This is a genomic window from Porphyromonas loveana (genome assembly GCF_003096695.1).
Lineage (GTDB): Bacteria > Bacteroidota > Bacteroidia > Bacteroidales > Porphyromonadaceae > Porphyromonas > Porphyromonas loveana.
Genome location: NZ_QEKY01000004.1, coordinates 72,047 through 129,717 on the forward strand (window position 1 = coordinate 72,047; position 57,671 = coordinate 129,717).

General features: G+C 50.0%; 50 protein-coding genes and 1 pseudogene (1 of these 51 cut by a window edge). 17 read left to right on the forward strand and 34 right to left on the reverse strand.

Going from position 1 to position 57,671, the window contains the following annotated elements; translation table 11 throughout:
* Positions 1–59 precede the first annotated feature (59 nt).
* The 4 genes from C7382_RS02995 to C7382_RS03010 form a co-directional block, all read right to left on the reverse strand.
* Positions 60–482, reverse strand: coding sequence for a M23 family metallopeptidase (locus C7382_RS02995; RefSeq protein WP_116678836.1), 423 nt, complete (start codon positions 480–482; stop codon positions 60–62).
* Between the two features lie 1,411 nt (positions 483–1,893).
* Entirely contained in the window at positions 1,894–2,214 is a 321-nt protein-coding gene (locus C7382_RS03000) for a heavy-metal-associated domain-containing protein (protein ID WP_165815114.1), read from the reverse strand.
* Between the two features lie 46 nt (positions 2,215–2,260).
* Positions 2,261–4,501 carry a TonB-dependent receptor gene (locus C7382_RS03005; protein WP_116678838.1) on the reverse strand — a complete coding sequence of 747 codons (2,241 nt, stop codon included), beginning with the start codon at positions 4,499–4,501 and terminating at the stop codon, positions 2,261–2,263.
* A 164-nt stretch (positions 4,502–4,665) separates the two neighbouring features.
* The gene (locus C7382_RS03010; protein WP_116678839.1) at positions 4,666–5,112 is read right to left on the reverse strand and encodes a hypothetical protein; all 447 of its coding nucleotides are present in this window, start codon (positions 5,110–5,112) and stop codon (positions 4,666–4,668) included.
* A gap of 186 nt (positions 5,113–5,298) precedes the next feature.
* On the opposite strand from C7382_RS03010, the gene C7382_RS03015 reads away from it, so the two are divergent.
* Positions 5,299–6,009 (forward strand): hemerythrin domain-containing protein, encoded by a 711-nt coding sequence (locus tag C7382_RS03015; RefSeq protein WP_116678840.1) that lies wholly within the window; start codon positions 5,299–5,301, stop codon positions 6,007–6,009.
* Positions 6,006–6,608, forward strand: coding sequence for a response regulator transcription factor (locus tag C7382_RS03020; protein ID WP_116678841.1), 603 nt, complete (start codon positions 6,006–6,008; stop codon positions 6,606–6,608). The genes C7382_RS03015 and C7382_RS03020 overlap by 4 nt, the downstream gene beginning before the upstream one ends.
* Before the next feature lie 18 nt (positions 6,609–6,626).
* On the opposite strand, the gene C7382_RS03025 is transcribed toward C7382_RS03020, so the two are convergent.
* The 3 genes from C7382_RS03025 to C7382_RS03035 all read right to left on the reverse strand — a co-directional run bounded on the left by C7382_RS03025 (position 6,627) and on the right by C7382_RS03035 (position 8,839).
* Entirely contained in the window at positions 6,627–7,313 is a 687-nt protein-coding gene (locus tag C7382_RS03025) for an RluA family pseudouridine synthase (protein ID WP_116678842.1), read from the reverse strand.
* Between the two features lie 58 nt (positions 7,314–7,371).
* Positions 7,372–8,118: a 3-oxoacyl-[acyl-carrier-protein] reductase gene (gene fabG / locus C7382_RS03030; protein WP_116678843.1), complete on the reverse strand. Its 747-nt coding sequence runs from the start codon at positions 8,116–8,118 to the stop codon at positions 7,372–7,374.
* An 82-nt stretch (positions 8,119–8,200) separates the two neighbouring features.
* Complete coding sequence (locus C7382_RS03035) at positions 8,201–8,839, reverse strand: TetR/AcrR family transcriptional regulator (protein ID WP_116678844.1); 639 nt, start codon at positions 8,837–8,839, stop codon at positions 8,201–8,203.
* A 276-nt stretch (positions 8,840–9,115) separates the two neighbouring features.
* On the opposite strand from C7382_RS03035, the gene C7382_RS03040 reads away from it, so the two are divergent.
* The 5 genes from C7382_RS03040 to cbiB are packed head-to-tail and all read left to right on the forward strand — an operon-like array spanning position 9,116 to position 14,580.
* Positions 9,116–10,414: a cobyrinate a,c-diamide synthase gene (locus tag C7382_RS03040; protein ID WP_116678845.1), complete on the forward strand. Its 1,299-nt coding sequence runs from the start codon at positions 9,116–9,118 to the stop codon at positions 10,412–10,414.
* 26 nt (positions 10,415–10,440) lie between these two features.
* Entirely contained in the window at positions 10,441–11,007 is a 567-nt protein-coding gene (locus C7382_RS03045; protein WP_116678846.1) for a cob(I)yrinic acid a,c-diamide adenosyltransferase, read from the forward strand.
* Positions 10,971–12,503: a cobyric acid synthase gene (locus tag C7382_RS03050; RefSeq protein WP_394342041.1), complete on the forward strand. Its 1,533-nt coding sequence runs from the start codon at positions 10,971–10,973 to the stop codon at positions 12,501–12,503. The genes C7382_RS03045 and C7382_RS03050 overlap by 37 nt, the downstream gene beginning before the upstream one ends.
* Positions 12,500–13,537 carry a threonine-phosphate decarboxylase gene (locus C7382_RS03055; RefSeq protein ID WP_116678848.1) on the forward strand — a complete coding sequence of 346 codons (1,038 nt, stop codon included), beginning with the start codon at positions 12,500–12,502 and terminating at the stop codon, positions 13,535–13,537. The genes C7382_RS03050 and C7382_RS03055 overlap by 4 nt, the downstream gene beginning before the upstream one ends.
* A gap of 14 nt (positions 13,538–13,551) precedes the next feature.
* On the forward strand, positions 13,552–14,580 hold the full coding sequence (cbiB, locus tag C7382_RS03060) for an adenosylcobinamide-phosphate synthase CbiB (RefSeq protein WP_116678849.1): 1,029 nt from the start codon (positions 13,552–13,554) through the stop codon (positions 14,578–14,580).
* A gap of 472 nt (positions 14,581–15,052) precedes the next feature.
* On the opposite strand, the gene C7382_RS03065 is transcribed toward cbiB, so the two are convergent.
* The 17 genes from C7382_RS03065 to C7382_RS03145 all read right to left on the reverse strand — a co-directional run bounded on the left by C7382_RS03065 (position 15,053) and on the right by C7382_RS03145 (position 34,117).
* On the reverse strand, positions 15,053–15,502 hold the full coding sequence (locus C7382_RS03065; RefSeq protein ID WP_116678850.1) for a S4 domain-containing protein: 450 nt from the start codon (positions 15,500–15,502) through the stop codon (positions 15,053–15,055).
* A complete protein-coding gene (locus tag C7382_RS03070) occupies positions 15,486–16,538 on the reverse strand; it encodes a glycosyltransferase family 9 protein (RefSeq protein ID WP_116678851.1) in 1,053 nt (350 codons plus the stop codon). The genes C7382_RS03065 and C7382_RS03070 overlap by 17 nt, the downstream gene beginning before the upstream one ends.
* 63 nt (positions 16,539–16,601) lie before the next feature.
* A complete protein-coding gene (locus tag C7382_RS03075; protein ID WP_116678852.1) occupies positions 16,602–17,207 on the reverse strand; it encodes a DUF4254 domain-containing protein in 606 nt (201 codons plus the stop codon).
* Positions 17,208–17,334: 127 nt separating this feature from the next.
* A complete protein-coding gene (locus tag C7382_RS03080; protein WP_116678853.1) occupies positions 17,335–17,742 on the reverse strand; it encodes a hypothetical protein in 408 nt (135 codons plus the stop codon).
* Between the two features lie 228 nt (positions 17,743–17,970).
* The gene (locus tag C7382_RS03085) at positions 17,971–19,119 is read right to left on the reverse strand and encodes an iron-containing alcohol dehydrogenase (protein ID WP_116678854.1); all 1,149 of its coding nucleotides are present in this window, start codon (positions 19,117–19,119) and stop codon (positions 17,971–17,973) included.
* Positions 19,120–19,461: 342 nt separating this feature from the next.
* Positions 19,462–21,087, reverse strand: coding sequence for an asparagine synthase-related protein (locus C7382_RS03090; protein WP_116678855.1), 1,626 nt, complete (start codon positions 21,085–21,087; stop codon positions 19,462–19,464).
* On the reverse strand, positions 21,038–22,357 hold the full coding sequence (locus tag C7382_RS03095; RefSeq protein WP_243405642.1) for a lipopolysaccharide biosynthesis protein: 1,320 nt from the start codon (positions 22,355–22,357) through the stop codon (positions 21,038–21,040). The genes C7382_RS03090 and C7382_RS03095 overlap by 50 nt, the downstream gene beginning before the upstream one ends.
* The gene (locus tag C7382_RS03100; protein WP_373763540.1) at positions 22,354–23,508 is read right to left on the reverse strand and encodes a DegT/DnrJ/EryC1/StrS family aminotransferase; all 1,155 of its coding nucleotides are present in this window, start codon (positions 23,506–23,508) and stop codon (positions 22,354–22,356) included. The genes C7382_RS03095 and C7382_RS03100 overlap by 4 nt, the downstream gene beginning before the upstream one ends.
* Positions 23,509–23,607: 99 nt before the next feature.
* Entirely contained in the window at positions 23,608–24,216 is a 609-nt protein-coding gene (locus C7382_RS03105; protein WP_116678856.1) for a sugar transferase, read from the reverse strand.
* Positions 24,217–24,293: 77 nt separating this feature from the next.
* Entirely contained in the window at positions 24,294–25,427 is a 1,134-nt protein-coding gene (locus C7382_RS03110; protein ID WP_116678857.1) for a TlpA family protein disulfide reductase, read from the reverse strand.
* Between the two features lie 108 nt (positions 25,428–25,535).
* Positions 25,536–26,405 (reverse strand): glycosyltransferase family 2 protein, encoded by an 870-nt coding sequence (locus C7382_RS03115; RefSeq protein ID WP_116678858.1) that lies wholly within the window; start codon positions 26,403–26,405, stop codon positions 25,536–25,538.
* 24 nt (positions 26,406–26,429) lie between these two features.
* Positions 26,430–27,566: a glycosyltransferase gene (locus tag C7382_RS10280; protein ID WP_116678859.1), complete on the reverse strand. Its 1,137-nt coding sequence runs from the start codon at positions 27,564–27,566 to the stop codon at positions 26,430–26,432.
* A gap of 38 nt (positions 27,567–27,604) precedes the next feature.
* The gene (locus tag C7382_RS03125) at positions 27,605–28,609 is read right to left on the reverse strand and encodes a glycosyltransferase family 2 protein (protein WP_116678860.1); all 1,005 of its coding nucleotides are present in this window, start codon (positions 28,607–28,609) and stop codon (positions 27,605–27,607) included.
* A gap of 21 nt (positions 28,610–28,630) precedes the next feature.
* Complete coding sequence (locus C7382_RS03130) at positions 28,631–29,674, reverse strand: EpsG family protein (RefSeq protein ID WP_116678861.1); 1,044 nt, start codon at positions 29,672–29,674, stop codon at positions 28,631–28,633.
* A 23-nt stretch (positions 29,675–29,697) separates the two neighbouring features.
* Positions 29,698–31,014 carry a UDP-glucose dehydrogenase family protein gene (locus tag C7382_RS03135; protein ID WP_116678862.1) on the reverse strand — a complete coding sequence of 439 codons (1,317 nt, stop codon included), beginning with the start codon at positions 31,012–31,014 and terminating at the stop codon, positions 29,698–29,700.
* A 74-nt stretch (positions 31,015–31,088) separates the two neighbouring features.
* Positions 31,089–32,205, reverse strand: a protein-coding gene (prfB, locus tag C7382_RS03140; protein WP_116678863.1) for a peptide chain release factor 2 whose coding sequence is annotated in 2 segments (ribosomal slippage) — positions 31,089–32,141 and positions 32,143–32,205 — 1,116 coding nt in all. Because the reading frame shifts where the segments join, the coding sequence is not laid out codon by codon here.
* 88 nt (positions 32,206–32,293) lie between these two features.
* Positions 32,294–34,117 (reverse strand): AMP-dependent synthetase/ligase, encoded by a 1,824-nt coding sequence (locus C7382_RS03145; RefSeq protein ID WP_116678864.1) that lies wholly within the window; start codon positions 34,115–34,117, stop codon positions 32,294–32,296.
* Between the two features lie 914 nt (positions 34,118–35,031).
* On the opposite strand from C7382_RS03145, the gene serB reads away from it, so the two are divergent.
* The 4 genes from serB (at position 35,032) to C7382_RS03170 (ending at position 38,853) form a co-directional block, all read left to right on the forward strand.
* A complete protein-coding gene (gene serB, locus C7382_RS03155) occupies positions 35,032–35,931 on the forward strand; it encodes a phosphoserine phosphatase SerB (RefSeq protein ID WP_243405643.1) in 900 nt (299 codons plus the stop codon).
* Positions 35,932–36,155: 224 nt separating this feature from the next.
* Positions 36,156–36,896: a (Fe-S)-binding protein gene (locus tag C7382_RS03160; RefSeq protein ID WP_116678866.1), complete on the forward strand. Its 741-nt coding sequence runs from the start codon at positions 36,156–36,158 to the stop codon at positions 36,894–36,896.
* Complete coding sequence (locus tag C7382_RS03165) at positions 36,893–38,260, forward strand: lactate utilization protein B (RefSeq protein ID WP_116678867.1); 1,368 nt, start codon at positions 36,893–36,895, stop codon at positions 38,258–38,260. Before C7382_RS03160 ends, C7382_RS03165 begins: the two co-directional genes overlap by 4 nt.
* 8 nt (positions 38,261–38,268) lie before the next feature.
* Positions 38,269–38,853: a LutC/YkgG family protein gene (locus C7382_RS03170; protein ID WP_116678868.1), complete on the forward strand. Its 585-nt coding sequence runs from the start codon at positions 38,269–38,271 to the stop codon at positions 38,851–38,853.
* Between the two features lie 267 nt (positions 38,854–39,120).
* Here C7382_RS03170 and C7382_RS10235 read toward each other — a convergent pair whose 3' ends face one another.
* On the reverse strand, positions 39,121–39,252 hold the full coding sequence (locus tag C7382_RS10235) for a hypothetical protein (RefSeq protein WP_262499701.1): 132 nt from the start codon (positions 39,250–39,252) through the stop codon (positions 39,121–39,123).
* A gap of 186 nt (positions 39,253–39,438) precedes the next feature.
* A pseudogene (locus C7382_RS10285) lies at positions 39,439–39,549 on the reverse strand (helix-turn-helix domain-containing protein); the annotation flags it as partial.
* A gap of 179 nt (positions 39,550–39,728) precedes the next feature.
* On the opposite strand from C7382_RS10285, the gene C7382_RS03180 reads away from it, so the two are divergent.
* Together C7382_RS03180 and galK are read left to right on the forward strand one after the other, a co-directional pair.
* Positions 39,729–40,796 carry an aldose epimerase family protein gene (locus C7382_RS03180; RefSeq protein ID WP_116678870.1) on the forward strand — a complete coding sequence of 356 codons (1,068 nt, stop codon included), beginning with the start codon at positions 39,729–39,731 and terminating at the stop codon, positions 40,794–40,796.
* A 49-nt stretch (positions 40,797–40,845) separates the two neighbouring features.
* Positions 40,846–42,000: a galactokinase gene (gene galK, locus C7382_RS03185; RefSeq protein ID WP_116678871.1), complete on the forward strand. Its 1,155-nt coding sequence runs from the start codon at positions 40,846–40,848 to the stop codon at positions 41,998–42,000.
* Between the two features lie 135 nt (positions 42,001–42,135).
* Here galK and C7382_RS03190 read toward each other — a convergent pair whose 3' ends face one another.
* Together C7382_RS03190 and C7382_RS03195 are read right to left on the reverse strand one after the other, a co-directional pair.
* Positions 42,136–42,636 (reverse strand): thioredoxin family protein, encoded by a 501-nt coding sequence (locus C7382_RS03190; protein WP_116678872.1) that lies wholly within the window; start codon positions 42,634–42,636, stop codon positions 42,136–42,138.
* Positions 42,637–42,744: 108 nt separating this feature from the next.
* On the reverse strand, positions 42,745–43,872 hold the full coding sequence (locus C7382_RS03195) for a hypothetical protein (protein ID WP_116678873.1): 1,128 nt from the start codon (positions 43,870–43,872) through the stop codon (positions 42,745–42,747).
* An 88-nt stretch (positions 43,873–43,960) separates the two neighbouring features.
* Between C7382_RS03195 and C7382_RS03200 the strand changes: the two genes are divergently transcribed.
* The 4 genes from C7382_RS03200 to php1 all read left to right on the forward strand — a co-directional run bounded on the left by C7382_RS03200 (position 43,961) and on the right by php1 (position 50,181).
* Positions 43,961–45,625 carry a nucleoside kinase gene (locus C7382_RS03200; protein ID WP_116678874.1) on the forward strand — a complete coding sequence of 555 codons (1,665 nt, stop codon included), beginning with the start codon at positions 43,961–43,963 and terminating at the stop codon, positions 45,623–45,625.
* 509 nt (positions 45,626–46,134) lie between these two features.
* Complete coding sequence (locus C7382_RS03205) at positions 46,135–46,941, forward strand: polysaccharide biosynthesis/export family protein (protein ID WP_116678875.1); 807 nt, start codon at positions 46,135–46,137, stop codon at positions 46,939–46,941.
* 7 nt (positions 46,942–46,948) lie between these two features.
* On the forward strand, positions 46,949–49,429 hold the full coding sequence (gene ptk1, locus C7382_RS03210; RefSeq protein WP_116678876.1) for a polysaccharide biosynthesis tyrosine autokinase Ptk1: 2,481 nt from the start codon (positions 46,949–46,951) through the stop codon (positions 49,427–49,429).
* A gap of 5 nt (positions 49,430–49,434) precedes the next feature.
* A complete protein-coding gene (gene php1, locus C7382_RS03215) occupies positions 49,435–50,181 on the forward strand; it encodes a polysaccharide biosynthesis protein-tyrosine phosphatase Php1 (protein ID WP_116678877.1) in 747 nt (248 codons plus the stop codon).
* Positions 50,182–50,266: 85 nt separating this feature from the next.
* Here php1 and sufD read toward each other — a convergent pair whose 3' ends face one another.
* From sufD to nusA, 6 genes are all read right to left on the reverse strand, one after another.
* Positions 50,267–51,610: a Fe-S cluster assembly protein SufD gene (sufD, locus tag C7382_RS03220; protein WP_116678933.1), complete on the reverse strand. Its 1,344-nt coding sequence runs from the start codon at positions 51,608–51,610 to the stop codon at positions 50,267–50,269.
* Between the two features lie 10 nt (positions 51,611–51,620).
* Positions 51,621–52,373, reverse strand: coding sequence for a Fe-S cluster assembly ATPase SufC (sufC, locus tag C7382_RS03225; RefSeq protein WP_116678878.1), 753 nt, complete (start codon positions 52,371–52,373; stop codon positions 51,621–51,623).
* Between the two features lie 50 nt (positions 52,374–52,423).
* Positions 52,424–53,869, reverse strand: a complete 1,446-nt coding sequence (gene sufB, locus C7382_RS03230) for a Fe-S cluster assembly protein SufB (RefSeq protein WP_116678879.1) — start codon at positions 53,867–53,869, stop codon at positions 52,424–52,426.
* A gap of 33 nt (positions 53,870–53,902) precedes the next feature.
* The gene (locus tag C7382_RS03235) at positions 53,903–54,391 is read right to left on the reverse strand and encodes a CvpA family protein (protein WP_116678880.1); all 489 of its coding nucleotides are present in this window, start codon (positions 54,389–54,391) and stop codon (positions 53,903–53,905) included.
* Between the two features lie 27 nt (positions 54,392–54,418).
* A complete protein-coding gene (infB, locus tag C7382_RS03240; RefSeq protein WP_116678881.1) occupies positions 54,419–57,340 on the reverse strand; it encodes a translation initiation factor IF-2 in 2,922 nt (973 codons plus the stop codon).
* An 89-nt stretch (positions 57,341–57,429) separates the two neighbouring features.
* Positions 57,430–57,671 carry the end of a transcription termination factor NusA gene (nusA, locus tag C7382_RS03245; protein WP_116678882.1) on the reverse strand. 1,108 nt of this gene lie beyond the right edge of the window, so only the last 242 of its 1,350 coding nucleotides appear in the window; the start codon falls outside the window, past its right edge — the gene reads right to left on this strand; it ends in the stop codon at positions 57,430–57,432.

The following is a 57,671-nucleotide window of genomic DNA, read 5'->3' on the forward strand; positions in this document are numbered from 1 at the left end:
AGCATATGAGGAGGAAACCGTAAAAAACAACATTAGAAGAAAAAAGATCTTCGAATATTTCATTCGTCGCATGGCGTTTCTATTTTTGATTGATTTGTTACTGTTGCATTTAAAAACTCTTCGGGATTACAATTTTTCCCATTTTTCCGCATGTTTAGATGAAGATGTGGATTCGGTACATTATATGCATTCCCTGTACGTCCCGTATAACCTATTATATCTCCCTTTCTCACTTTATCTCCAACCACATATTGCTTTCCTGTGCTTGGATTAATGCCAATCGCATTGCCCGCCTGTAAATGCCAATAAGAATGTAACAAGATATCCCCGTCAAGTTCTGATTTAATCGTAATTCTATTCCCAGCATCATCTGTGTCGTTATTTGTGTTGGAAAGGTAAGCGGGGGGTAATTTTTTCTTATTTGGATATTTCCCATCTCTATCAGGTTGAGAACTGACAACCCGAGTTACAATTCCATCCATCCTTTATTCTTAGCAGGGCTGTAGCCTTGCACAGCAAATTCCCACTTCGGAGATAGACCTTCAAAGTACAAAGTCGTATCGACATCCGAGAGAGAGCGTACTTTTGTTTCGTGATAGTCACGCTCGAAAGACTTCTGCCAAAGCGGAAGAAAAGGGTTTTGTACCTAACATTGGCTCCTCAACTGATTGAGGATCATTTTTTACGCAACTGATACTAATTAGTACAGTTGCGAGAAAGACCGACAAAGCCCAGCGGGCTTTGAATCTAACTTTTCTCATAAGTTTTAGTTTGTTTTTAATTTGTAAAATTACCTTATCGGCGACAAAGGTATCTTTTTTCGGAAAACAGCAGTCAAAAGTATTACTCTGATTTCCTTGGTGCACACTCTACCTATTCCGAGATCAAGCAGAATTGTGTGGATAGATTTTTGCCTCTGCGTATCTGTTCGCAAGCGAGAAAACAATCGATTTGACTCTTCTTATGCGATCGAAGAGCTGAAAAATGCTGATGGAGCATTTCGATCTGGGGCGAAGAGCGGAAAAAAACTTTTGGAGTGCATCGTCAGCCTGCGAGCGGGGGAAAAATGGTAATCAGAGAGGCTGTGCATGTACGATGACTGGAAGAATGGTTGTTTGGACAATATTGTGGGCTTGATGCTTTGAAAAAACGTTGAGGCCCGATTCTTTGTCGCAGGATGATCAGAAAAACGTAAGTTTGAGCGATACTCAGGAAAATATAGCTCTACAAAGGATAATTTGCCTGTTTGCATCAGTAGGATGCTTATAATTACCTTGTTTTCAGCCTATTATAGCCTGTAAGAAGTATTAAAGCAACGTACTTAAAGGTGATTTCATGGTATAATGCCTACAAAAGCAGATGATATACTATCCATTACAGGCTGTAATTGCATCAAAAACAAATGCTTTTGACCTCATTACAGCCTATAACGCCATCAAAAGCAAGTGATATAGTAGCCATTACAGCATGTAATGCAGTCAAAAGCAAGTGATATAGTAGCCGTTACAACCTGTAATGCAGTCAAAAGCAAGTGATATAGTAGGCGTTACAGCATATCATGACCTCAAAAGCAGAGTGATTAGAATCTTTGTTCGCGAATGATCCCTTAGAAAACTGTTTTTGAGGCTATTATGACCTTGATGATGATCGAAAAAACAGAAATTCTACCGAAGTGTATGGCGATACACGCTTGGTTTGCAGCTTTTCTGACAAATGTTTAGATGCTCTCCCACGGCTTGAGCTTTCGTTGACTAAGGCGATTGAGGCGCATCGTGCCCTGTTGAAGACCTGCCACAACATGCGCCGGACTAATAGTATAAAACGAAGTGAACCCCAAAAGTCGGGCAAAAACTTTTGGGGTTCACTTCATTTGGACACAGCCCACAGGCGGGCTTAGTTCTTTTCTTTCTTGGGAAGAGGACGACCCGATTCGTCGGTCACTTCTATTTCATAACCGATCTTCTCGAGTTTGGTTGCCAACTTCTCAAGAGAGGTTTTCGCGGGATCGAATACGATGAGGATGGTATTCTTCTCCAAATCAAATTGGATATCTTTCATCCCTTTCTCGAATTGGAGGACACGACGGATTTTCTTTTCGCAGGACTCGCAATGCATGCGTGGAGTAGGCGAGATGAAGTGTCGGACTACATCTTTGGCCGACGCGGCTGCCATGCACAGTAGGGAGAGGAGGATGGAGAGGAGATAGGGTCTCATTTTTGATGTGATAAGCATAGGGTTGAATATTTGTTATGAGGTTAGATTAGTCGAATAGGTTGAATCGTATGCCGGCATAGACCATAATGCCGTCGGTGGGGCCCCACACCATGGTGGAGTCGAATGCCTTGCTCCATGGGTCTTGGGCATTGACGATGGGGTTGGGCTGGCGGTAGTTGGTCAGATTCTCTCCACCCACATAGGCTGACCATTGGGGGAAGAAGCGCGTGATCTGTGCGCTGACGAGCGGGTAGGTGCCGTAGCTGCTATCCCAGGAGGAAGCGCCGTTGGTCAGGGTGTAAGGATCGGGCATGCGTCCCGAGCCGTTGAGGGAGAACGTGACATCTCCCTGCCACAGCCTGAGAGGTGTCTTGTAGGAGGCCGTAAGGAGAGCCTTGTATCGTGAGGTTAGCGGTTCGCTTCTGAGTCTGCCCCCGATCGTGTTGCGCACGTCTGAGAGTCTGAAGGCTGCCATCAGATCCAGTCCACGCAGGAGCGTGTAGGAAGCGTCTATCTGAAAGGTGTGGGAATAGGAACTGCCTGCCATGCCATAGAAGTGCAGCTCATGCGGGTGGCTGTCCATGTCGATGACCACGCGCTTGTCGAAGTCCGTATAGTAATACTCGGCGTTTAGCTCCACTTTCTTGCTCCCACCGACGGGGATGTCCAGACCGACGCTGATGCCGTAGTTCCACGACGCTTCCTGTAGCTTGTCTGCTCCCTCATGGATGACGATCTCTCTTCCGGATGCCAAGAGGTGGTTGTTCTCCACCAAAATGCCGTGTGTGCGGTATCCTTTGCCGGCAGAGAGGCGCAGCGAGACAGCTGATGAGGGATTGTAGCGAATGTGGAAACGAGGAGTGACAAAGGTGCCATGCAGATTGCTGTGGTCGGCTCTGATGCCACCCAAGACAGCGAGTTGCGGCACGGGTGTGTAGGTGTACTGGAAGTAGGCTCCCGGGACGGACTCGTTGTAGCGGTTCGTCGTCAGCGGTCCGAGAGCCGTCTGCTCCAGTCGGTGCTGTCCGTCGTAGTGGTCGTACTGCCAGCTCAGCCCCGTAGAGAGTGCGTGCTGTTCGTTGGGCTGGGTTTCGAAGAGTAACGATGTGTAGAGATTGTCCTGTCCCATCTCAAATACTTTGTGTCCGTAGCCGGCATCCAATTGTTGCTTACTACCATCGACGATGAGTGCAATGCTGCTGCCCCGATCGGGATCGAGTATGTGAGCTGCTTTGACGAAGGCTTCTCCGCGGTGTGTCTTGATCCCTATCAGATAGGGCGTGGCGAGAGCTTCCGTATGATGCCCGTACTGTCCGGCGCGTCTGTTCTCATAGAGGTAGAGGAATCCGCTCTGGATGATATTCCGTGCTGAGCGATAGGTCCAGCGGTTCATCACATTGTACTGGCGCATCATGGGCATGTCCACGAATGTGTCGTGATTGGCATCGTGAGCCATGGAACGATCCTCCACATGGGCGAGGAGGGCCGTGCTCCATCGGTCGCCGAACTGATAGTTGCCTGCGAGATTGAGCTCTGCACGCAGTCCCTGATCCAGATAGGCATTGCCCTCGAAGTATCTGTCCACGTTAGGCTTTTTATATTCCACGTTGATCTGTCCTGTCATAGACTCAAAGCCGTTCTTGACCGAGGCAGCCCCTTTGGACACTTGTATGCTCTGGATCCATGCGCCAGGGATGTAGCCTAATGAGTAGGGAGCTGATATGCCACGAAATCCGGGGATGTTTTCAGTCTGCATTTGTACGTACTTGCCGCTGAGACCCAAAAGTTTGATCTGTTTGGTGCCGGTGGCGGCATCGGTGGTGCTGACATCTACGGAAGGATTGGTCGTGAAGCTTTCACCCAGATTGCAGCAAGCAGCACGGATGAGTTCGCCCTCGCTGATCTGCTCCCTGTTCTCGATACTGAGGCGGAGTTTGGAACGTCCTTTGCGGAAGCCGATAACCTCCACATGGTCCATGACGATGGACTGTAGCATGATGCGTCGTTGCTTGGTGTCGTGCGAAATGTCGATGGTGTCAGCGACAAATCCTGCACAGCTGACGACGAGGCGATGATGTGCACCGAGGTGTTCGATGGCAAACTCTCCTTTCTCTCCGGAGGAGGTGTGGATATTGGTACCCAGCCAATAGACATTGGCTGCTACGATGGGTTCGGCAGTGTCATCTACGACCTGTCCGATGAGTTGTCCTCCATCCTGAGCGGCCAATCCGGTGGCGGATAGGAGTAGGAGGCTCAGGAGGAAGGATATTTGGTGTTTCTTTTTCATTATTGTATCCTTATAATAATTGACAGCGGTAGTCTCTGAGGTATCTGTGTGCAGCGTTATTCATTGGCTTTTGCGCACGGGAATACAGCGACTACTGTCGCCCGGAGGACAGGCGACATGGCGTGATCTCACTCTCTGTCTGCAAGAATGCAGCAGGGAGCGAATCAAATAATAAGGATACAGGAGCGTAGCAGCGTGTCGCGTCCTTCCAAAGGAGGCGGTGGCTGTGAATAGGTGCCGACCGAGACGCGCAGTGCCGTCGAAAATAGGCCGATGGGTGATGGAGTGGGAGAGAAAATGGGGCTGGTGCTCTCTAATATCGGAGGAGCCGATAGATGATGGACCGGCGTAAAGTCATCCAAACTACAGTGAATGAGCGTGGGGATGCATCCTTCGTCCTCAGTCTCCGACTCATCAGTCGCAGAACAGCAACCGCCCTCATCGCCGCAACAGTCCGTGGAGGATGTAGTGAGGGGATCGGTCTCGACTACATATGCCTGCATGATAGTATGTGCCGTTGCATTCTGGTAGAATGATCGGCAACAGGCCTTAACCGTTTCAAAGCCTGCCCCGAAGAGGACTATAAGAAGCGACAGGAAGAATGCCGTCATTCTCTTGCCGACTCTTTCTCGCAGTATGTGACTGGTGCGTGATATCATTTCAATAGACAAAGATATGTAAAGAATGGATAATCCGTCTCACTTTACAGGTTACAGAGTACCGGTATACCTACAAATAGGGATTGTTAATTGTCGTGATTCACAATACCTTTGTAAGTAATTTACAAAATTCCAACTATGACATCCCATCCCATACACAACCACTATTCGTCGAATACCAAATTGAGCGACCTGATCTGCGAGAATTACGACTTGCTGCTCGTGATCACGCGCTTCGGTATCTCGCTCGGATTTGGCGACAAGAGCATCCGTGAGGTTTGCGAGGAAAACAACGTCAATACCAATACGCTCATGGCCGTGATCAATACGCTGATCAATCGTCATGAACGCCCCTCCGATGCGCTTTTGGCCACGCTTTCGGCCCCTTCATTGATCAGCTACCTGCGTCAGTCGCACGATTATTTCCTGCAATTCCGACTCCCTGCCCTCAGACAGAAGTTGCTATCGGCCCTTTCGGAATGCCCCAGCGAAGTGGTATTTGTCATCCGACAGTTCTATGACGAGTACGCCGAGGAGGTGCACAAGCATATGAGCTATGAGGAGAAGACGGTCTTCCCTTACGTGGAGCGCTTGTTGGCGGGCAAGCTGGACGGACGCTCGAACTATAGAATAGACATTTTCAGCAAGCGACACGATCAGATAGAAATGAAGATCACCGAGCTGAAAAACCTCCTCATCAAGTACTACCCCGTGCGCAGCGGATACGAACTCAACAGCGTATTGCACGATATATTCTCTGCCGAGGATGATCTCTCGGCGCACAACTTTGTCGAAGACTATCTCTTTGTGCCGCTCATTCGTAGGATAGAAAAGGAAAATGGCTTATGAATATCATCATGCTCAAGGTCGCAATCGTAGAGCCTTTGCCTCTCATCAGAGCCGGTCTGGAGGCTATGCTCAGGAAGATTTCCGGTTATAAAATCCAGTTTTTCGATATTCCTGCCGATAACGACTGGCAGGAAATCGTGTCGCATTATTTGCCTGATATCATTTTTGTCAATCCTCTCCTTGCCGGTCTTGTCCGAGACGACTCCGGCAGGATCGGGGTGCGAGACTACTATTGTGTGGCACTGCTGACCTCTCCGATGGATCATTCGCTCCTGCATGGTTACGACGAACATCTGTCCATCCAGACGTCGATCGACGGACTGCGCAATATGCTCGAACGCCTCTACCAGAAGAAGCAAGAGCCGGAAGAAAACGAAGAGGAACATCAGGCGCTCACCAACCGTGAAAAGGAAATCGTGGTGGGAGTAGTAAAGGGGATGACCAATAAGGAAATCGCGGAGGAGCTATTCCTCTCTACGCACACAGTCATCACGCACAGAAGGAACATCGCCAAGAAGCTACAAATCCACAGCCCCAGCGGGTTGACGATATATGCGATCATGAACAAACTCGTCAATCTCGACGAGATCGCCCACTAAGAAAAACACTGCCGCGCGCTACTTCTCGCTTACCGCAGAGATGAGTATCGGCCAGAGCTTATCGCCCTTTGGTAGTGGTGCCGTTATGTCTATGAGCTGGCCGCTGACAGGATGTGTAAACCGAATCCTGTGAGCCACAAGACTGATCCCGCCATCGGGATTGCTCCTTCCGAAACCATATTTTAGATCACCCTTGATGGGGCAGCCTATCGCTGCGAGCTGACATCTTATTTGGTGATGTCGGCCCGTATGCAACGCTATTTCCAGAAGATGATAGGTGTCGGAGGAGGCTATCAGCCGATAGGACAATGATGCTTTCTTGCTGTTGGGTACTTCGTGCAGGGATGCAAAGCTTTTGTTTAGCTTCTCGTTGCGTCGGATATAATGCACGAGTGTATCCGCCTCTTGGGGCGGTCTTTGTCGGACGATGGCACGGTACACTTTCTGTACTTCCCCGTCCCGAAACATATTGTTGAGGCGGCTCAGCGCCTTACCGGTCTTGGCAAAGACGACCAATCCCGCCACGGGGCGATCCAGACGATGTGTCACTCCGAGGAATACATTCCCGGGCTTGGCATATTTCTCCTTGATCCACTGCTTGACGGTATCGGAAAGAGGGCTGTCGCCGGTCTTGTCGCCTTGGACTATTTCCCCCACAGCCTTATTGACTATGATGAGGTGATTGTCCTCGTAAACGACTTCCATGCGTCAGCCCTCTCTACTTTATTATATAAGTGGGTATGATGCAGATCTGATCTCTACATTACATATTCATACCACCACATACGTGCAGCACCTGTCCCGTCACATAGGAAGAGAGGTCGCTGCCGAGGAATGTAGCCACGTTGGCCACATCTTCGGGCGTACCGCCACGGCGCAGCGGTATCTGAGCCGCCCATTGCTTCTTCACTTCTTCGCTCAGCACGGCAGTCATGTCCGTGATGATGAAGCCCGGTGCAATCGCATTGGCGCGCACACCACGAGAACCCAATTCCTTCGCCACACTCTTGGCGAGACCGATCATACCTGCTTTAGAGGCTGAGTAGTTGGACTGTCCGGCATTGCCTGATACACCTACCACAGAAGCCATGTTGATGATGCTGCCACCGCGTTGCGACATCATGATGGGCGTCAGGGCGTGGATCATATTGAAGGCCGACTTCAGGTTTACGTTGATCACGGCATCCCATTGATCCTCTGTCATACGCATCATGAGGCCGTCGCGTGTGATACCGGCATTGTTTACCAGAATGTCGATGCGACCGAAGTCCGCTTTGATCTTTTCTACTACATCATGTGCCGCTTGGAAGTCGGCAGCGTTGGAGGCATAGGCAGCTGCGCGTACGCCCATCGCCTTGAGTTCTGCTACAAAAGCTTCTACGTTTTCGTCGATTTTCAAGTCTGTGATGGCCACATCGGCACCTTCCGTTGCATACTTATAAGCAATAGCGCGACCGATGCCGCGACCGGCTCCCGTGATGAGAGCTACCTTGTTTTCTAATAGTTTCATACTTGGATGCTAATTTGTCGCCGGACAGCTCTTGCTCTAAGGCTGAGCCAATGTCCTGCGGGTTGAATTATCTATTGGTTTCTTATTGTTCTTTTTGTTCTCCTTTGGCTATGGCTACTGCATCCGCCATGTCCGCACGGCAGATGCCGTGGAAGATGAGGTGCTCCACATTCTCGCTTATCCGCTCGAAGGCTATCGTACCCGCATGACGCAGGTGGCCACTGATGTAAGGCACCTCCAGACCTTTGATGGAGTGGAGGAGTATCTTGGCCGTGATCTGCGCATCGGGCATGGCAAATACATGGGCCTCGATGCCTTCTTCCAATATGTTGCAGATGAGATGTTCTTCTCGGAGGTCGAACTCCTTGCGGGCGTTCTCCACCTTCCAGATGTCGCGGAAGAAATCGGCACGGAGCGTGCCATTGCGGATGACTATCTCCTTGATAGCCTCCAGATGCGTATAGATGAAGTGCATCAGCTTCTTCGTCGGTGTCATCATCACTTGCGAAGCCGCCTCCAGTGAGCTGTGCAATTCGTCCAGTTCTTTGTGTACTACGGCAACGTAGATGTCGTTCTTGCTCTTAAAGTAGGTGTAGAGTGTTCGTCTTCCCTTGTTTGCTGCATCGGCGATGTCGTTCATCGTAGTCTTTTCTACTCCGATTTTAGCAAAGAGCTGACGTGCCACGTCGATCATCAGTTCTCTTGTTTTCGCCACACTCATTTGTTTTCGATTACCAATTATCGTGGTATTCAGTTTGTTATTGAGGCAAATGTAAGGTTTTTAGCGGTGATTTTGCACGTTTATGAGATTGTTGAGCATAAAAATGGTTGGTTCTATGCTCGACAAGGGGCAAAAGTTGTTCAATTGACTCTCCTTTTTACTGCCAAAAACGACGACAGCTGGTGCGATATGAGGGAGAATTGGTGTACCTTTCGGCTCCGTTGGAGTCATCTCTTACTGTGCTCCTCATGTACAACGATCTTAACTATTGCGGCAATGGCTCATTCGCACTTCCTCATCAGTGCTACGTCTTCCGATGGTGGCAAGACAACATTTACACTCGGTTTGCTCCGTCTGCTCAAGCGACGGGGAATGCGTGTCCAACCCTTCAAATGCGGACCTGACTACATCGACCCCAAGTATCATGCCCTGGCGTGTGGCGAAGTGTCGGTCAATCTGGACGGCTATATGATGAGTCCTGAGCATATTCGGGACTTATACGAACGGTATTCGCATGGGGCCGATGTCTCTATTACGGAGGGCGTGATGGGGTTCTTTGACGGGTACGATCGTATGGCAGGCAGTAGTGCCGCCTTGTCCGAACTGATGGGGCTTCCCGTCTTGCTGCTGGTCAATGCCGGCAGTACGGCCTATTCCGTAGCCCCGATACTCTATGGCTTCAAACACTTCCGACCCGCTGTGGCTCCTGTGGGTGTGGTCTTCAATCGTGTGGCCTCTCCCTCCCATTACGAATATCTGCGAGCTGCTGCCGAGGATGCCGGCATCGTAAGTCTGGGCTACCTGCCCAAGATGGAGAACGTATCTGTGCCGTCGCGCCACCTCGGATTATCGACGGAGAACATGGCGCAGTATCGGGAGCTTCCCGACCGTGTGGCCGATGCCATAGAGCAGTACGTGCAGGTCGATAAGCTGTTGGAACTGACCGAGCGCGTGAGCACTCCCCGTTTGAACGTGAAGACCGATGAGCCTTCGTCGTCCTCGACGATAATAGCAGTGGCGGAGGATGAAGCTTTCAACTTCACTTACCGGGAAAATCTGCGTCGCCTCAGCGAATGGGGGCAAATCGTCCGCTACAGCCCCATCCGCGACAAGCATTTGCCCGAGGGGTGCGACTTCTTATACCTGCCGGGGGGGTATCCTGAGTTTTTCTTGCATGAGTTGAGTGCAAACGAAAGTATGCGGCGATCCGTCCGCGATTACATAGAGTCGGGAGGACGCACGCTGGCCGAATGTGGCGGCATGATGTATCTTTGCTCGGAGATAAACGGGATGGACGGCTTGAGCTACCCGATGTGTGGCGTTCTTGAGGAGCGGTGCACGATGGAAGGGATGAGGCTGCATCTGGGCTATCGGCGGCTGCTCTACGGCGGGCGTGAGCTGCGCGGGCATGAGTTCCATTACTCTACGACGGAGGGCACGACGCCTTCAGCAGGAGAGCAATACGACGTTCGTGGCAGGCGGGTGGATACGCCGCTGTACCGTTACAAGAACCTTTTGGCCGGTTATACCCATCTGTATTGGGGTGAAGAAGACCTGAGGAGTTGGTTTGACTAAGGAGAGGAAAAAAGAATCTGCATAAAATGATCTATACAAAGACGGGTGACAAGGGCACTACCGGCATATTCGGAGGCGAACGCGTACCCAAGGACGATATTCGTGTAGAGGCATACGGCACGATGGATGAGCTGAATGCAGCGATAGGAGCCGTCCGCGCTTTCATGTCTGAAGACGATGCTAGACAGCAAGTGCTGCACGAGATACAATATAATATGATGATGGCGATGAGTCTGGTGGCTACACCATCGGGCAAAAGATCGGACAATCCCAATGTGTTTTCTGCAGATGCGTCTGCCAAGTGTGAACATCTCATGGACGAGATCCTGCGTCAGACAGAGGATAACGGTTACTTCATTCTCCCGGGAGGGACTCTCATTTCCTCGCATTTGCAGCTTGCACGTACGGTGGCTCGTCGTGCCGAACGGCGATTGTGGACGCTACACCAAACAGACGAAGTGCCGGCTGAAATACTGCGGTGGATGAATCGGCTGTCCGATCTCTTCTTCGTGATGGCACGCCAAGAGATGCAGATGCAGGGATGGACGGAAGAGAAATGGCAGAAATTTGCCTACAAAAGAAAGCAGAAATGAAGGAACAACGGAGACTCAAGCCCCTCATGCTCGTGGGCACCGGCAGCGATGTGGGGAAGAGTGTGTTGGCTACAGGCCTGTGTCGCGTGCTACTGCAAGACGGATACGCTCCCGCTCCCTTCAAGGCGCAGAACATGGCTCTCAATTCTTATGTGACGCCGGAGGGGCTGGAGATAGGACGGGCACAGGCTACACAGGCCGAAGCGGCAGGCATACCCTGTCACACGGATATGAATCCTGTCCTGCTGAAGCCCAGCTCTGACCACTCTTCTCAGGTCGTGCTCAACGGTCGTGTCATCGGCAACAGAGATGCATACGAATACTTCCGTCGCGAGGGGCGCGAAGAGCTGCGCACCGAGGTGCACAAGGCATTCGACCGTCTCTCGTCCCGCTATCATCCTATCGTTCTGGAAGGGGCGGGGAGCGTGTCGGAGCTGAATCTGAAAGACTCTGACATTGTGAATATGCCCATGGCCATGTATGCCGATGCGCGTGTGATTCTCGTGGGTGATATTGATCGGGGCGGGGTGTTTGCTTCGGTCTATGGCTCAATCATGCTCATGTCCCCCGAAGAAAGAAAGCATGTGTGTGGTATCATTATCAATAAGTTCAGAGGCGATCTGCGACTCTTCGACGAAGGTCGGCGCATACTGGAAGAGCTGTGCAGTGTCCCCGTCCTCGGGGTGGTGCCCTACTATCGGGACATCCATATCGAGGGTGAGGACTCGGTGGCGCTGGCTGCCAAGAATGAGGCTTCGGCCAAGGGGAAGGTAAACGTGGCAGTGGTCATGCTGCGCTATCTCTCCAACTACACGGACTTCGACGTGCTGGAGCGCGATGAGCGCGTGCATCTCTACTATACCAACGACTCAGAGGAATTGCAACATGCCGATATTATCATTGTACCCGGTAGCAAGAGCACGCTTGCGGATCTGCGGGAACTCCGTCGCAATGGGGCTGCACAAGCCATCATTCGGGCACATACGACCGGAACCACAGTATTCGGTATATGCGGTGGCTTCCAGATCATGGGAGGCGAGATCAGTGATCCGCAGCATATCGAGGGTGATATTGAGCGACTGCCTGGATTGGGATTGCTGCCGGTGACAACTGTCTTGACCGAGGCAAAAGTGACGAGGCGTACAGCTTTCTGCTTCCTTGATCGTGAGGAAGAATGCACGGGCTACGAGATTCACATGGGACGAACGCTCCCTGTCGAGGGAGCGGTGGCATCTCCGCTGAACAGACTGACGGACGGGACTACAGATGGTTACTTTGCCGATCGCTCTTGCATGGGCACTTATCTGCATGGCATACTGGATAATGCTACAGTCGTGGATTATCTCTTGGCTCCTTTTGTCGATAAATCGCCCTGTCAAGGCTCTTTCGACTATGCTCGTTACCGCGAAGAACAATACAATAAATTGGCAGATCATCTGCGCAAACACATCGACATAGGACGCATCTACAAACTGATGGAGGATACGGAGGCATGATAAAAGGACACGGCGACGACTTGTATTGTCATGGCAGTATTCGGGCAAACTTCAGTTCTAATGTGTATTCAGCTACTGACCGTGGTGGTTTGTTGGCACATCTGCGCGATGTGCTGGATGGTATCGGCTCGTATCCGGAACCTGAGCCGTACAGTCTGGAGCGGGATTTGTCGCGTTTGTACGGTTTTGATGCGGCATGCGTGAGTGTGACCAATGGTGCCACGGAGGCCATTTATCTGATAGCACAGGCTTTTGCAGGCAGTGCTTCGGCTGTTCTTTGTCCCACTTTCAGCGAGTATGCGGACGCCTGTCATCTGCATGGACATCGTGTTTGCTCCATTATGCAGCCCGAGGATTTGCCTGCCGATGCCCGTATGCTGTGGCTATGCAACCCGAACAATCCCACAGGGCGGGCATGGGATGCAGATATGCTGCACAGGATGATCTGTGAGCATAGGGAGGTTCTCTTCGTCATCGACCAGTCCTATGCTTATTTCTCCACTGCAGAAGTCTTGGACATCGCCTCGATGGTGTCTCAACCGAATGTGATACTCCTGCATTCGCTCACCAAACGATTTGCCATACCCGGCCTGCGTCTGGGATATCTCACGGCTACGCCTTCGCTGGTGTCGAAGTTGCGAGCGCATAGGATGCCTTGGTCGGTGAATGCCCTTGCGATAGCTGCCGGTTCTTATCTGGTGCAGGCCGGTATGCCTGCATCCATTTCGCTCGAAGCATTGCATGCAGAGGCGGAGCGTCTCCGAGTTGCCATTGCCTCGATGGACGAGTACGAAGTGGAACGAACAGATACGCATTTCATGCTGATTCGCTCCCGTAAACGCCGAGCAACGGACCTCAAGCAGATTCTTGCCGAGCAGTACGGCTTACTGATTCGTGACGCTTCCAATTTCGAAGGGCTGGATGCACATTTTTTTCGGATCGCTACGCAGACTCCGCAAGAGAACGATTGGCTCATTGAGGCATTGCGTGAGTTGGCGCACTCTGAACCGACAGCACAAGAATCCCAATCATAAACTTTTTCATACCGATGATCTTAATTGACTTTCTGCTTATTTTTTTCCCTTTCTTCCCTTCTCTCTGTTTATTCTTTGCTTGGCTGCTTGATCGTCGTTGGGGTGATCCCGCAGGATTTCTCCACCCGATAGTCGCTTTCGGTCGGATGATTGCTTTCGGCGAGCGACTCTTGAATAGAGGGAGAGGTCGCTTGCTAAAGGGCGGAATGCTCGCGGTGGGCTATATGGCTATAGTCTTCTTTTCTACAGCCTTGGCCATCTTAAGTTTGCTATTCTTCTTCTACTATCTCTTTGTTGTCGGAGATTTGTTTGGGATTGTGTTTTTTTTCCTGCTTACCATAACTTTATATTCGATTGTTCTCTTCTATTGCTTGGCAGGCACTACGCTTATACGGGAAGTCAAGATGGTCTTCGCAGCGGTGGATCGTTCGCTCGAAGAAGGTCGGCAACAGGTGTCGCGGATAGTCGGTAGAGACACGGCTGCCCTTTCTGCTCAGGAGGTGCGGACAGCCGCTCTCGAAACATTGTCAGAGAACTTGAGCGATGGGGTAGTCGCTCCGATGTTTTGGTTCGGATGGCTTGGCCTGCCCGGTATGATAACCTATAAGATGATCAACACGCTGGACTCCATGATCGGCTACAAAACGGAGCGTTATATCCGATTCGGGCGTGTTGCTGCCAAGATTGATGATGTTGCTAATTTCCTGCCCGCTCGCATTACAGCTCTGATGATGTTGCTCGTCAGTGGCCGACTCGATCTGCTGCCTTTCGTCCTTCGCTATGGCAAAAAGCATACAAGTCCTAACTCCGGCTATCCCGAAGCTGCGCTGGCCGGCATTTTGAATTGTCGCTTCGGTGGCACGCATGATTACTTCGGCGAGGCTATCTCCAAGCCTTACATTGGCGAAACAGACCGCGTGCTTACTTACGAAGATATGCAGCGAGCTATTCGCATCAATCGAAGAGTGGAAGTGCTGATGCTCCTCCTGACGATGCTTTTCCATGCAGTGCTTTTGTCTTTTGTATTGTCGCCATACCTATAATTCCCCGAAGCAGCAAGATGCTGCGACGATATGTCGTTCTGGATAATATCGAGACCGATGCGAATCGTGGAACGTCTGTTCGCATGAAGTGGCCGGATAATTTACCCCCTTTTCCTTAGGACAAAGAAATCAAATGCGCGTGTCGGTTGTCAATACCTTCCTGCACGGCTGTTTTGACCTTTCGTCGCCTGACAATCCTCTTGTAATTCTTGTTTGAGGGAGCAGTGTCACTTGACAATGCTCCCGATAACACAATAACAATCAATCAAATACACGCCAAAAACGATAATGAAAGAGAACAGAGAAATTTTATCTGCGACGCTTCCGAATTTTGGATGTGAGAGTATTCTGTTCTATCGCTCTGTCCGAATCTCCGTTTGCGAATGGGAAAAAAGAAAGACGCAGGCTCCGATCGTGTCGGGAGTCGCTGCGTCTTTGTGTTTCTTTCGGCTCTGTCGAAGAGTGGAGGAGCTTAGTGGCGGAATTTTTTCACCGGATTGTCATTCTTCCTATTCCCTTTCCGAAAGCCTCGCCCCGTGCTGTAGCCGAAGTCTTCTTCCTCGTCCATATCCCATCCGGAGCGCGATTTATTCCCCGTGCGCGACCTACCTGCATCGCGTTGTGGCGCGAGCTCTTTATGCTGCTTGTGGCGCGGGGTGTTTTTTCTCTCGTTCTGCCTGCTCTTGTTGGCCGCATGGACGATCTGCTCGTCGTGATTGCGCAGAGAGATGCCTTCGCGAATCAGGTCTTTGACCGGCAGATCTACGTCATCGAAAAGCACTACGTCCGTTTCGCCGACTGAGTCCGATAGGCGCGCGATGCGTCCGTTGATCTTGATTCTCCCCTCGGTGATGTACTTTTCTGCCTCGCGACGTGAACCCATTCCGGCATCGCTGATCAGCTTGTTAATTCTCAGTTTCATCTGAAATTGAATCGGTAAGTGTGAAAACTATTTTGTCTATTATCGTTTGTGGTTCGATGTTGTGGCAGGCATAGTCCTTGCGGTAGCAGGGCTTCTTGCCGAAGACAGAGCATGGACGACAGTCCAATTCTACTCCCATACAGTCGTCCGGTCGCTGTCCATAGCCGAGAAATCCGGCAGCAGGGTGAGTGGCACACCAGACGGATATGACTCGCGTGCCCACCAACGAAGCAAAGTGCATATTGGCGCTGTCCATCGACACCATGCAGCGCAGCGAGCGGATGAGTGAAAGCTCCTGAGGCAGCGACAGCATCCCCGCCACTGAGACAACGCGTGGCAGTTCTTCGGCCCATTGCTCCAGTATCTTGCGTTCCTTCCCTTTTCCACCGAAAAGAAAAATCTGGATGTCTTCTCTCTCGGAAAGGCCGCGTACCACCTCGCGCATCTTCTCGATGGGATAGGTTTTGGGGGCGTGGCCAGCAAAGGGAGCAATCCCGACGAGATGATGTCCGGAACCGATCTCCACTATCGATAGTTCGGCGTTGGTATTATCGGTGCCGTCGAAAATAATGGGATAGGGCGGACGAATGTCCAGACCCGCCTGAGCAAAAACTTGTGCATAGCGGTCGATGACCGAGGTTAGCGGACGAAGCTGCTTCGGCGGTCGAGCCGTAAGCCGACGAAGTTGTCTGCGCGGCTTTTTCAGATGGAAGCTCTTGACACCGAAGAAGCGGAGATAGGTGCGGATAATGCGGGAGCGAAGGACGTTGTGAAGGTCGATGACGTAGTCGAAACGTTCCTCTTTGAGTCTCCCTATGTAGGTGAGCAGGCCCGGGAGGGACGACTCCTCGTGCTTGATGTCTATCCCCATCCCTTCCAAATTGCTCGGCGGATCGATGAGCAATGAGGTCAGAAAAGGCTGGGTCAGCAGCGTAAAACTATGCTGCGGGTATGCCTTTGCTACGGCATACAATACGGGTATCGTCATGGCTACATCGCCTATCGCCGACAAGCGGACTACCAAGTAATGAGCCATGAGGATATGCTTTTATGAAATGCGGGGAAGCTGTGATGTTCCGGAGGAGCGGGGAAGACTGTGTTATTTCTTCCCCAGCAATATCGGATTGAGGGTGGGGTCATTGTACATTTTCATCTGTTTATAGACTTTCATGTACTTGCGACCGGCAGCGATGTCGTCCACCAGCTGGTCGATAGCCGTGCAGAGATCACCATCCTGTTCGATGAGGATGCGGAGCTTCTCGTTGCAACGGGTACGATGATCTGCGTTCGCATCGGGACGTGTGGCAGCCAGTTGCATATTGTAGATCTTGAGCTTGAGGATGGAGAGGCGGTCGATCGCCCATGCGGGGCTCTCCGTATTGATCGTGGCTTCGGGGAGCGGCTTGACCTCTTTGTAAGTGTCAAGGAAATAACTGTCGATCAGCTCTACCAAGTCAGTTCTGTCTTGATTGGACTTGTCGATGCGGCGTTTGATCACCAAGGCATCAGCGGGAGCAATATTCGGATCCCGGATGATGTCCTCCAGATGCCACTGGGCATTGTCTATCCAGTTCTTCAGGAAGAGGTAGTGCTCAATGGTCTGTAGCGGATAGGGATTGTTGCAGGCTGCGTCCACACTATCCGTAACGTTATAGGCCTTGATAGCCTCATCGAAAATCCGATTGCACAACTTACTTATACTCATAATGATTATTGCCACTAATTATCGTTTGTAATACTATGCAGGCAAAGGTACGAAAAAACCGATTGGAAGACTCAGAAAAAAGTACTCCCAATCGGTTCTTTTTAATCGTTCTAAAAGCGATTTTTATTTAGTTCGCCTTCTTTACATCAGTCTTAGCAGAAGTGGTTTGGCCCTTGGCATCCTTAGACTTGGAGCAGCATCCGTCTTTGCCTTTGTCCTTGCTGTCGCAAGCCTTCTTGCCATCCTTGGTTTGGGTGCACTCACCCTTCTTGGCGTCTTTGCACTCGCCCTTGCCGGCCTTGCTGCATTCGCCCTTTTTGCCGTGTTTGGTCTTGTCAGAACAGCATCCTTTGCCGTCTTTGGTTTTGGCTTCTTTGCCCTTCTCAGAGCAGCATGACTTACTCTTGTCGCATTCTTGCTTCTTGACGGCCTGCTCTGTCTTGGCAGCTTCTACGGTTTTCTTTGCTTGTGCATTGGCAGTCGTTCCTACCAAAAGACCGATACCCATAAGGGCCGAAATTACAATCTTTCTCATTTTGTTTTTGTTTGTTTTTTATTAAATGTTGCCGGCTTTTTCCATCAGACAGCATGCCACAAAAATAGGAAAACTATTTATCTGTCATATTGCTGTTGGGTGGAGTCCCTCGTCTTTGTTGCCAATGCTCGATTGGACTGAGGAGAGGAGATACTCCGTCCGGCCACCGTTCTCTAACTGTTTGATGTACCTTTTTGTTCTCGGTTTAATCCTCGAATCATACAAATTTCACTGACAAGCCTCCAGAATGCGACGAGCCATGGGGCCGTCCACGTCCAGTGCTTCGCCATAGGCTACCCCTCTCTCAACGAATCGACGCTCTACCTCGTCTGTTACATTCGTACCGATGTGCATCTCTTCCAGTCGGGTCTTGAGACCGATCTCGCGGAAGAATTCCTCTGTCCTGCGTATCGCCTCATCAATGCGCTCCTCTTCAGAACCCGCTGTGATGTGCCACACGCGCTCGGCATACTGCAGCATCTTGTCGCGCTTGTGGTCATGTCCCTGCACGCGCAGAGTGCCGGGCAGGATGATGGCCAGCGTGTGGCCGTGCGTGAGACCCGTGAGAGCGGTGATCTCGTGCCCGATCATGTGCGTAGCCCAGTCCTGTGTGACGCCCAAAGCTATGAAGCCGTTGAGCGCCATCGTGGCGGAGAGCATGAAGTCGGCCATGAGGTCGTAGTCGTGAGGCTTCTGACGAATGAGCGGAGCTATCTCGATAATCGTGAGCAGGACGCTCTCTGCCCAACGATCCATCAGTCGGCTTTGGCCCGGAGTGGTCATATACTGCTCCATGACGTGGACGAAGCTGTCCGCCAAACCACACGCAATCTGATACGGAGGCAGGCTGAAAGTGACTTCGGGGTCGAGGACGGAGAAGACGGGGAAGTTGCCGCGGAAGACGAGCTTCTCCTTGGTCTCTTCGCGAGAGATAACGGCACCACTGTTCATTTCCGAGCCGGTAGCAGGGATGGTTAGCACGGTGCCCAGCGGCAGGATGGTGTCGCGACTGTAGCCTTTGAGCACGAGATCCCAGGGATCACCGTCGTAGGGGATGGCTGCGGCGATGAGTTTGCTACCGTCGATGACGGAGCCTCCTCCGACGGCAAGGACGAACTGACAGTTGTGTTCCTTGCCGAGTGCCACTGCACGGCGCAGGGTTTCGATCTTGGGATTAGATTCGATGCCCCAGAATTCTACCATATTGTAGCCGGAGAGAGCCTCCTTAACTGCTTCATACACTCCGTTGTGGCGCACGCTGCCTCCGCCGAAAGTGACTAATACGGGCACTCCTGCGGGTACGCGCTTGGGGAGTTCCTTGATCATCCCCTGTCCGAATATCAGTTCGGTAGGGTTCTTAAACTTGAAGTTGTTCATGTGTGATATGCTTTTTCTATCGATGGTTCGGCATCCCATATCAGGGAGCAGAACAGCTATAAAGATACGAAATTCTCCCGTATTCCACGTACGGCGCTGTCGAAAAATGGGCAAGGGATGAAAAGGGGAGGCGAGGAGAGTTCCGATTTATGCGCCATCTGATGGCTAAATGTGGCACCAAATTCTGTGGAAATACGCGCCAAAATTTTTTCGATTTGGCGCGTAATCTTTTTTGAAATGGTGCCATTTCTCTGAAAATTATGCGCGATGTTTTTAGGTGCGATACGCAGCTTCTTTTTGGTGTGTGATCGTTTTGGAATGAGCGGAAGAGGGGCGAGTGGATCAGAGAGGGAGTCGCTTGCCGAGGCGTTGCTCCACTTGGAGCAGATACCAGCAGAACGAAAGACCGTTGATAGAAGTGGGGTGGAAGCGACCATCCTGTGTCACTTCGCGGAACACCGGTTGCATGATGCGCTCGAAGCCGATGAGGTCGCCTTTCCAGATAGAGTGGCGGGGCAGGAAAGGACGGACGAAGGGCTTGATCAATTGCTTGACCCGATAGGCTGGGGAGGTGATGATGCCGTGGAGATCGAGGTCGTCGGCAAAGGCGATACCGCTCTCGGTATAGAGCTCTCGGCAAACGTCGTCGTATATGCGCTTCCCATAGCGGTATTCGAATGGGAGAGAATAAGCGAAATCCAACAGCTCTTTGTCGAGGAGCATACAGGCCGTGTCGAGGCCGAAGTAACGCCACGACTGTTGGCTGTTGAGCATATACTTGGGAATGTTCTCCCACTGCATATACTGCTCGAAGGTGCGGTAGGCGGATTGGCTACCGACGTAGGTAGTGAAGAGATGTGCTTGCAAGGAGAGTAGTCGCTCCCGTTCTTTGGGGTCGAAGGTTTGATTTTGCTGTTTGTGTCGGTACAGAATGCGAGATAATTGATCGGGTGAGAGGTGCTTGCGGCCGAGCATTCGTGTCATGAGTTGCGATCCTCCGAGGTCGTCACCTTGGTGTCCGGGCAACACTACTGCATCGGAGGGGAAAGCAGTGCTGCCATTGTGTGCTGTGCCGGAGGCCAATTTCTTGGCAGCCTGGAACTCTTGATAGTAATAACAGGACGAGAGGCCGGTCATGTGACGCATATAGGACAAGAACACTTCGTCGTGTGTATAGTCGAGGCAGTCCGCGCTGACACTGTTGATATAGAGGAAAGGGAAACCGAGTCGGGCAGCTATTTGGGCGGCTTTTCGACTGTCGGGATTGTTTTCCTTACCATAAGAGATGCAATAGACGTGTGGGTATTGCAGTCTGTGGAGCGTATAGGCAATCATGCGCGAGTCGTATCCGCCCGAGAGAGGGAGTACGGCAGGGCGGCCGTCGAGGTGTGCGACGAGTCGTTCGCCGGTACGCAGGAGCCGGCGTTTGAGTTCTTCCTTGGCCTCTTGATATGAGAGTTGGTGGCTGTCGAAAGGAGCATAACGAGCAGTGGTGTCGTACACTTCGAGGGTGATGCCGCCTTCGGGACGGAAGCGCAGGGCATGTCCGGCAGGTAGTTTTGAGATGGAACTGATGAGTGTGCGCTCGCCCTGCGTATAGCCCCAGCGCAAAAAGAAAAGAACGGCCTCGTCATCCCAATTGTCTCCTTCGTCCAGTAAGGCGAATCCATTCTCGGCAAAACGGATACCACCCTTGCACGGGCGGTAATAGAGTCGCTGCGAAGAGCGGTGGTCGGTCGCAGCCCATATCTCTCCATCGGAACGACGGAGCACGACTGCCCACTCGCCCGTAATGTTGCGGGCGCGAGAGAGAAAATCATCCCAACCCGATGCTGCTTGAAAAAAGGCCGGCAGCTTATCGGTCGTTAGGTGATCGTTGTGATCGAAAAGGTATCCGGCGGAATAATCTGTGGTAACGTCAATCTCCTTGACGGGGATGGGAGGGACGAAGTCTGAGGCCGTTTTCATAAGTGCGGATGATAGTGAGGAACCATACTAACTGTATCAAGGAATCGAGTGCTCGCTCGCCGAAGTGCAGCCACATATAGTCCTCGAATGCAAGCATACGGGTGCCCACGAGAATAACTACGAGCTGTAAGAGTAGGAGCAGAGCTTGCATCCTCATAAACTTGCGCTGCAGCCCGAAGAGGTCGGGGAGGAAGTTGAAAACGGAGGACAGCATATTGAAGATGAAATACGGCAGCATGGCCATGATAACCAGTGAACAAAGCCTCCATTTCTCACCCAAAACGAAACTCACAATGGGTTCTAATATGAATAAGAGAACGGCTGAACCAACGATCGAGAGCAACAGCCAAATGATGGTGAAGCGTCTGACGGGGCGGTAGAAGGATTGGTCGGCGTTTTTATGCTCGGCGACACGTCTGAACCATACACGGCTGAGGGAGTCGCTGATCAGCTGCATGGGGCGACCTGCGAGCATATAAGCCATTCCATAGAGCCCTACGACTGCATCATGGTACTGGAGTGGGAGGAGTATGGATACCAAACTACCGGAGAGAATATCAATGACTGCTTGCGGGAGCGAGTAGCGGGGGAAATTGGCATAAGTGCCGGCTGCAACGCGCAGACGACGGGGGGTGATGTGACGTTTGTATTGGGCATACAGGGAACGACGATAGGCCAATGGTATGATGCTCATCAGTCCTCCCAGCAGAGCAGAAAGCTGTAGTCCCCAGAATCCCATGCCGAGCAGACCGAATCCGATCCGTAATCCGCTATTGGTCACACCCTGACTGATCTGCGACAGGCTCATCCGTCCGTATTGGTTGTGCGAATTGGCCCAGGAAAACAGGGCAACCATGCCCGCAGCAAAGAAAACAAAGAGGGGGAGTAGGTAGAGATGGTACTGCTGTGCGCTGTATCGCGAGCCTGCCAGTAAAGGATTGATGATGAGGACTGCAGGGACGAGTATGGAGCAGACGATCAGATTGAATCGCAGGGACGAGAATAGCAAGAGGAGTGACCGCTCCTTAGATCGAGCCAATACGGTGGCTTGGTCGTATCGGCCTGTCGCAATGATACTCAATACGCCGACGAGGGAGAGGAAAACGGTAATCTGACCGATCTCGGACTGGCTGTAGATGCGACCGATAACGGGAAGGAGCAGGAAGGACAATCCTTGTACTATCGCGCCGGCAGCAATCAGCTTCATGCTGCTCACGGCCATGGCGTGTCGTCCGCGTTGGGCAGACGGTTGTTCTGCCGTATGGGTCATCGTTGGGCGGGATCGAATGATTTGATTGTATTGATGACTGCATCCGTCAGTGCAACCTCCATCTCAGGATAGATGGGGAGGGATAAGACAGTGCGAGAAAGGCTGTCGGACTTCGCCAATGTCCCCACGGGGTGGGCAATGCGTTCGAATGCCGGTTGCCGATGAAGCGGGATGGGGTAGTAGATCATGGAAGCGATACCATGATGTGACAGGTGACGGCTGAGAGCGTCACGCATCCCCTCTTCGGTTACTCGGATCGTGTATTGGTGATAAACATGGGTTGAAGCCTCGATATGGGTCGGAGTTTTGAGCCATGCCACATCGGCCAGATATTTCGTGTAGTGGCCGGCAACTTCGCGACGGAGGGCATTGAACCTGTCCAAATGCTGTAGCTTCACACGCAAGACGGCAGCTTGGATAGAGTCGAGTCGGGAGTTACAACCGATGATTTCGTGTTTGTACTTAATGCGCTGTCCGTGGTTCGCGATCATACGTGCCCGTTCGGCTAAGGCATCATTGTTAGTCGTGATGGCACCACCGTCTCCGTAGCAACCTAAATTCTTGGACGGGAAGAACGAGGTGCAACCCAGATGCCCCATTGTGCCGGTCTTGTGCGTGCTGCCATCTGTAAAGGTGTATTCGCATCCGATAGCTTGCGCATTGTCTTCGATCATGTAGAGTCCGTTGTCTTGGGCAAACCTCCGCAGAGGCTCCATATCACAGGACTGACCAAAAAGATGTACGGGGATGATGGCTTTTGTCTTGTCCGAAAGTGCTTTCTCGCATTCGATAAGGGAAATGTTGAAAGTAGCGGGATCTACATCAACAGGAACGGGCGTTAGACCCAACAGGCCGATGGCTTCGGCACTTGCTGCATAGGTGAAGTCGGGAACAATAATCTCATCACTTTCTGACAACCCTAAAGCCATCAGACTGATCTGGAGTGCGTCTGTTCCGTTTGCGCAGGGTATTACGTGCTTGACCTTGAGATAATCTGCCAATTCCTCAGCGAAGGAGCGAACCTCGTCTCCATTGATAAAAGCCGTGCTGTCTATGACCCTTTGGATAGCCGCATCAATCTCTTCCTTCATCTGTAGGTATTGCTTCTTGAGATCGACCATCTCGATCGAAAGAGATTGGTGGGTGGACATGATTTTATCGGATTGTGAGAGTGTGCGGAGAGGATACGTTATAAGCAAAAAAGCTGCGTCGAGGTTCGATACCTTGACACAGCCTTTTGTAAGGAGTTGCTACGTCTTACGATGTTTCTTCCGAGGGCATGAGTGGAATGTGTGGAATATGAGTTTCATATCCAGCCAAAAACTTCGATTTTCCACATAATGCGTGTTCAATCTGATCTTCTCCGGCATCAGCACTTCTGCGAAGTATTTTTCCGGATCATCGGCCTTGGCGAGTAGTTCATCCTCGTCGGAATAGATGATGGATGCTTCACAGGTGATGCCGGGACGAACCGTCAATAGCTTGGCATATAGTTCGGGATATAGCTCCACTTGCTGCCGTACCAATGGCCTCGGCCCGACAATACTCATATCTCCTTTGAGGACATTGAAGAGTTGAGGGAGTTCGTCGATTTTATATTTGCGGATGAAGTAACCGACCTTAGTGACACGGGGATCGTGATTACCAATCGTTATCAATTGCTCACCGCCCCAATTTTGATTGGTCATTGAGCGGAACTTGTAGAGCAGAAAGTCTTGATTGTATCGTCCGACACGCTTTTGCTTGAAAATGACCGGGCCTTTGGAATCGATCTTGACCCACAAGGCTACAATCAATAGCAATGGGGATACAATGATCAAGCCTAAAGCACTTGCTATAATATCGAATAGCCTTTTCATCAATCAGTGTCAGTTTTCTTTCCTCAGATTAAGAATCGCGGCGACAAAGGTAATTATTCTTTGTTGCTATTTTCTATTTATAGCTTACTAATGCTATGCAAACGCTTCAATTCTCCGTCTTGGAAGATGAAAAAAGAGGGTAGAGAGCTGATATTGAAGAGGGCAGGAGCCATGCCGTCACGATCGATAACCGTAATCCAAGGAAGTGTTCTTGCCGCATTTTGCCAGAAGTATGTATTCTTGTCCACAGAAATCTCGTATATCTCGAATCCTGTGCCATGATATTTTTTGTACAAGGAGCGTAGATCTTTCACCAATTCCGGAGACCATTCAGCCTCATAGGATGTAAATGAAATCAGCACCTTGCTGTTCTCCTTGACCACCTCCGATAGTGGGCGGGGAGTGCCGTTCCGATCGATCAACGTTAGATCCGGTATGGTTCTTTCTTCTGCTTTAGAAGAGATGTCTCGTGCTTTTTTCTCTCTGCGGATGGCTGCCAGTCCCAGTAGAGAGATATCTCGAATGCCTTTAGTGTAAGGAGATGAGGGGTAGTAGGTCTCATAGGCAGTAGCAACGGCAGCAAAAGCCTTGACATCTGTGGGATCATAGACATTAAAGTACAGCAACCCATCTTTTTGTTGGAATAAGGCAAAGAAAGATGCCGGTGATTTGGGATCACGAAAGATGTAATCGTTGCGTAAAGTTGTCTTGAAAGTCTCAATGACAGTCCTCACCGTGTCTTGAAATTGTACTGCACTTATTTTTTTTTCTTGGAGAGAACGGCTGATTTGATCAATGGTTTGGTCGGTTTGATATTTCAACAATGCAATCTTTTGGATGTCTTCATTGCGCTCCTCCCCTTTCTCCTCAATCGAGTATGCTGTCCCGAAGTTCTTCGCGTCGGCTTGAATACCGATTTCTGAACCGATCTGAGCAGCGAAGTTGATGATTTGTTTCCCGAATCTTAGTTGGTAAAAGCTGAGCGTCGAGTCGCCTTCGATCTGGATACTGAAAGCCCCATTCTTGTCCGGCGTCACAGAATCCAAGACAGAAAGGTCATTGCCAAGGATCTTCAGTATATATACTTGAGTTGTGTCAGACCAATTCGATATATGGCCATTGAGGGCAAATGAGTTTTTGTTGCGACAGCTGCTCAGCGAAAAAAGGCAGATGATCGCTAAATATAGCCAGAAGTTGTTCTTAATCCTCATGGATAAGGGGGTAGTGTTGTTTTGCGGTGCAAAGGTATATGATGTAAATCAATTTGGAGCCGATTGTAAACGCTAACTAACCTTTTTGTTTACATAGTTATTGTTTTTTTATGTCCTATTTGACGATTGCTGATGCCCTTTGGGGTTCGACGGTGCTAGGTTAGCTATGCAGGTTTTGTTGATGCGATCGCGTTCGGCATCGAATATCCACCCCCACTTGGTAAAATATAGGAAGAGAGATGTCATATGATGTTTCAGCAGTCGTGCATCGTGATAGGAAGCTCGTGCATAGGCGTGGGTGATGGAGGCAGACGGGAAGAAGACCGTGCGGGAAATTTGTCCGATGCGTCGGCACAAGTCCAAGTCTTCAGCGTACATAAAGAAGCGTTCGTCGAAACCTCCCACTTGGTTATATATATCTGTTCGGACTAGCATGAAACAACCCGATAGTGAGGGTATGTCTTCAATGGTCTCATACGACCAAAAGCGTAACTCGTAGCGTTCGTTTGTTCTTGTGATGCAGGGCTTGACGGGGAAGAACCGACGCAAGAATACATCCCAAGGACGAGGGAGGAGTTTACACAGGTGCTGACGCTTCCCGTCGGGATAATAGACTTGAGGCACCATTAGGCCGATGTCGCGATGTTGCTCCATGTATTTTACCATCGAAGGGATCACCTCAGGGCCAAATACAACATCCGGATTCAAAATGAGATGAAAGTCCGGATTAAAACGTTGTGCTTCGCGTTCGCCTATGTTGTGGGCAGTGCCGAAGCCAACGTTCTTATTATTGAAGATATAGATAATATCCTCCGGTCTTTCTTCTTGAAGGAATCGTAACTCATCAGTCGGAGAGTTGTCAATGAGCAGAAGTTTTTTGTTCAGAATTCTATCAGAGAAGAAAGAACGGATCACATCTCGGATTGTGTCAGAGTTGCTCTTATATAGTACCAATGAAGCGGTAATAACCGAAATCATAGTGATATTAAATTATTGTTTCTATCAAAGTAGTTCTTCGTAGAGTTCTTGATATCTCTTTGACATTGTTTCGGAAGAGAAACGATGTCTGATGGCTGTAACCCTTTCTTGAGGCAACGTATAAGTAAGACTTTTTATTATGCAATCCTCAAGTTCTTTTTGGTTCCCTTTAGGGAAGAACAGATCTTTTTCTCTTGCGTTTGTACCACTGATTTCTCTGAATGGGGGTAAATCGCTGGCAATAACGGGATTACCGCAAACGATAGCCTCTAAATAATTTAATCCGAAACCTTCCGAATGCGATGCAGTGATGCTATAGTCGGCAGCCCTAATCCATTCATGGACATTCTGTTGAAACCCTAACAGCTTGATGTTGTCGCTTTCTGTCCCAATAGCTTTCTGACACATTGTTTTTAGAGGACCATCTCCTACAAAAAAAAGAAAACAATCTCTCGGTATTCTGCAACTTTTAAGAAGTGAGACAAATGCTCGAATAATGATCAATGGGTCTTTTCGTGAAAAGAGTCTTCCTACGACTACGTATATTTTGCCCGATTCAGGAAGGTTCATCCTTTTTCGTAGGAGTTGCTTCTCTCCTTTGTCAGGTATTTGGAATCGAGACAGATCTACCCCGTTGTATATCGTGCGTATTTGTTTCGATCCTTTGACATAAGAAGTATAATAGTCAGCCACGATGTTGCTTATTGCAGCGTAATTCCCTATTCTAGGAAAGTTGAGCAGGTAACGCATATTCATGTAATTTCCGACAACTGATCCTTTCAAGAAGGTAAAATCATCCTTGGATATGTTGTGTAGAGTACTTATGCACATTATATCCTTAGAGAGTATGGCCGCAATCAGGTCTGGATGATAACAATGACTATGTAGGATGTCGGCTTTTTCTTTCTGAAGTATGGACAAAACTTTGTCAGCAACCTTCTTTGTGAAAAACTCTAAGAACCATAGACTATAGTTGAGATATATACACTTGACCTCTAATGAGTTCATTTCTTCTATTATCGGATTGTTTGCGCTTTCATGTCGTAAACAGATAATAATAGGACGTATTTTGCTCCTGTCAATATATCGAATTATATCTCGCAGGACGATTATCGGTCCTGTTTGAATGAGACTGTTGACTATATAGGCTATAGTTTTCATTTATCCTGTTTGTTTTGTGAATGTCCGGATGTGTAGCGTTAATTTCGCAGCGCCCTTTTTATGCTCCGCTCCATTCTGCATAAGAGATAACCCACATAACTAACGATAGGCGAGTTTGACAGCTGACATCTAAATCTGTACCGGATGAGCGGATGGTAGTGCATTGATGCTATCTGTTCAACTCTCAAATGTCTATGACCCTTTATCAATCTGTATTGACTATATGGTGCTTTGTCATAGAGCATTTTTGCGGCATTCAGGTATGCTATCTCAAAGTCTTGTTTGAACTCATCAGGTCCCAAAAGATCGGTCGCATATTCTTTGCAGTCATCTATTGCAGAAAACAATTGCTTGATACTGTCAATTTTGATGGAGTAGATGTATGAGTTCTCATTCCCCTGTTCGTAATGGATTGATGGACTTGGTAGGTAATCAATACGGTCAGTGTGCAAGAACAGTGGGAAAATAGAGCGCAAGTCCTCCAGCATGTTTTGTCCTTGTTTGTGTTCGAGGGCATTGCGTTTGTAGTTTTCGCTCTCAAAACACTTATTGTGCAGAAAGCCCTGTAGTTCTCCTCTGAGAAGTGCATGTGCACAGAGTTTACCAGAGTTTGAGGCTGGTTGTTGGGAATGGTATACTTGTTTCTTGGGATAATCAACAATATAGTCTGCAATTAATACCTGTCCATTGCATTCTGTGAGCTTTTCCACGCACTGTTGTATGTAATTGCTACTATGCCAATAGTCATCGCTGTCAAGGAAGAAAAGGTACTTCCCTGTGGATTTCTGTATGGCCGTTTTTCTGGCTTCGGCAAGTCCCATGTTTTGTGGATGCGATATTACAATGCAGATGTCTTCTTTCTTGTTTGACTTGATTGTGGCTTCCGTGATTGCGAGGCTGTTGTCGCGAGAGGCATCATTTACAATGATTACTTCGAGAGCTGAATATGTTTGCGAAAAAACAGAGTTCAAACAGCGTTCAACAAATCTTTCCACATTGTATAATGGAATCAGTACGCTAACTAATGGTGCTTGAGTAGTCATAACAGTGATGCAATTGTTTTTTTAGAAAAGTATTGATTTATATGTAATGTAGGGTTCCATCGGATTGCTGAGATCTTTGAACATGAAGAGTGAGAACATAATCAAAATTGCTGAAATTGCAACTTTCTGCCATTTTTTGTCTGACAGTGTGTAGATGTTTGGGATCAGGATGAATATGAAGATAAAAGGATAGAACATAAGTCTCATTCCCACTTCGAAGCAAATTGTCATATTGTATATGCAGATGGAGGCTACATAGAGGAGGATGAACTGAGCGATTTTCTTGTCTTTCTTCTCTACTGTGGGTTGAATGATTGCAAAAAATATGGCTGTGATGTTTAGAAATAGTTGGTAGATACCCGAAGAAGAGCCTGCTGCTGTAAATTGTTCTTCTATATAGAAGCCATATCTCTCCGGTAATGCCGAGACAGCATACTCCGTGATAGAGTTTAGGATCAGTGCCCCGAATATCAATGTCGCAATCAGGAGTCCTACCATTGTAGATGTGTTTAATTTTTTGGCCGTTAATGGCACTAATACTAACATATACAAAGCACTGGTATGAAAAAGAGCCGCTATGCCTATAAGGGAAAAAAAGTAGATGTGTTTTTGGGAAAGGAATAGCGGGAACGAGGCAAATATTATAGACATGGCAACATATTGCCTGATCAGATTCATTGTTTCAAAATAGCCACGATATATCAAAACAAATGCAATGATCGACACGATGATGTTGTGAGACATCTTCTTCATGCCGTAAAACATCAATAGGATAGTTATGGCTGCTGTGAATAGAAGCCAAAAGTGGAAGTCGAGATTGAGTAAATGAAACCCTTTGTTAATCCATTGCCAAGTCAATTCGAAAAAAAGTGCAGTTCGCCCTTCGGGATATTGGAATGCTTCCTCGTAGAGGGCATAATCCCTTCCCATCCCGATTCGACTTCCTGAAAATACGATTAGGGCTATTGCGGCTACGGAAAGGACGAACGGTCTGAAGCGTTTATCGTAGTAGTCTGCAATAAAGAGCACTGCAAGTAAAAGAAACAAGACGAAGTATGGCAGCATCTTCCAACGGGATTTAAGTCTTATTATATGGAGGACGAGCCTATATTGAGTAGGACAAAACCTCTTTCTGAGGGAACCTCGTACACATTGCGGCCATCGATGATCAGGGGAGTAGCCATGGCTTTGTGGATGGCAGTCCAGTCCGGCATTCTAAACTCTTTCCACTCTGTCACATGGAAGAGCGCGTCAGCTCCCTTTACGGCATCGTACATATCGGTCGCATACTCCACTCTGTCGCCCAATCTCGCGCCCGCCTCTTGCATGGCTACAGGGTCATAGACTCTGACCCTACATCCCGCCTCCAGCAGTCGCTCAATGAGCACTAACGAAGGAGCTTCGCGCATATCGTCGGTCCCGGGTTTGAACGACAGCCCCCAGATGGCAGCCTGTTTGCCTTGGATGTCTTGGTTATAGTAGGCTGAGAATTTGTCGAATAGGACGTTTTTCTGCTTCTCGTTCACGCTCTCCACAGCCTCCAGTACTTCCATTCTGTATCCGTTGTCGGCTGCTGTTTTGATGAGTGCCTTCACATCCTTGGGGAAGCAGGAACCACCATAACCACAGCCCGGATAGAGGAATTTGCTGCCGATACGGGAGTCCGAACCGATACCCAGCCGCACCATCGACACGTCCGCACCTACGCGTTCGCATAGATTGGCCACATCGTTCATGAAACTGATACGAGTAGCCAGCATGGCATTAGCCGCATACTTGGTCATCTCAGCCGAAGGGATGTCCATGAATAGGACGCGGAAGTTGTTCAGAAGCATCGGTTTGTATAAGCTCGTGATCAGTTCGCGAGCCTTGTCCGAGTCCACTCCCACGACTACGCGGTCCGGCTTCATAAAGTCGTCTATGGCATTGCCCTCTTTCAGAAATTCCGGATTGGAAGCCACGTCAAAGTCGATGTCTAAGCGGCGTCGGGTCAATTCTTCCCGTACCGCCTTCCTCACCATCTCAGATGAGCCTACCGGAACGGTACTTTTCGTAACGACCAAGGTGTATCGGGTCATTGAGCGACCGATGCTGCGCGCAGCCTCTATTACATAGCTCAGGTCTGCACTGCCGTCTTCGTCTGACGGTGTGCCGACGGCGATGAATACGATTTCGGCCTTGGGCATGGCCTTGCTGATCTCCGTCCCGAAGCGCAGCCTGCCGGCTGTCACATTGCGGGCGATCATCTTTTCGAGCCCGGGCTCGTATATAGGGATAACCCCTTGGTTCAGTTGCTCGATCTTGCGTGCATCTACGTCCACGCAATGCACATGCGCCCCCAGCTCTGCAAAGCAGGTGGCACTGACTAAACCCACATAACCGACACCGACAACGGCAATATCCATCTTTCCCTGATTAAATGGCTTGATTACAAAGTTAACCCCTTTTTTACCTTCTCGTTTCTGAGATCAAGTATTGCTTAGGATTCGCTTTCGGCAAACTCCATCAGATAGGCCTTGATGAATTCGTCTATGTCGCCATCCATCACAGCGTTGACGTTGCTCGTCTGGTAGTTGGTGCGATGATCCTTTACACGACGGTCGTCGAATACATAGCTGCGGATCTGCGAACCCCATTCGATTTTCTTCTTGCCCGCCTCCACTTTGGCTTCTGCCGCTCGTCTGCGTTGCAACTCCATTTCGTAGAGTTGCGAGCGTAGCAGGCGCATGGCGTTCTCGCGGTTGTCATATTGGGTACGGCTTTCCGTATTCTCGATGACGATCTCTTTCTCTTCTCCCGTTTCGGGGTCCTTATATTTATAGTGTAGGCGCACGCCCGTCTCTACCTTATTGACGTTCTGTCCTCCTGCACCTCCCGAACGGAATGTGTCCCAGCTGATGCCGGCTGCTTGGATTTCTATCTCGATGGAGTCGTCCACCAAGGGTACGACGAATACCGAGGCGAATGAGGTCATGCGCTTGCCCTGTGCGTTGTACGGAGACACGCGTACCAGGCGATGCACACCGTTCTCGCTCTTGAGGAATCCGTATGCCAGATTGCCTTCTATCTGCAGCGTTACGGTCTTGATGCCTGCTTCGTCACCATCCTGCCAGTTGGTTATCGTCACCTGATAACCCTGTTTGTCGGCCCAGCGTTGGTACATGCGCACCAGCATGGAAGCCCAGTCTTGGCTCTCGGTGCCGCCCGCGCCGGCATTCACTTTAAGGACAGCACCGAAGTGATCTTCTTCGGATCGGAGCATATTCTTCAGCTCCACTTCCTCTATCAGACGGATGGCGTGCGCATAGGCTTCGTCCACCTCTTCTTCGGTGGAGATGCCTTCTTTGCAGTATTCAAAAGCCAGCTTCACCTCTTCGGCAGCCGTGTCGATGGCATCGTAGTAACCGATCCAGCTCTTGAGGTCTTTCACCTTGCGCATCTGAGCCTCGGCGCGTTTGTTGTCTTCCCAGAAGGTAGGATCCTGTGTCCTTAGTTCTTCTTCTTCGAGTTGTATGCGTCGGTTATCGACGTCAAAGATACCCCCTCAGCGCATCGCGGCGCTCCAACAGAGAGCTCAGTTGGTCTGTAGTGATCATTATTGTCTATTGCGTTATATGCTTGTTTTTTCTTCGTCGGGTCAGTGCTTGGTTTGGTGTGTGTCGCCTGCCCGTTCGTTACGAAGTTTCAAAGGTACATTTTTTCGATGGCTTCGGCATAACGTTCGTTGATGACGCGCCTTTTGAGCTTGAGCGTTTCCGTCAGTTCTCCTTTCTCCATTGAGAATGGTTCGGTCAGGAGTGTGATCCTCTTCACCTTTTCGAAAGCCGCCAATGTATCCTGTGCAGCCTCCACCTTGGCCATCATCAGCCGATTGATCTCGGGATCGTTGGCCATGTCTTCTATGGACATCGTTGCGGCTTGGGCAAATCCTCGCTTCACGGCTGCCTGACGCACGAGTTCCCAGTTCGGATAGATCAAAGCACTTACGTACTTGAAGCGGTCGCCTATCACCGCCACCTGATCGACGAAGGGGTTCTTCGTCAGCATCCCTTCTATCATTTGTGGCGCTATATACTTGCCGTTGGCTGTCTTGTACAAGTCCTTGATTCGCTCGAGGAAGTAGAGTGTGCCATCCTCATCCATGCGTCCCGCATCGCCCGTGCGGAAGTATCCGTCTGCCGTGAAAGCTGCTGCCGTCTCCTCCGGGAGTTTGTAGTAGCCAGGGGTAATGGATTTGCCTTTTACCAAGATCTCGTTGGTCTCCGGCTCTATTTTCACATCTAAACCTGACATGACTTTGCCTATGGAGCCAATCTTGAAGCCCCGTTGCGGATAGAAAGACACGGTGGCAGTAGTCTCCGATAGTCCGTAACCAATGATGATGGGGATGTTCACTGACTGTAAGAATATGTTGATCTCATCCGAAAGCGGAGCACCGGCTGTCGGGAAATACTTTCCTCGTCCGAGGCCGAGCACTCGCTTGAGCACGTTGAAGATGGTCTTATCGTAGAAGGCGTACTGCAAACTCAGCAGGAGCGGAGCACGCTTGCCCTCGTTCCAGTATTCGAGCCGATAACGCCGGCCTACAGCTATGGCTCGTCGGTAGATGCCTTGGAGCAGGCGAGGCGATGAGGCTATTTTTTCGTTTACCCCCTGATACACTTTCTCCCAAAACCGCGGCACATTGCACATGGCCGTGGGGCGCACTTGCGGTAGCGCTTCGAGTATCTTCTTGGGATCGCTCAGGATGGCAATTCTCGTCCCCGTCGTCAGACAGAAGAGTGTCCATGTATTCTCGAAGACGTGGCTCAGCGGCAGAAAAGAGATGGAGGTTTCCGAAGGGCCGTACACGGGAATGGCATTGGCATGAGCCTGCATTTGGTGCATCAGATTGCTGTGCATGATTTGCACCCCCTTGCTCCTGCCCGACGTGCCGGACGTATAGATGATCAGAGCCAAATCCGAAGGAACTGCTTCGCGGGTGCAAACTTTTGCTTTTGTTTCGTTGGGCATGGAGTCGCCGAGACGGACAAATTCGGAAAAGAACTTCGAGGTCCTATCATCAGGATTGAGCACCACATGTTCGTCGAATATGATGATTCGCTTCAGCGCCTTACACTCCTTCTGCACGTGGTAGGCATTGTTGTATTGGAATTGTTCACCCACGAAGAGGGTTTCCACTGCGGCGTCTTCTATAATGAAGCGTAGCTGTTCGGGCGAGCTTGTAGCATATAGCGGCACCACCACTCCGCGCATGGCAAAGGCCCCTAATTCGGCATAGAGGTATTTCACCATATTCTGCGAATAGATGCCCACTCGATCGCCTGCTTCCAGCCCGATCTCGGCAAGGGCTTTGGCTACGTTCATTACGTCGGTGGCAAACTTCGACCAGGTGATGTGCTTCCACTGCTTACTGGTTCGGTCATGGTATTTGAGTATTGTTTTGTTCGGGTATTTTTCAGCTTGACGCTGGGGTAACTCTGCCGGATGATAGATGGGGATCGCCATAATGTTTTATCGATGTTCGTTAGATGTCTTATTGCAGAATGTTTACAAAGATAGTATAATGAGCAATGTCCCGTTGGTGTTGGGCTGTTTTGCCTTCTCAAGCTTGTTCTCTCTTCTTGGACGTTTGGCAGACTTCTTTTTGGGTAAATATTGATTTGAGGCAGTTGGCAATAGGCTGCGATATTGATACCATATTTTTCTTCTCCAGTGGTCGATTTGTGTTAATAGGTGTTGTTTGTTCCTGCTTTGTTTATGTGCCAAAAAACTTATCAACACCAACAGAGTGTTTAGATTCATTCTAAATAAGAGGTCTTTTGACAGGTGGAGGAAGCGAAAAAAGAGAAGGGGAATGCTCCTTTGGTACTTGCAAATCTGTTTTTGCCGAAACGAGCAATCAAGTTTATAAATCATAAATTCGATCTTTATAAAGAATGCTTTCGATAATTATAATCATTGCATCTGAAGTTTATAAAGCTTAGAAGTCATATTTATAATGTTTACCTCCACCAAAAGGCTGTTTGAGATCGCCAAAAACGGGAAGTCCCCATTGTGTTCGCAATTGAGCACAATGGGGACTTCCCGTTTTTAGCGATGCCAATCAGCCCTTATTCCATCCTATCTGCCATCGGATGATAAACGATTGTTTACAAATCGGTCCGTTGTACAGCCACGACTGTGCATGTGCATTAGGGAAAAAGGGAAGAGAGTGGGGTAGATCCCACGGACTATGTTACTACGGTTATCTCTCATCATTGCAGTCATTAATAGCGATCATTTACTGTTGTGGGCAGAAACATTCTGATATTTATCTGTTTATCTTTCGGCTAACCTCCAGTCGCGATGCAAATGTAGCAAAAAGGATGGCTCCTTCCATTCGCTACTGATTGTTTCCTCTCTTGTTCGACATCGGGAGCATGGCTTATCTTTGTGCGGAAATGAACGAACGCTATCGGATATATATCATGGCGGCCAAGCCGTCTCTGCTTCATGTGGCTGCTGTCTGTAGAGCAGTGGAGTCCCTCGGGGCGTGTGTCGTGAGTTGCCGTCGTGTGCAGGGAGCCTCGGATCCCTGTGTGATGCTGACGGTATGCTTCGCCGGAGCAAAATCAATGCTTTTGAAGACTCTGCTACCGTTGGCTCGTCAGTATCCGCTTTTGTTGCGGGTGTGCCGAAATGAAGAGCGAGTGAAGTCGATCGGCCTTGTGGCTTTCGATCTGGATTCGGTGCTCGTGCGCACGGAAATGATGAATGAGTTGGCTGCCCGATGCGGTTGTTCTCACGAAATGACTTATTTGACCGAGTTAGCCATGTCAGGTCAGGAGGAGTTTGCGGACAATTTCCGCCGCCGCGTATCTATGTTGCGCGGACTGCCACTTGCTGAAGTGAAAGCGATGGCGCAAGCGCTCCCGATAGCGGAAGGAGTGTCAGCTCTTAAGCATAGCCTGTCGGTTCGTGGTGTGCGTACAGCGATCATCACAGGGGGCTTCCGGCAGTTCTCTCAGTCGGTACAAGATCAGTATGGCTTCGATTATATCTGTACATCAGAAGCGGAGGTCGTGGATGGAGTGTTGACCGGTGCCTTGTCCGGTGCGATCGTGGATGCAGAGACCAAGGCCGCTTGTCTTCGACAGCTCTCGATCGCTCTTTCCTTGTCGCCTGATCGGGTGGCAGCAGTGGGGGATGGGGCCAATGATCTGTCTATGCTCGACTATGCGGGCGAGAGCATCATCTTCAATACCTCGACTCATGGAGCTACCGTGCCGCAGCTGCGGATAGATGCTGTCAGTACTATTCTGTCCATTGGTGACAATTAGTCTGTCAAAACATCTTATTTCCCCCTTTTTTCTTATTTTTCTGCTTACTTAAAGTCGATTTGTCGGGATTTATTCTTACTTTTGAGGAGAAGAGTTCCGAATAGAGATAGGCTTTTGTCGGTTGCATCGTAATGCCGATCCTTTATGTAATAATGTGTCAAGTGTTGGCAAGAAGAAGTGGCGATGGGGTATTCCGGAACAATAACAATTATCGATTTGTCACAATGAAAGTAGGACTATTCATCCCCTGTTATGTCAATGCCGTGTACCCCGAGGTGGGTATCGCTGCATACAAATTACTGAAGAGTTTGGGTGTAGATATTGACTATCCCATGGATCAGACGTGTTGTGGTCAGCCGATGGCCAATGCCGGATTCGAGCATAAGGCCAGTCAGTTGGCTTTGCGCTTCGAAGATCTCTTCCACTCCTATGATGTGGTGGTAGGCCCGTCGGCCAGTTGTGTTGCCTTTGTCAAGGAGAACTACGACCACATCCTTCGTCCCACGGGACATACGTGTAAAACGGCCGAAAAAGTCCGAGACATTTGTGAGTTTTTGCATGACGACCTGAAGATCACGAGTCTGCCCTCACACTTCCCGCACAAGGTGAGCCTGCACAATAGTTGCCACGGCGTACGTGAGCTACGCCTATCCAGGGCCAGCGAGCTCCGATTGCCTTACTATAATAAGGTGCGCAGCCTGCTGGAAATGGTGTCAGGTATCGAAGTCTTCGAGCCTAAACGTATCGATGAGTGCTGTGGCTTCGGCGGAATGTACTCAATAGAGGAGCCGGAGGTATCCACCTGTATGGGGCATGACAAGGTGCTGGATCATATGTCCACAGGGGCAGCCTATATTACGGCACCGGACAGTTCATGCCTTATGCATATGCAAGGGGTGATCGATCGAGAAAAATTGCCCATCAAAACGATTCACGCAGTAGAAATTTTAGCAGCAAACTTATGAGTACGAAGCATAGCGAAGCGGCTGCCCGCTTTCTGAAGAATAAGGCCGGAGCCAAGTGGCATGATGAGACGCTCTGGATGGTGCGGCACAAACGTGATGTCCAACGCGATACGGTGCCTGAGTGGGAAGACCTGCGACAACTGGCATACGAAATCAAACGATACAATGTGACTCATCTGGACGAGCTGTTGTTGCGCTTCGAGGAAAATGCCAGACGCAACGGCGTGATAGTCCATTGGGCCAAGGATGCCCGTGAACATAATGAAATCCTATATGGCATACTACGAGATCACAGTGTCAAGAAGTTTGTCAAGAGCAAATCGATGCTGACGGAGGAATGCCACCTGAATGACTACCTGATCGAAAAGGGTATAGATGTGATAGAGACCGACCTCGGCGAACGCATTCTACAGCTATTAGGTGAACCACCCAGCCATATCGTGATGCCGGCTATCCACCTGAAACGGGAAGCGGTGAGCGACCTCTTCCACAATAAATTGGGGACGGAGAAAGGCAATAACGATCCTACTTATCTGACGCGTGCTGCTCGTAAGAGCTTGCGCGAGGACTTCATCACAGCCGATGCTGCGATGACGGGTGGCAACTTTGCCGTGGCTTCTACGGGTGAAGTGGTAGTATGTACCAATGAAGGTAATGCCGATATGGGAATGGCCTGCCAGAAGCTGAACATCTGCTCTTTCGGTTTAGAGAAATTGGTGCCCGACTTGGATGCCGTGGGCGTATTCACTCGTTTATTGGCACGTTCCGGTACGGGACAGCCTTCTACCACTTATACGGCACACTATCGCAAGCCGCATGAGGGTGGTGAGTTACACTATATCATAGTGGACAACGGCAGGACGGATATTATGGGAGATGCTCAGCATGAGAAAACGCTCAACTGTATTCGCTGTGGCGCCTGCATGAATACGTGTCCGGTTTATCGTCGCTCGGGAGGTTACTCCTATACATATTTTATCCCCGGACCTATCGGAATCAATCTGGGTATGCTCAAGGATCCGAAGCAATATTGTGACAATGTGTCCGCTTGCTCGCTCTGTCTCTCCTGCTCGTATGTTTGTCCGGTGAAGATAGACCTGGGCGAACAAATCTATCGTTGGCGTCAGGATTTGGATGGTCTGGGACGAGCAAGTTCGGAGAAGAAGTTGATATCGTCGGGTATGAAGTTTGTGATGGATAGTCCCGTGCGCTTCAATGCTGCGCTGAAAATGGCTCCCATTGCCAATCATATGCCCCGATTCATGCTCTACAACGGATTGAACGCATGGGGTAAAGGACGCGAACTGCCTCGCTTTGCCTCTACATCGTTTAATAGCTGGTGGAAGAAAAACATAAAGAAGTAAACAGAATTATGGATAGCAGACAGATCATCTTAGACAAGATCAAACAACATACCACATCTCGTGCTCCAAAGCCGGAGATGGCATTCCAACCTATAACTTATCCCGACAAGATGGCTCGATTCATAGAAATCTCCAAAGCTGTGGGAGGTGATGCCGTGGAGTTACAGCCGGGACAGGATGTGAATGAAGTGATCAGAGCCGCCTACCCCGAAGCGCAGCGCATCGTCTCGGATCTTCCCTACATCAACATAGCGACCTACCGGCCGGATGATGTGGAGAAGCCCGGCGATATGAATGGTACAGACCTCGCTATCGTGGAGGGAGAGATAGGTGTGTGTGAGAACGGATGCGTATGGGTGGATCAGACGATGGAGCAGCGTGCGATGTATTTCATTTCGGAATATCTGGTCATTATCTTAGACAAGTCCAAGTTGGTACACAATATGCATGAAGCCTACAAGCGCGTGGAGGAAATAGGTCCTACGTCTCGTTACTCGTGCTTCATCAGCGGCCCTTCCAAGACGGCAGACATCGAACAGGCGCTCGTTATCGGTGCACATGGTGCTCGTGGAGCTCTTGTCATACTGAAATAAAACTTATCTGAATAGTTTAATACGCTATTTCGGACCTACTAATACGGAGACTTCTTCCTCTTGCCTATGGACATCTGAGGGAGAAGTCTCCGTTATTTTCCGGTATCGGAGTGTATTCTTTTCATTTCGATGTCCCCTATACGCTCCTTGGCTTCGATAATGGGCAGGCGATCGAGAATACTTTTGCGCCCCTTTATCCCTTATAAAGGATAGATTTGTCCTCGACTGAGGACAGAACTGTCCTTACCTAAGGACAAAACTGCTTTTCTATATAATCGGCATTGGTGTCGCCAACGAACGCTTACGATAGCATAGGCAATGACGACAATAGGTATAGAGCTTGCCGCCCTGCCATTTGTCCTCGTGAAGCCATTTGTAGAGTGTTGTCTTTCCGATCATCGGGCGGCCGGAACGGCATAAACGACCCGAAATCTGTTCTGGCCACCGGCGCTGCTCTACCAATAAAACCTCTGCCTCGCGATGCATCGAGGGCGTGAACTTACGCGAAACCTTACGCCCGCTTTTGCGCTCAATGATGAGCGTAAACTTTATCCGACGAGTTACGCCTAACCCCTCCCTACTAATCGTACTCGCAGATACCTCTATAGTGCGGGCTATCGAACGAAAACTCTGACCCTCTTTGGGCAGAGTTATCGCATACCTTTGCTCTCGGGTTAAGTGATGATATTTGACCATATCACTCCTATCGAACTTGACCTTATCAGCCGGCGGGCCACTACTTCTTTTACTAATCTCTATCGCTCTATAACAACTGTGTTGCTATTGAGGGGGGAATGTGCACTCTGTCGGGCAGGAGTGACTTATCGGGATAAAAACTTATATTTGGACAACTCTAAACAAAAGATTATTTCCCAATGAATAAGAAGAATATTCTCCAACGCACCTCTTTTCTCTCCCTGGTGGAGGGGCAAGAGGTGGACCTCTATCGTCTGGCTCGTGACAAGGGCTTGGAGGTATATGTGACCAACTACGGAGCGAAGATCGTCTCCCTCTTCGTGCCGGATCGCAACGGACAGCCCGTGGATGTGGTGCTGGGACATGATTCGATGGCTGACTACTTGGCCTCGGAGGAGCAGTACTTCGGCGGTATCTGTGGAAGGTATGCCAATCGGATAGCCGGAGGCCGATTCTCAATAGACGGTCGCAACTACACGCTCCCGCTCAATGCCGGTGCCGCGTCCCTCCACGGCGGAGTGAAGGGATTCAATGCCAAAGTGTGGACCGTCAAAGCGCTCAGCCCGACATCTATTACGATGGAGTACATTTCTCCGGATGGTGAGGAGGGTTACCCGGGCGAACTGAAGGTGGAGATGACTTATAGCATCGCAGCAGAAGACACATTGCACATCGATTACCGAGCCACAACGAACGCACCTACAGTGCTGAACCTGACCAATCACTCCTATTTCAATCTGTCGGGAGCAGGCGATCCCTCGGTGCATGATCATCTGCTCACCATCCCTGCCTCCACTTACCTGCCCACCGATGAGAACGCCATCCCGTACGGAGCTGCCGAACGGGTGGAGGGTACGCCATTCGACTTCACGACAGCGCACACCATAGGCGAACGCATTGACACGCCCATCGACCAACTCGTTCGTGCCAAGGGTTACGACCACTCCTATATAATAGACAAACCGATCGGAGCCTTCGGTCTCTGCTGCAGCTGCTCATCGCCCAAGACGGGAATCGTCTTGGAAGTGGCTTCCTCCGAACCGGCTATGCAAGTGTATACGGGCAACTGGATGACCGGACAGCTGCGCGGCAAATGGGATCAGCGCTATCCTGCACGCGCTGCCGTCTGCTTCGAAACGCAGCACTTCCCCGACTCGCCCAACAGACCGGATTACCCGTCCACGCTCTTGCGTCCGGGCGAAGAGTTCCACTCCGAGACCACATTCCGTCTCTATGCCAAGGCATAAAAACAGGATCACTGCACAGATTACTCATCTTGATAAACAAGCACTGATTATGGAATTAGATTTTGTAAGAAGTAGATTCATCAAACATTTCGATGGTTCTACCGGCCGTCTTTTCGCATCGCCCGGTCGCATCAATCTCATAGGCGAACACACCGATTATAACGGAGGCTTCGTATTTCCCGGAGCCATAGACAAGGGGATGCTTGCCGAGCTCAAACCCAACGGCACTGACAAGGTGCGGGCATACTCCATTGACCTGAAGGACTACGTCGAATTTGGTCTCGGGCCGGATGATATTCCGCGAGCAACGTGGGCCAAGTATATATATGGTGTCTGTCGGGAGATGATAGAACGTGGTGTGGAGGTGCAGGGCTTCAATACAGCCTTTGCGGGCGATGTGCCTCTCGGGGCTGGCATGTCTTCCTCTGCAGCACTGGAGAGTACCTATGCCTATGCGCTCAATGAGCTATTCGGCGGTAGTCGCATTGATCCCTTCGAACTCGCTAAGGTGGGACAGGCCACCGAACATAAATATGTGGGAGTGAAGTGTGGCATCATGGATCAATTCGCCAGCATATTCGGCAAGAAGGATCATCTGATACGCTTGGACTGCAAGACGTTGGAGCATAAGTATTATCATTTCCGCCCGCAAGGTTACAGGCTTGTGCTCTTAGACACGACTGTCAAGCACGAACTGGCATCCTCTGCTTACAACAAGCGTCGAGAGTCCTGCGAGACGGTAGCTGCCTGCATCCGTGAGCGCCATCCCGAGGTCGAATTCCTCAGAGATGCCTCAATGGATATGCTACTGGAGGTGAAGGATCAGGTTTCTGCCGAAGATTATATGCGAGCCCAATACGTCATCGAGGAAGTGCAGCGTGTACTTGATGTGTGCGAAGCTCTGGAGCGTGACGACTACGAGACCGTGGGGCGGAAGATGTACGAGACGCACGACGGGATGAGCCGCCTGTATGAGGTCAGTTGCGAAGAGTTGGATTTTCTCAATGCTATTGCACAAGACTGTGGTGTGACGGGTTCACGCGTGATGGGTGGCGGATTCGGCGGCTGTACGATCAACCTCGTCAAGAACGAACTCTACGACCTTTTCATCGAACATGCCAAACAGCGTTATTGTGAGAAGTATGGTCGCGAACCCAAGGTGTATAACGTAATCATCAGTGATGGCGCACGTTGCATAGACTGATGTCCATCGCTGTGGCTGCTCTTACCTCATGTGGGTAGGGCACCTGGTCGGATGCAATAAGGGCAGTGTCGTGAGAGATAATCTCCTGACACAGCCCTTGCTCGTATGCTGTCGCGATGGCTTGCGCCCTTGACCTTATTTCATGATCTTGGCAATAGTCTCCTCAATGCTTTCCATCGGTAGATTGCCCATCGTTTGTGTAGGTATACCCTTTACAGGCACGAAGAGTACCATCGGGATGCTGCGGACCCCGAAGAGGCTTGCTAGTTCCTTCTCATTATCCACATTCACCTTGTAAACGGTGAGCTTACCGGCATATTTCTTGGCCACCTGTTCCAGTTTGGGAGAGAGGCTGCGGCATGGTCCGCACCAGTCAGCATAAAAATCGATGATCGCCGGTTTGTCGCCCTTGTAGACCCATTCCTGTGGATTGGCCGTGTAGTCGTATATATGCTCTCGCATATACTCGGCTGTGATATGGATGATCTTGCCGTCCTCTCCTTCATTGGCTTGGGAGGGAGTGGCTTGCTCTTGGCGAGAATCGTTCTTTGTCGTGCAGGAAGCAGTGAGGGTTCCCACAGATAAGAGTAGCGTGGTGCTCAGCATGAGCACTTTTGCGCAGATGTTCTTTTTCATTGTACGCTGTGTTTTGATTGTTTGCACGTCAATATAAACGACAAAGCGGTCAAAAGGTTCATTTCTCTCTCCTCAGACCGCTCTGTTGTTCTGTCGTTGTGGTGTGACTTAGAGTCGTTTGATGTATGCTCGGCGGGTCTTGTGATGCTTGCGTTCGAAGTAGTTCCACTGCATCTGCACGGCCATATTGGTCTCCAACTCGGGATTGCTCTCGGCATATTCCACCCCGTTCTTCTGGAAGATCGGTATCATGTCGTCAAAGATGAGCGCGTTCACGCCCTTGTTTTGATACTCCGGCAATACTCCGATGAGATAGAGATCCACTACGCGGGGACGGCTCTTGAGGGCTTTGAGCAGGTGCACAAAACCGAATGGCCACAGACTACCCTTAGCTTTCTTGAGCGCGCGGCTCAGACTGGGCATGGTGATGGCGAAGGCTACGACTTCGTCATCCTCTTCGCGGAGGATAACTGTTACGAAGTCGAGACGTACCATGGGAATGTAGATATTCACATAGTAATCTATCTGTGCTTCGGACAGCTCTGAGAAGCCGTATAGCTGACTGAAAGCCTTGTTGAGCGTGCGGAAGATGCGATGCGCATAAGGCATTACCTCCTTGCGGGTGCGGAATTTGAGCGTCTTAAGACCGTATTTCTGCCGAACAATCTCCGATATACGCTGATGCTTCTCCGGAATCTCGGCAGGGACGAAGATCTTGTATTCTTTCCAGTCTTGGTCTTTGATGAATCCGATTCGCTCCAGTTGCTTTGGGTAGTAGGCGTAGTTGTATATAGTAGCCATCGTGCCCAATTGGTCGAAACCCTCAACGAGCATCCCCTCATGGTCCAAATCGGTGAAGCCCATCGGCCCCTGCAGCATATCCATGCCTTTGGCGCGAGCCCAATCCGATACGGCATTGATGAGCGCATCTACCACTTCGTTGTCGTTGATGAAGTCGATGAAGCCAAAGCGCGCATTGCTTTGATTCCAAGTGTTGTTTGCACGGTGATTGATCATGCCGGCAATACGCCCCACGATCTTCCCATCACGGTAAGCCAGGAAGTATATGGCTTCACAAAATTCGAATGCCGGATTACGATCTTTGTCCAGGGTCATGATCTCGTCATCTACCAGTCCGGGGACGTGATAAGGATTGTTTCTATACAGATCGATATTGAACTGAACGAATTTCTTCAATTCGGCTTTGTCCCGTACTTCTCTTATTTCTACAGCCATAACTAATGTATTTGGTTCGCTTTGCGATAAAGATTACGTCTTATTTTGTACCTTTCACGCACAAATATAATTGAAATAGTTAATCATTATGGATACAATACGCATCTACTGTAACAATCTTAAGCGCTACGAAGAGTTCCCTCATGGTGTCTCTTTGCAGCAAGTAGCACAACATTTTCGTGACGAACTGGGCTTCCGCCCGCTCAATGCACAGGTCAATCACCTCACCCGCGATCTCAACTTCCGTCTCTATGAACCATCTGATATCATCTTCGCCTCCTATGAGGACGAGTCCGGTATGCGTACCTACGTGCGAACGCTCAGCTTTATCCTAAGCAAGGCTGTTGCGGACGTGCTGCCGGGGAGCAAGCTCTTTATAGAACATTCTCTTTCCAAGGGCTACTATTGCCAGATAAAGAACGCACACGTGGTTACGCCCGTGGAGATCGAGCGCGTGAAGGTGCGGATGCAAGAAATCATAGCTGCCGATATACCTTTCTGTCCTCGTTGCGAACGCACTGAAGAGGTGGCTACCATGTTCCGCGAACGGGGCTATGAGGACAAGGCCGACCTGCTTGAAACGACGGGTATGCCCTATTCACGCTACTTCGAGCTGGAGGGTTATCCTGACTACTACTATGGCAGTTTGGCTCCGTCCACGGGTTATATAGACCTCTTCGGGCTGGAGCCTTATCTGGAGGGAGCACTCCTGCGTGTGCCGCGTAGGGACAAACCCGATGAGCTGGCTCCCCTTATCCCACAGCCTATGATGCGCAAGGTCTTTGCCGATCATGACCGACTACTGGATCTGCTGCAGGTGACCCATGTGGGCAGCCTGAACAAAGCCATCGACCGTAATGAGGTGGCTTCCATGATTCAGGTGTCCGAAGCCATGCAGGAGAAGCAGATAGCTGCCATCGCCGATGATATAGCCGAACGTTATAAGCAAGGCGTACGCGTGGTACTTATATCCGGACCTTCATCATCGGGTAAGACAACTTTTTGCAAGAGACTACAGACACAGCTCCTGACCAATTATATACGCCCCTACGGACTCTCCCTCGACGATTACTTCCTCAATCGGGAGGATTCGCCTCGCGACGAGTCGGGAGACTATGACTACGAGTCGCTCTATGCCTTGGATTTGTCCCTCTTCAATAGGGATCTGAACGAAATGATCGCCGGAAACGAGGTGAAACTCCCTACCTATGACTTTACTACCGGCAAGCGTGTCTATAAGGGGAATAGCATCCACCTCCGTGAGGGTGATATTCTTGTGATAGAAGGCATTCACGGATTGAACCCCGAACTCATTCCCAATGTGCCCGAATCAAGTACTTATAAGGTGTACGTGAGCGCCTTGACGGCTATCGGATTGGATGCACACAACCGTATTCCGAGCACGGACAACCGCCTCATTCGCCGTATGGTGCGGGACTATCGCTATCGTAATCATACCGGTTTGCAGACGCTCCGTCGTTGGCCCAGCGTAAGGAGGGGAGAGGAGAAATGGGTATTCCCCTATCAGGAGAATGCGCATGTCATGTTCAACAGCGCCATGCTCTACGAGCTTGCCGTCATGCGTGCCTATGCCGAGCCTATCTTGCAATCTGTCCCGCGTAACGAGCCTGAGTATGCCGAGGCGCATAGGTTGCTACGTTTTCTCAGCAGCTTCCGCATGATACCGGCACGACTGCTGCCCAATAACTCTCTGATGCGCGAGTTCCTCGGCGGGAGTACTTTCCAGTATTAAGACCCGAGGGGCTGCATTCGAACCCGACAGACTCCTTGAATACGGGGGCTGTGTCGTCATGTGATATGATGGCTCAGCCCTTTTCTTTTTTTAACTCTCAGCGACGCGATGAGAGGAATGAAGCATCCTTTTTGGAATTATGGACTGAAAACCTCCGGAATATGGCGCCGAAAGCGTTGAGAAGTACGCGCCAGAAATTTTTCGATCTGGCGCCAAAATTTTTCCGAAATTGCACCAAAATCGTTTCTTTTTGGCGCGAGTTTTCTCTCTGATCTGTGCATGATGGAGACTATAACACCTCTGTACACTTTTTTACGCGGAGGTACCTGTATCTTTTCCCAGAGTAGAAAATTGTTGCATTTCTCCGTAGTAATCTCTGGCAGAAGCTCGACTTCTTAAATAGAGATACTTCTTGTTGATAATTATTTACAGATTGTGATTATCTTTGCAGAGTAGTATAAATGGACCTGTATGAAGCCATTTTTACCCATCAAAATAATAGATCAATTATGCGCATTATTAGTCGTTTTTTGTTCGTTTCTCTTGCACTCGTACTTTTTGCCGCTTGTCGTTCGCAGCGGGAGAAAGTTGTCTATCTGCAGGATGTGGCTACTTTCGATCGGGAAGTTATTACCAAACCCTATGATGTGAGGATAGAGAAAGATGATATTCTGAACATCCTTGTGAGCAGCACAGACCCCGAGCTTTCTGCTCCATACAACCAAGTCTTGATCACCCGTGCCCAGGCGCGTGCAGGCTATGCTGCCAATGCGGGTGAAGGTTACCTCGTGGATTCCAGAGGTTATATCAATTATCCCATCCTCGGACAAATCTATGTGGAGGGCATGACGCGTACCGAACTGGAGAAAGAGATACAGACCAGAATTATCTCCAGCGGGTACATCAAGGACCCCACGGTGACCGTGCAGCTACAGAACTTCAAGGTGTCGGTGTTGGGTGAGGTGAATAAGCCCGGATCTTTGGACATCAAGGGTGAGCGTATCACCTTGCTTGAGGCATTGGGTATGGCCGGCGATCTCACCATCTACGGTCGTCGCGACCGTGTCTTTGTCATCCGTGAGACCAATGGTAATCGAGAGGTGCTCCAAGCTGACTTGCGAAAGGCTGATCTGCTTACCAGCCCCGTCTATTATCTGCACCAAAATGATGTCATATACGTGGAGCCGAACGAGAAAAAGACGCAGATGAGCGAGATCAACCAAAACAACAATGTAAATGTGTGGCTCAGTGTGACTTCTACTCTCGTCTCCATCACCACGCTTACTATAACGATCATCGACAAAGTCAATAAATGATAATCCCATGATGCCTACCGAAGAAAAGAGGATCACACCCTACGGCGGAGCTTCCCGCTCGGAGAGTGGAGAGGACATTTCGTTCTTCTCCGTAGAGGAATTTTTATTTAGTCTCCTTTCGTCTTGGAAGTGGATTGTGGGCAGCGTCGTTGCCTGCGCCCTTATTGCCTATATATATGTACAGAACCAGTCACCTGTGTACCATGCGCAGGCTACTGTGCTCATCAAGAGTGCTGAGAAGAATGGTGTCTCCGGAGGACTGAGTCAGTTCCAAGACTTAGGCTTGCTGATGGGCAATTCGGAGGTCGAGAATGAACTCCTTGTCTTCAAAGCCAAGCGCCTGACCGCCATCGTGGTGGACAAGCTGAACCTCGACCTAACCCTTTCCAAGGACGGCTTCTGGCGCAAGGAGTCGCTCTATGCCAATAGTCCGCTGAGCATCAAAATTACGAACAGAGATTCGACGGAGGGATATTCTTTCCGGATACAGATCAAGGACGAAAAGACTTTCCGACTCACCCACTTCAAGCGGCATGCCGGCAGAGGATTGAGCGGCATGGAGGTGGATGGTACTTTCGGCCAACCTGTGGCTACGCCTGTGGGAGAGCTGCAAATAGATCAGACTCCCTTCTTTGTCGCTGCATGGAAGGGGCAAGTCGTATATGTGGTGAAAGAAGATATGCGTAAGGTAGTGGAGCGCTACAACCAAGAGCTTCAAGTAGCATTGGCCGACAAGAAGTCGACCATTGTGCGTCTCTCACTCAACAATACCGATCTGGATCGTGCCAAGGACTTTATCAATACTCTCATTAGCTCCTATAACGATGACGTGATGAACGACAAGAAGAGTGTGGCAGTGAGCACGGCTACCTTCATCGACGAACGTCTGGCTATGATAGGGGGAGAACTCGGATCGGTGGATACCGAGATCGAAACTTTCAAGAAGCAAAATAATATCACCGATATTACCACCGATGTGGGTACTTATCTGAAGAACAGTTCGGACTTGCAGAAAGATCAGCTCATTGTGGAGCGGAATCTATCTTTGGCTAAGTATATCCAAGCTTTCCTGAGACAGACCAATTCGGACAACGAACTCATGCCGGCTAATCTGGGCCTAACCGAACAGGGTATCGATAACAGTATCGCACAATACAACGAACTCAAACTGAGGTATGATCGTCTGAAGCAGAGCTCCAGCGAGAACAGTCCTGCTGTGCAAGAGGCTGCGATGCAGCTTGTGTCCATGCGCAAGTCGATCAATGTGGCTGTGGACAACTACATCAAGACGCTTAGCTTGCAGTTGCGAGACGTAAACAAAGAGATGTCGCGGACCCGTGAGCAAATCAGTGCCGTGCCCACACGGGAGAAGATCATGTCCACGATCCTTCGCCAACAGAAGATCAAGGAGGAACTCTATCTCTATCTTCTCAATAAGCGTGAAGAAAACGCCCTCCGCCTCGCTATTACAGAGAGCAATGCCAAGGTGGTGGATGCTGCTGACGGTTCGTCGGTTCCGGTAGCACCGCGCAAGATGGTTATTTTCATGGCTGCATTGTTGCTGGGCGTTGCTATCCCTACCCTCTACATCTATCTGCGTATGCAGTTCAATAAGACCGTGCGAGGCCGCAAAGATTTGGAAGATATGGCCATTCCGTTCTTGGGAGAAATTCCGGCTTACGAGGGTCAGAGGAATGAAGAGGACGTGGACGTTGTGGTCAATGCTGGCAGTCGCGACTCGGCCAGTGAGGCATTCCGCATCCTGCGCTCCAATATGGAGTTTATGCGTGTGAAGTCACCGGATATGAAGGTGGTGATGTTTACATCGGCCAATCCTGGGTCTGGCAAATCTTTCGTGACGATGAACTTGGCTATCTCCATCGCCCTCACCGGTAAAAAGGTTGTGGTCGTGGATTTGGATATCCGCAAGGGCTCTCTCTCCGGTCGCCTGGCAGAGAATAATGTGGGAGTCACCGACTATCTCTACAAGGATACCCTTACTGTAGATAATCTCATTACGCACTCTCCTTACAGTGAGAATCTGGATGTAATCCTTGCCGGTCCCATACCGCCCAACCCTGCCGAGTTGTTGCTGTCCGATCGTTTGACTCAGTTGATTGGCGAACTTCGCAATCGTTATGACTACGTATTCATGGACTCTGTGCCAGCTATGTCGGTGGCGGATGCCATGATCACGAACCGCGTGGCGGACCTCACTGTGTACGTCATACGTCAAGGGCTTCTCGATCGTCGCTATCTGCCCGAAGTGGAACGCCTGCATACCGAGAATAAGTTCGTCAATATGTGCATGATCCTTAATGGCGTCACCTATACAAGCTCCAGTAGCAGATATACCTATGGTTACAACTATGGTTATGGATACCATGCTCATGACAAGCATGACAGGAAGAACAGCGGCAGTCGTTACGCTTCACAGGCTAAGAAGAAGTTCAGAATGAAACACCTGAAAAGAACTAATCACGGCTAAAGGCCATGTTCTCATTTTTCAGAAGAAAGGAAAAGCGACACAATCCGTTCGAGCAGGGATGGCTGAACGGATTGGTCGATATCCATTGTCACTTGTTGCCCGCTGTGGACGACGGCTCCAAATCCATTGAGGAGACCTTCTCCTTGATGGATTTTCTGCATAGTCTGGGCGTCACGCGGCATATCCTTACGCCTCATATCATGGAGGACTATCCCACCAATAATGCTGTATTCTTACGAGCTCGCTTCAAGGAACTCACGGCATCGCTCCCTGCCGACCGGGCTTCATCGCTTCGCTTGGGCGCAGAGTATATGTTGGATAGTACTTTCGGTCGCCGCTTGGTAGAGCCGTTGCTTACGCTAAGTGACAGGCATATGCTGGTGGAAACTTCCTATATGGCTCCGCCTATGGGGTTGATGGGACTCTTGGCCGATCTCCAGCTCAAAGGCATTACACCGGTCTTGGCTCATCCCGAACGTTATGTGTATATGGAGGAGAAGGACTACGTGGCTGTGAAGAAACAAGGGGTGCTCTTCCAGCTTAATCTTTTCTCCCTTTTCGGTGCCTATAGTTCGAGCACCACCGAGAAAGCGCATGGCTTGCTTGAAGCGGGTTATTACGATCTGTTGGCTACAGATGCACACCATCTGAACCCGCTGACCAATCTCGTCTCCGGTGCTACTCTGCCCATAAGTATGGAAGGAGATGTCCGCACGCTGGTGGAAAACAACGCCCGACTATTTTCTTTCTGATTCCCAATACAAACAAAAAAGAGGTTGAGCCTAAAGGAATCTGTCCTTTGCTCAACCTCTTTTTGGTTTCTTGTCTGACCGGCTCTTAGTAGCAGATATTGCAAGAGCCGCAGCGCATACAGCCTCCTCTGAACCGATGTTCGATAATATCGCGGAGCCTGTCGCGCAATTGTTCGATATGTACGAGTTTGACTACGTCGTCTGTGAAGGCTACGCTAAGCATTGTCTTGGCTTCAGCCATGGGAATGCCGCGTTGACGCATGTAGAAGAGTGCTTCGTCATCAAGCTGTCCGGTAGTCATCCCGTGCGAACACTTCACGTCATCGGCATAGATCTCCAGCTGTGGCTTGGAGTACATGCGTGCAGTATCATCGAGCAGGAGATTCCTGTTGTTCTGGTAAGCAGCAGTTTTCTGTGCGCCTTTGGCTACGTAAATTCGACCTGAAAATGCTCCCTGTGCCTGCTTGCTGAGGACGTATTTGAATAGTTCGTTGCTCTGGCAGTTAGGGACGAGGTGCTCTATCCTGCTGTAGTTATCTACGTGCTGTTTGCTTTCGGCTATGGCCATACCGCCCAGGGTCAGATCGGCATTCTCGCCTTCGAGGTGACAATAGTAGTTGTTGCGGGTGAGACCGTTGTGTATCGTCATGCTGTTGATGATCACATTGGAATTGGCTGCCTGACGCACGTGGACTGAGGCGATGCGGTGAGTTGTCTTGCTGCTCTCCTCCAGATCATAGAGAGCGAAGCGACTATCCGCAGCAGCGAAGATCTCAACAACCTCCGTTGTCAGGAACGAATGGGCATCCAGCGTGTGCTCGCATATCAACAATGAGGCCTCAGCTCCCTTGCCCAAGATAATGAGCATACGGCGAGTCGCAAGGATTTCCATATCTGCACGAAGGAGCTGGACGAGCTGGATGGGGTTGGGCAACACCACTCCGTCCGGTAGATAAATGACGAAGCCGTCTTGTGCAAACATTGTATTGAATGCTACGATCCCATCATGATCCGGCGTAGCTGCTTGTGCATAGTACTGTGCAGCAACATCAGGGTAGTTCAGTGCGAAGTCGGAGAGACTGCCGACAAATGTTCCCGCAGGCAGCTCTGAAACTTGGCTCCACTCGCTGTCGTATGCGTCATTGACGATGTAACATAGGTCTGTGTCTAAGTCAGGCAGGGTGCAGCGGAAGGCTTCTTTCTGCTTGATGGGGAAGTTGACACGGTTGAGATTCACACCATAATCACGGCTGAAGAGCTCGGACAGGTCCGTGCGCTGATAGTTCTCACTCCCGTAGGGTGGCAAACCCTTTGACTCGAAAGCGGCAAAGGCAGCCTCCCGTTTTGCGTTGAGTACGCGAGGAGAGTGGCTGTCAATGGCTTCGCGATTCTCGCGGAAGAGTTGGAGATATTGTTCTTCTGTCTTGATCATCATGCAATTATTCTCCTATCTCGTCTTTGATCCAATCATATCCCTTTTCTTCCAGCATGAGAGCCAGATCGGCACCACCAGAGCGTACGATGCGTCCCTTGTAAAGCACGTGGACGAAGTCAGGCTTGATATAGTCGAGCAGGCGTTGGTAGTGTGTGATCACGATGGCTGCATTTTCCGGCGAACGTAGTTGATTCACGCCGTTAGCTACTATTCGAAGAGCGTCGATGTCGAGACCACTGTCGGTCTCATCCAAGATGGCAAGTTTGGGTTCCAACATCGCCATCTGGAAGATTTCGTTCCGCTTCTTTTCACCCCCTGAGAAACCTTCGTTCACAGAACGGCTGGCCAGTTTGTTGTCAAGCTCTACGATGGCACGCTTTTCACGCATCATCTTGAGGAAGTCGCTAGCCGAAACGGGATCGGCACCGATGGCTTTGCGGTGCTCATTGACAGCCGCACGCATGAAGTTCACCATGCTCACTCCGGGGATCTCGACCGGATATTGGAAACTGAGGAAGAGTCCGAGGTGAGCGCGCTCCTCGGGAGCCAATTCAAGAATATCAATACCGTTGAAGGAAACCTCTCCCTCCGTCACCTCGAAAGACGGGTGTCCCACGAGGACGGATGAGAGCGTGCTCTTACCAGAGCCGTTGGGGCCCATGATAGCATGTATCTCTCCGGCCTTGATTTCCAGATCGATTCCTTTTAATATCTCTTTGCCTTGAACGTTGGCATGGAGGTTCTTTATCTTAAGCATACTTGGATTGTATTTTTATGACTTTGATTGCACGAATGTATGTGTGATGATTATCCTACTGATCCTTCGAGAGAGATGCTCAGGAGCTTCTGTGCCTCTACGGCAAACTCCATCGGCAGCTTGTTCATGACCTCCTTGGCATAACCATTGACGATCAGTCCTACAGCTTCTTCGGTACCGATACCTCTCTGATTGCAGTAGAAGATCTGGTCTTCGCTGATCTTGGAGGTCGTGGCCTCATGCTCGATGATGGCCGTGTCGTTTTGAACGTCGGCATAGGGGTATGTATGTGCTCCGCAGTGGTCGCTCAGCAACAGACTGTCGCATTGAGAGTGATTGCGTGCATTGGTTGCACTCTTGGATATCTTGACGAGACCGCGGTAGCTGTTCTGACTGGAACCGGCAGAGATACCTTTCGATACAATGCGGCTGCGCGTGTTTTTCCCAAGGTGGATCATCTTGGTCCCAGTGTCTGCCTGTTGGAAGTTGTTGGTCACTGCTACCGAATAGAATTCGGCTATGGAATTGTCACCACGGAGGACACAACTGGGATATTTCCATGTAATGGCCGATCCGGTTTCTACCTGTGTCCACGATATTTTGGAGTTATCGCCTTTGCAGATACCTCGTTTCGTGACGAAATTGTAAATACCGCCTTTGCCATCTTTGTCGCCCGGATACCAATTTTGTACGGTTGAGTATTTGACTTCGGCATTAGTCTCGGCGATGATCTCCACAATCGCTGCATGAAGCTGATTCTCATCACGCTGAGGAGCGGTGCAACCTTCCAAATAGCTCACGTACGAATCTTCATCAGCTACGATGAGCGTTCGCTCGAACTGTCCGGTATTGGCTGCATTGATGCGGAAATAGGTGGAAAGCTCCATCGGACAACGCACGCCCTTGGGGATGTAAACGAAAGAGCCGTCACTGAAAACAGCGGAGTTGAGAGCCGCGAAGAAATTGTCTTTGCTCGTTACTACCGTACCCAAATACTTTCGTACCAAATCGGGAAAGTCCTTCACAGCCTCGCTGAATGAGCAAAAGATGATCCCTTTCTCGGCTAATTTCTCTTTGAAAGTAGTCTTCACAGATACGCTATCCATCACAGCGTCCACAGCCATTCCGCTTAGAATCTTCTGTTCTTCGAGGGGGATGCCGAGCTTGTCGAAAGTCTTGAGCAACTCGGGATCGACCTCATCCAAGCTTTTGGGCCCTTCTTTCTTCTTCGGGGCAGCGTAGTAGATGATGTCTTGGTAGTCTATTGGGGGGATGTTTAGATGAGCCCAATTGGGTTCCGTCATGGTTAGCCAGTGACGGTATGCATTCAGTCGATACTCAAGTAGCCATTCCGGCTCTCCTTTTTTAGAAGAAATGAGACGGACGGTATCTTCCGAGAGTCCTCGTCCGATGGTTTCCGTTTCGATGTCGGTTACAAAGCCGTATTTGTATTCGCTGCCTGTAACCTCATCCAGTATATTGTTGTCGTCTTGCATATTATGAAGTCGTGGTGAACTATATGATTATTACTATTGTGTAAACAGCCGATGGGGGGCAAAAGTTGGGACGATGTTCTTGACCCGATCATACAAAGCAGAACTACTTCGCAAGGATGTCATATCTTCCTCTTGGTTTCTGGTGAAAATGCCGTCGTTGATTAGGAATAAGTAGCTCATCAGGATGCCCGCAATAGCTATTCCTGCAATCCCTCCGGCCACATGATTGAGGATTCCTATCGGACTCATCTTCACAAGACCAGTTACCACTTTGCCTGCAATAGGAATGATAATAAGAATAGCCAGAAAGCCGATGATAAGCCCAAAGGTGTGGGCTACTCCTTGTGATAGCCCGAATGCTGGAGCTATCCATGATTCAATCGGTATTGCGAGTAGAGCGCAGCCATAGGTCGCTAGCACGATGGCTATAAGCGAAACTGCCTGTTTGATGATTCCATCAAACAGGCCTTTCACTAATCCTATTGCAAGGACGATCAAGATGAACAAATCAATCGCGTTCATGTGTTTGACCCCCTCGTCGTTCTTGTCTTACAATGTCTTCTTGATTTCGATCTCGTCGAATGCTTCGATTATATCGCCTTCTTGAATGTCATTGGAGTGAGCCAGATTAAGACCACACTCAAGTCCGGCAACCACTTCTTTGGCATCGTCTTTGAAGCGCTTGAGCGAACCCAACTCTCCCGTATGCACAACGATACCATCGCGGATGAGACGCACTTTGCTTGTTCTGCGTACCTTACCTTCTTTGACCATGCAGCCAGCGATGGTGCCGACTTTGGTGATCTTGAATGCCTGCAGAACTTCCAGCGTACCGGTCACCTCTTCGCGAATCTCGGGCGAGAGCATACCTTCCATTGCCGACTTGATGTCTTCTATCGTGTCGTAGATGATAGAGTAGGTACGTATCTCTACACCGTCAGCCTCAGCCTGCTTGCGGGCGGCAGTGCTGGGACGCACTTGGAAGCCGATAATGATGGCCGATGAAGCTGCTGCCAGTACTACGTCCGATTCGGAAATTTGACCTACTGCCTTGTGGATCACGTTCACTTGGATCTCTTCCGTAGAGAGGCGGATGAGTGAGTCGGATAGAGCTTCTACCGATCCGTCCACGTCGCCCTTGATGATCAAGTTCAGCTCTTGGAAGTTGCCGATGGCACGACGACGGCTGATGTCTTCCAGCGTGAGTATCTTGTGCATACGCAAGCCCTGTTCGCGCTGTAGCTGTTCTCTGCGCGTTGCTATTTCGCGAGCTTCCTGTTCTGTTTCCAGTACATTGAAGGTGTCACCGGCTGCTGGTGCTCCATTCAGACCGAGGATCAGCACCGGTTCAGAGGGACCGGCCTTGGTCACGCGCTGGTTGCGCTCGTTGAACATTGCTTTGATACGACCGTGGCAGGTTCCTGCCAGTACGATGTCTCCCATATTGAGCGTGCCGTTTTGTACCATGACAGTAGAGACGTAGCCTCTTCCCTTATCAAGGGAGGATTCCACGATCGATCCGATGGCACGGCGGTTGGGGTTAGCCTTCAATTCCAATAAATCGGCTTCGAGGAGTACCTTTTCCAGAAGTTCGGTAATGTTCATACCCTTCTTGGCCGAGATTTCTTGGCTTTGGTATTTACCACCCCAGTCTTCCACCAGATAGTTCATATTGGCCAGCTGCTCCTTGATCTTTTCCGGATTAGCTGCCGGCTTGTCGATTTTGTTGATAGCGAAGACCATGGGTACACCGGCTGCAGAGGCGTGGTTGATGGCCTCAACTGTCTGGGGCATGACGTCGTCGTCAGCGGCAACGATGATGATAGCGATGTCCGTCATCTTCGCACCACGAGCACGCATAGCCGTGAAGGCTTCGTGACCCGGTGTGTCCAAAAAAGTGATGCGGCGACCGCTTGGGAGTTTCAGCCCGTATGCGCCAATGTGCTGTGTAATACCTCCGGCTTCTCCTTCGATGACATTGGTATTGCGGATGCGGTCCAAGAGCGAAGTCTTACCATGGTCAACGTGTCCCATCACCGTTACGATGGGAGGACGGGATACTAGATCTTCTTCGTTGTCCTCTTCAGGTGCGATTGCTTCTACCAGATCCGCACTCACAAACTCTGTCTGGAAACCAAACTCCTCTGCTACGATATTGATCGTCTCGGCATCGAGTCGTTGGTTGATACCCACCATCATACCGATGCTCATACAAGTAGCGATTACCTCGTTTACAGGTACGTCCATCATGTTGGAGAGGTCGCTCACCGTTACAAATTCGGTCAGCTTCAGTGTGCGTTGCTCTTCGCGGTTCTGCTCCATGGCATCCTGAGCAGCACGGGAAGCTGCGTCGCGCTTGTCCTTTCTGTACTTGGCACCACGTCCGAGCGACGTGTTGGCTTTTTTCGATGTCAGACGGGCCAGTGTTTCCTTTACCTGCTTTTGTACATCCTCGTCGGATATTTCTGCCTTGGGAGCAAGGGCTTGTCGCTTATTGTTCTTGCGTCCACCGGCAGCGTGGTTTTGCTGCTGGGCAGGACGATTGTTATTCTTGTTACCGCTATGCCCCGATTGACCTGCACCACCGGCATTATGTTTGTTAGGATCACTACCCACCTTGGCAGCTTCCTTCTTGACGTCCACCTTGGCTGCATTTATGCGTTTACGCTTCTTCTTGTCAGCTTCGGCGTGTTCGCGTTGGCGGTCTTCCTTTGTTTTCTTTTTGGGACGGGTCGATGCATTGATCGAGTCGAGGTCGATCTTGCCTACCACCTTCACCTGAGGCTCTTGTGGTGTTGCATTCAGACGGAATAACTCTTCAGTTTCCGGCTTCTCTGTCTCCTCTGCGGGACGTGCTACCGGTTCTTGCGGCTTTTGTTTAGTCTCGACCACTTGGGGTTGTTCCTCCTTGGGGGTCGGTTTTTCTTCCTTCACTGGAGCCGGTGCAGGAGTCGGAGCGGGAGCAGCCTTAGCCGGCTTTTCTTGTTTGGGAGGAGTAGCAGGTTGCGGTTGCTCTTGCTTGGGTTTCTCTGTTGCAGCAGGAGCTTTCCGCGGAGCAGCTTCCTTCTCTTCTTTCTTTTGAGGAGCGGCAGGAGGAGTCTTTTCCTTATGCGGTGCAGCGGTCGGTTGTTGCTCAGTCTCTACCTTTCCTTTTATGGTCAAGTGCGGACGCATCTCTTCGGGCACCTTCGTTGTGATCTCTTGGGTGTCCTTGGGCGTCTCTTTCTCTTCTGCCTTGGATGCGGTGGCTGCAGGAGCTGTCGGCTTCTGTTTGATGAATTTCTTGCGTATGCGTTCTGTCTCGTCTTTGGTTTTGCCAAATTCGGTCAGAAGCAATTCGAACTCTTCATTCTCAATACGCACGTTGGGGTTGTTTTCCTCCACGTTGAAGCCTTTTTTCCGAAGAAAGCTGGCGAGGGAGCCTACTCCTACATTAAACTCTTTAGCTAAGCTGAATAATTTTATTGACATACTACTTTCTTCTTCTGTTTTTTGCTGCACCTGTGGGGATTACGTTGTGGATTGTGTCGTGTGAATTGAGAGGGTTATTCGCGCAAGCATTACTCTTGCTCGGGCTCCGCGTCTGTCGGTACAAAGTCGTTATCTATATCGTCCATGTCGGGTGCTTCTTGCTCTTCCTCGATGGCTTCTGGTCCTTCTTCGGAGAATTCGGCTCTGAGGACACCCAGTACATAGTCGATCGTGGCGTCTTCCAAGTCAGTCTCCTTGATCAGCTCTTCACGATTCTTGTTGAGTACGCTCTTGGCTGTGTTGCAACCGATGTTCTTGAGCAGGTCAATGA

Bases quoted from the DNA above. Each gene is read 5' to 3' on its own strand.
- C7382_RS03115 (WP_116678858.1), bottom strand. From the start codon at position 26,405: ATGATTTCGGTTATTACCGCTTCATTGGTACTATATAAGAGCAACTCT.
- C7382_RS03015 (WP_116678840.1), top strand. From the start codon at position 5,299: ATGACATCCCATCCCATACACAACCACTATTCGTCGAATACCAAATTG.
- C7382_RS03005 (WP_116678838.1), bottom strand. From the start codon at position 4,501: ATGAAAAAGAAACACCAAATATCCTTCCTCCTGAGCCTCCTACTCCTA.
- C7382_RS03085 (WP_116678854.1), bottom strand. From the start codon at position 19,119: ATGAACAACTTCAAGTTTAAGAACCCTACCGAACTGATATTCGGACAG.
- C7382_RS03180 (WP_116678870.1), top strand. From the start codon at position 39,729: ATGAATAAGAAGAATATTCTCCAACGCACCTCTTTTCTCTCCCTGGTG.
- C7382_RS03095 (WP_243405642.1), bottom strand. From the start codon at position 22,357: ATGACCCATACGGCAGAACAACCGTCTGCCCAACGCGGACGACACGCC.
- C7382_RS03025 (WP_116678842.1), bottom strand. From the start codon at position 7,313: ATGGAAGTCGTTTACGAGGACAATCACCTCATCATAGTCAATAAGGCT.
- C7382_RS03010 (WP_116678839.1), bottom strand. From the start codon at position 5,112: ATGACGGCATTCTTCCTGTCGCTTCTTATAGTCCTCTTCGGGGCAGGC.
- C7382_RS03200 (WP_116678874.1), top strand. From the start codon at position 43,961: ATGGATACAATACGCATCTACTGTAACAATCTTAAGCGCTACGAAGAG.
- C7382_RS03190 (WP_116678872.1), bottom strand. From the start codon at position 42,636: ATGAAAAAGAACATCTGCGCAAAAGTGCTCATGCTGAGCACCACGCTA.
- C7382_RS03105 (WP_116678856.1), bottom strand. From the start codon at position 24,216: ATGAAAAGGCTATTCGATATTATAGCAAGTGCTTTAGGCTTGATCATT.
- infB (WP_116678881.1), bottom strand. From the start codon at position 57,340: ATGTCAATAAAATTATTCAGCTTAGCTAAAGAGTTTAATGTAGGAGTA.
- php1 (WP_116678877.1), top strand. From the start codon at position 49,435: ATGTTCTCATTTTTCAGAAGAAAGGAAAAGCGACACAATCCGTTCGAG.
- C7382_RS03145 (WP_116678864.1), bottom strand. From the start codon at position 34,117: ATGGCGATCCCCATCTATCATCCGGCAGAGTTACCCCAGCGTCAAGCT.
- C7382_RS03195 (WP_116678873.1), bottom strand. From the start codon at position 43,872: ATGGCTGTAGAAATAAGAGAAGTACGGGACAAAGCCGAATTGAAGAAA.
- C7382_RS03090 (WP_116678855.1), bottom strand. From the start codon at position 21,087: ATGAAAACGGCCTCAGACTTCGTCCCTCCCATCCCCGTCAAGGAGATT.
- C7382_RS03080 (WP_116678853.1), bottom strand. From the start codon at position 17,742: ATGAGAAAGATTGTAATTTCGGCCCTTATGGGTATCGGTCTTTTGGTA.
- C7382_RS03160 (WP_116678866.1), top strand. From the start codon at position 36,156: ATGAAAGTAGGACTATTCATCCCCTGTTATGTCAATGCCGTGTACCCC.
- C7382_RS03035 (WP_116678844.1), bottom strand. From the start codon at position 8,839: ATGAGTGTGGCGAAAACAAGAGAACTGATGATCGACGTGGCACGTCAG.
- C7382_RS03070 (WP_116678851.1), bottom strand. From the start codon at position 16,538: ATGGCTCATTACTTGGTAGTCCGCTTGTCGGCGATAGGCGATGTAGCC.
- C7382_RS02995 (WP_116678836.1), bottom strand. From the start codon at position 482: ATGGATGGAATTGTAACTCGGGTTGTCAGTTCTCAACCTGATAGAGAT.
- serB (WP_243405643.1), top strand. From the start codon at position 35,032: ATGGCTTATCTTTGTGCGGAAATGAACGAACGCTATCGGATATATATC.
- fabG (WP_116678843.1), bottom strand. From the start codon at position 8,118: ATGAAACTATTAGAAAACAAGGTAGCTCTCATCACGGGAGCCGGTCGC.
- C7382_RS03045 (WP_116678846.1), top strand. From the start codon at position 10,441: ATGATCTATACAAAGACGGGTGACAAGGGCACTACCGGCATATTCGGA.
- C7382_RS03165 (WP_116678867.1), top strand. From the start codon at position 36,893: ATGAGTACGAAGCATAGCGAAGCGGCTGCCCGCTTTCTGAAGAATAAG.
- C7382_RS03040 (WP_116678845.1), top strand. From the start codon at position 9,116: ATGGCTCATTCGCACTTCCTCATCAGTGCTACGTCTTCCGATGGTGGC.
- C7382_RS03055 (WP_116678848.1), top strand. From the start codon at position 12,500: ATGATAAAAGGACACGGCGACGACTTGTATTGTCATGGCAGTATTCGG.
- C7382_RS03110 (WP_116678857.1), bottom strand. From the start codon at position 25,427: ATGAGGATTAAGAACAACTTCTGGCTATATTTAGCGATCATCTGCCTT.
- C7382_RS03050 (WP_394342041.1), top strand. From the start codon at position 10,971: ATGGCAGAAATTTGCCTACAAAAGAAAGCAGAAATGAAGGAACAACGG.
- C7382_RS03000 (WP_165815114.1), bottom strand. From the start codon at position 2,214: ATGAGACCCTATCTCCTCTCCATCCTCCTCTCCCTACTGTGCATGGCA.
- C7382_RS03075 (WP_116678852.1), bottom strand. From the start codon at position 17,207: ATGAGTATAAGTAAGTTGTGCAATCGGATTTTCGATGAGGCTATCAAG.
- C7382_RS03065 (WP_116678850.1), bottom strand. From the start codon at position 15,502: ATGAAACTGAGAATTAACAAGCTGATCAGCGATGCCGGAATGGGTTCA.
- C7382_RS03125 (WP_116678860.1), bottom strand. From the start codon at position 28,609: ATGACTACTCAAGCACCATTAGTTAGCGTACTGATTCCATTATACAAT.
- C7382_RS03235 (WP_116678880.1), bottom strand. From the start codon at position 54,391: ATGAACGCGATTGATTTGTTCATCTTGATCGTCCTTGCAATAGGATTA.
- C7382_RS03130 (WP_116678861.1), bottom strand. From the start codon at position 29,674: ATGCTGCCATACTTCGTCTTGTTTCTTTTACTTGCAGTGCTCTTTATT.
- ptk1 (WP_116678876.1), top strand. From the start codon at position 46,949: ATGATGCCTACCGAAGAAAAGAGGATCACACCCTACGGCGGAGCTTCC.
- C7382_RS03020 (WP_116678841.1), top strand. From the start codon at position 6,006: ATGAATATCATCATGCTCAAGGTCGCAATCGTAGAGCCTTTGCCTCTC.
- C7382_RS03205 (WP_116678875.1), top strand. From the start codon at position 46,135: ATGCGCATTATTAGTCGTTTTTTGTTCGTTTCTCTTGCACTCGTACTT.
- cbiB (WP_116678849.1), top strand. From the start codon at position 13,552: ATGATCTTAATTGACTTTCTGCTTATTTTTTTCCCTTTCTTCCCTTCT.
- C7382_RS03170 (WP_116678868.1), top strand. From the start codon at position 38,269: ATGGATAGCAGACAGATCATCTTAGACAAGATCAAACAACATACCACA.
- galK (WP_116678871.1), top strand. From the start codon at position 40,846: ATGGAATTAGATTTTGTAAGAAGTAGATTCATCAAACATTTCGATGGT.
- C7382_RS10280 (WP_116678859.1), bottom strand. From the start codon at position 27,566: ATGAAAACTATAGCCTATATAGTCAACAGTCTCATTCAAACAGGACCG.
- C7382_RS03135 (WP_116678862.1), bottom strand. From the start codon at position 31,014: ATGGATATTGCCGTTGTCGGTGTCGGTTATGTGGGTTTAGTCAGTGCC.
- C7382_RS03100 (WP_373763540.1), bottom strand. From the start codon at position 23,508: ATGTCCACCCACCAATCTCTTTCGATCGAGATGGTCGATCTCAAGAAG.
- C7382_RS10235 (WP_262499701.1), bottom strand. From the start codon at position 39,252: ATGATCGGAAAGACAACACTCTACAAATGGCTTCACGAGGACAAATGG.
- sufC (WP_116678878.1), bottom strand. From the start codon at position 52,373: ATGCTTAAGATAAAGAACCTCCATGCCAACGTTCAAGGCAAAGAGATA.
- sufB (WP_116678879.1), bottom strand. From the start codon at position 53,869: ATGCAAGACGACAACAATATACTGGATGAGGTTACAGGCAGCGAATAC.